At 69.8% G+C, this 57,671-nt stretch carries 48 protein-coding genes (1 of these 48 running past the window's edge); 23 read left to right on the plus strand and 25 right to left on the minus strand.

What is annotated here, in order from left to right; all coding sequences use genetic code 11:
* Nucleotides 1-1,005: TROVE domain-containing protein (locus P1P70_RS01295; RefSeq protein ID WP_319233817.1), on the plus strand; the 1,005-nt coding region annotated here is incomplete at its 5' end.
* Between the two features lie 886 nt (nucleotides 1,006-1,891).
* On the opposite strand, the gene P1P70_RS01300 is transcribed toward P1P70_RS01295, so the two are convergent.
* Nucleotides 1,892-2,737: a DUF3626 domain-containing protein gene (locus tag P1P70_RS01300; protein WP_319233819.1), complete on the minus strand. Its 846-nt coding sequence runs from the start codon at nucleotides 2,735-2,737 to the stop codon at nucleotides 1,892-1,894.
* Nucleotides 2,738-2,932: 195 nt separating this feature from the next.
* Between P1P70_RS01300 and P1P70_RS01305 the strand changes: the two genes are divergently transcribed.
* The 3 genes from P1P70_RS01305 to P1P70_RS01315 are packed head-to-tail and all read left to right on the plus strand — an operon-like array spanning nucleotide 2,933 to nucleotide 3,733.
* On the plus strand, nucleotides 2,933-3,187 hold the full coding sequence (locus P1P70_RS01305) for a hypothetical protein (protein WP_319233925.1): 255 nt from the start codon (nucleotides 2,933-2,935) through the stop codon (nucleotides 3,185-3,187).
* Nucleotides 3,093-3,311 (plus strand): 3-hydroxyacyl-CoA dehydrogenase NAD-binding domain-containing protein, encoded by a 219-nt coding sequence (locus P1P70_RS01310; protein WP_319233821.1) that lies wholly within the window; start codon nucleotides 3,093-3,095, stop codon nucleotides 3,309-3,311. Before P1P70_RS01305 ends, P1P70_RS01310 begins: the two co-directional genes overlap by 95 nt.
* A gap of 29 nt (nucleotides 3,312-3,340) precedes the next feature.
* Nucleotides 3,341-3,733 carry a hypothetical protein gene (locus tag P1P70_RS01315; RefSeq protein ID WP_319233823.1) on the plus strand — a complete coding sequence of 131 codons (393 nt, stop codon included), beginning with the start codon at nucleotides 3,341-3,343 and terminating at the stop codon, nucleotides 3,731-3,733.
* A gap of 67 nt (nucleotides 3,734-3,800) precedes the next feature.
* On the opposite strand, the gene P1P70_RS01320 is transcribed toward P1P70_RS01315, so the two are convergent.
* From P1P70_RS01320 to P1P70_RS01330, 3 genes are all read right to left on the minus strand, one after another.
* Complete coding sequence (locus P1P70_RS01320) at nucleotides 3,801-4,331, minus strand: cupin domain-containing protein (RefSeq protein ID WP_319233825.1); 531 nt, start codon at nucleotides 4,329-4,331, stop codon at nucleotides 3,801-3,803.
* A 189-nt stretch (nucleotides 4,332-4,520) separates the two neighbouring features.
* Entirely contained in the window at nucleotides 4,521-5,585 is a 1,065-nt protein-coding gene (locus P1P70_RS01325) for an aminoglycoside phosphotransferase family protein (RefSeq protein WP_319233826.1), read from the minus strand.
* Nucleotides 5,582-6,586, minus strand: a complete 1,005-nt coding sequence (locus tag P1P70_RS01330; protein WP_319233828.1) for a C-terminal binding protein — start codon at nucleotides 6,584-6,586, stop codon at nucleotides 5,582-5,584. Before P1P70_RS01330 ends, P1P70_RS01325 begins: the two co-directional genes overlap by 4 nt.
* Before the next feature lie 776 nt (nucleotides 6,587-7,362).
* On the opposite strand from P1P70_RS01330, the gene P1P70_RS01335 reads away from it, so the two are divergent.
* On the plus strand, nucleotides 7,363-8,628 hold the full coding sequence (locus P1P70_RS01335; protein ID WP_319233830.1) for an MFS transporter: 1,266 nt from the start codon (nucleotides 7,363-7,365) through the stop codon (nucleotides 8,626-8,628).
* A gap of 172 nt (nucleotides 8,629-8,800) precedes the next feature.
* Here P1P70_RS01335 and P1P70_RS01340 read toward each other — a convergent pair whose 3' ends face one another.
* Nucleotides 8,801-9,580: a fumarylacetoacetate hydrolase family protein gene (locus P1P70_RS01340; protein WP_319233832.1), complete on the minus strand. Its 780-nt coding sequence runs from the start codon at nucleotides 9,578-9,580 to the stop codon at nucleotides 8,801-8,803.
* A gap of 181 nt (nucleotides 9,581-9,761) precedes the next feature.
* On the opposite strand from P1P70_RS01340, the gene P1P70_RS01345 reads away from it, so the two are divergent.
* Nucleotides 9,762-10,793 (plus strand): LacI family DNA-binding transcriptional regulator, encoded by a 1,032-nt coding sequence (locus P1P70_RS01345; RefSeq protein WP_319233833.1) that lies wholly within the window; start codon nucleotides 9,762-9,764, stop codon nucleotides 10,791-10,793.
* 88 nt (nucleotides 10,794-10,881) lie between these two features.
* Here the strand turns inward: P1P70_RS01345 and P1P70_RS01350 are convergent, their stop codons facing one another.
* Entirely contained in the window at nucleotides 10,882-11,475 is a 594-nt protein-coding gene (locus P1P70_RS01350) for an NAD(P)H-dependent oxidoreductase (protein ID WP_319233835.1), read from the minus strand.
* A gap of 419 nt (nucleotides 11,476-11,894) precedes the next feature.
* Between P1P70_RS01350 and eno the strand changes: the two genes are divergently transcribed.
* From eno to P1P70_RS01380, 6 genes are all read left to right on the plus strand, one after another.
* Nucleotides 11,895-13,205, plus strand: coding sequence for a phosphopyruvate hydratase (eno, locus tag P1P70_RS01355; RefSeq protein WP_319233836.1), 1,311 nt, complete (start codon nucleotides 11,895-11,897; stop codon nucleotides 13,203-13,205).
* A 93-nt stretch (nucleotides 13,206-13,298) separates the two neighbouring features.
* Nucleotides 13,299-14,327 (plus strand): VOC family protein, encoded by a 1,029-nt coding sequence (locus P1P70_RS01360; RefSeq protein ID WP_319233837.1) that lies wholly within the window; start codon nucleotides 13,299-13,301, stop codon nucleotides 14,325-14,327.
* 25 nt (nucleotides 14,328-14,352) lie between these two features.
* A complete protein-coding gene (locus P1P70_RS01365) occupies nucleotides 14,353-14,904 on the plus strand; it encodes a carboxymuconolactone decarboxylase family protein (protein ID WP_319233839.1) in 552 nt (183 codons plus the stop codon).
* 70 nt (nucleotides 14,905-14,974) lie between these two features.
* A complete protein-coding gene (locus tag P1P70_RS01370) occupies nucleotides 14,975-16,075 on the plus strand; it encodes an alcohol dehydrogenase catalytic domain-containing protein (RefSeq protein ID WP_319233841.1) in 1,101 nt (366 codons plus the stop codon).
* 84 nt (nucleotides 16,076-16,159) lie between these two features.
* Nucleotides 16,160-17,065, plus strand: coding sequence for a LysR substrate-binding domain-containing protein (locus P1P70_RS01375; protein ID WP_319233843.1), 906 nt, complete (start codon nucleotides 16,160-16,162; stop codon nucleotides 17,063-17,065).
* 288 nt (nucleotides 17,066-17,353) lie between these two features.
* Nucleotides 17,354-18,220, plus strand: coding sequence for a 3-hydroxybutyryl-CoA dehydrogenase (locus P1P70_RS01380; RefSeq protein WP_319233844.1), 867 nt, complete (start codon nucleotides 17,354-17,356; stop codon nucleotides 18,218-18,220).
* A 79-nt stretch (nucleotides 18,221-18,299) separates the two neighbouring features.
* Here P1P70_RS01380 and P1P70_RS01385 read toward each other — a convergent pair whose 3' ends face one another.
* Entirely contained in the window at nucleotides 18,300-19,250 is a 951-nt protein-coding gene (locus tag P1P70_RS01385) for a helix-turn-helix domain-containing protein (protein WP_319233845.1), read from the minus strand.
* Between the two features lie 343 nt (nucleotides 19,251-19,593).
* Between P1P70_RS01385 and P1P70_RS01390 the strand changes: the two genes are divergently transcribed.
* Nucleotides 19,594-20,775, plus strand: a complete 1,182-nt coding sequence (locus P1P70_RS01390) for an acyl-CoA dehydrogenase family protein (RefSeq protein WP_319233847.1) — start codon at nucleotides 19,594-19,596, stop codon at nucleotides 20,773-20,775.
* On the plus strand, nucleotides 20,772-21,266 hold the full coding sequence (locus P1P70_RS01395; protein ID WP_319233849.1) for a flavin reductase family protein: 495 nt from the start codon (nucleotides 20,772-20,774) through the stop codon (nucleotides 21,264-21,266). Before P1P70_RS01390 ends, P1P70_RS01395 begins: the two co-directional genes overlap by 4 nt.
* Nucleotides 21,267-21,422: 156 nt before the next feature.
* Here the strand turns inward: P1P70_RS01395 and P1P70_RS01400 are convergent, their stop codons facing one another.
* The 7 genes from P1P70_RS01400 to P1P70_RS01430 form a co-directional block, all read right to left on the minus strand.
* Nucleotides 21,423-22,388, minus strand: coding sequence for an electron transfer flavoprotein subunit alpha/FixB family protein (locus P1P70_RS01400; RefSeq protein ID WP_319233851.1), 966 nt, complete (start codon nucleotides 22,386-22,388; stop codon nucleotides 21,423-21,425).
* Nucleotides 22,389-22,479: 91 nt separating this feature from the next.
* On the minus strand, nucleotides 22,480-23,259 hold the full coding sequence (locus tag P1P70_RS01405; protein ID WP_319233852.1) for an electron transfer flavoprotein subunit beta/FixA family protein: 780 nt from the start codon (nucleotides 23,257-23,259) through the stop codon (nucleotides 22,480-22,482).
* A gap of 26 nt (nucleotides 23,260-23,285) precedes the next feature.
* Nucleotides 23,286-24,464 (minus strand): acyl-CoA dehydrogenase family protein, encoded by a 1,179-nt coding sequence (locus tag P1P70_RS01410; RefSeq protein ID WP_319233854.1) that lies wholly within the window; start codon nucleotides 24,462-24,464, stop codon nucleotides 23,286-23,288.
* 109 nt (nucleotides 24,465-24,573) lie between these two features.
* On the minus strand, nucleotides 24,574-25,845 hold the full coding sequence (locus P1P70_RS01415; protein ID WP_413471401.1) for a CaiB/BaiF CoA transferase family protein: 1,272 nt from the start codon (nucleotides 25,843-25,845) through the stop codon (nucleotides 24,574-24,576).
* Between the two features lie 55 nt (nucleotides 25,846-25,900).
* Nucleotides 25,901-26,359 (minus strand): zinc ribbon domain-containing protein, encoded by a 459-nt coding sequence (locus P1P70_RS01420; RefSeq protein ID WP_319233856.1) that lies wholly within the window; start codon nucleotides 26,357-26,359, stop codon nucleotides 25,901-25,903.
* Nucleotides 26,360-26,688: 329 nt separating this feature from the next.
* Nucleotides 26,689-27,330: an HAD family hydrolase gene (locus P1P70_RS01425; protein WP_319233857.1), complete on the minus strand. Its 642-nt coding sequence runs from the start codon at nucleotides 27,328-27,330 to the stop codon at nucleotides 26,689-26,691.
* Between the two features lie 5 nt (nucleotides 27,331-27,335).
* Nucleotides 27,336-28,016 carry an SDR family NAD(P)-dependent oxidoreductase gene (locus P1P70_RS01430; RefSeq protein ID WP_319233858.1) on the minus strand — a complete coding sequence of 227 codons (681 nt, stop codon included), beginning with the start codon at nucleotides 28,014-28,016 and terminating at the stop codon, nucleotides 27,336-27,338.
* A 326-nt stretch (nucleotides 28,017-28,342) separates the two neighbouring features.
* On the opposite strand from P1P70_RS01430, the gene P1P70_RS01435 reads away from it, so the two are divergent.
* Genes P1P70_RS01435 through P1P70_RS01445 form a run of 3 tightly spaced genes read left to right on the plus strand, consistent with a single transcriptional unit; the run spans nucleotide 28,343 to nucleotide 31,117 of the window.
* Nucleotides 28,343-29,170: an IclR family transcriptional regulator gene (locus P1P70_RS01435; protein ID WP_319233859.1), complete on the plus strand. Its 828-nt coding sequence runs from the start codon at nucleotides 28,343-28,345 to the stop codon at nucleotides 29,168-29,170.
* Between the two features lie 43 nt (nucleotides 29,171-29,213).
* Complete coding sequence (locus P1P70_RS01440; protein WP_319233860.1) at nucleotides 29,214-30,074, plus strand: fumarylacetoacetate hydrolase family protein; 861 nt, start codon at nucleotides 29,214-29,216, stop codon at nucleotides 30,072-30,074.
* 11 nt (nucleotides 30,075-30,085) lie between these two features.
* Nucleotides 30,086-31,117, plus strand: coding sequence for a zinc-dependent alcohol dehydrogenase (locus tag P1P70_RS01445; protein ID WP_319233863.1), 1,032 nt, complete (start codon nucleotides 30,086-30,088; stop codon nucleotides 31,115-31,117).
* A gap of 44 nt (nucleotides 31,118-31,161) precedes the next feature.
* On the opposite strand, the gene P1P70_RS01450 is transcribed toward P1P70_RS01445, so the two are convergent.
* Nucleotides 31,162-32,574: an aspartate ammonia-lyase gene (locus P1P70_RS01450; protein ID WP_319233865.1), complete on the minus strand. Its 1,413-nt coding sequence runs from the start codon at nucleotides 32,572-32,574 to the stop codon at nucleotides 31,162-31,164.
* Nucleotides 32,571-33,884: a histidinol dehydrogenase gene (gene hisD / locus P1P70_RS01455; RefSeq protein WP_413471402.1), complete on the minus strand. Its 1,314-nt coding sequence runs from the start codon at nucleotides 33,882-33,884 to the stop codon at nucleotides 32,571-32,573. Before hisD ends, P1P70_RS01450 begins: the two co-directional genes overlap by 4 nt.
* A gap of 121 nt (nucleotides 33,885-34,005) precedes the next feature.
* On the opposite strand from hisD, the gene P1P70_RS01460 reads away from it, so the two are divergent.
* Nucleotides 34,006-34,965 carry a LysR family transcriptional regulator gene (locus P1P70_RS01460; RefSeq protein ID WP_319233867.1) on the plus strand — a complete coding sequence of 320 codons (960 nt, stop codon included), beginning with the start codon at nucleotides 34,006-34,008 and terminating at the stop codon, nucleotides 34,963-34,965.
* 355 nt (nucleotides 34,966-35,320) lie between these two features.
* Complete coding sequence (locus tag P1P70_RS01465; protein WP_319233869.1) at nucleotides 35,321-36,742, plus strand: amino acid permease; 1,422 nt, start codon at nucleotides 35,321-35,323, stop codon at nucleotides 36,740-36,742.
* 89 nt (nucleotides 36,743-36,831) lie between these two features.
* Here the strand turns inward: P1P70_RS01465 and P1P70_RS01470 are convergent, their stop codons facing one another.
* The 8 genes from P1P70_RS01470 to P1P70_RS01505 all read right to left on the minus strand — a co-directional run bounded on the left by P1P70_RS01470 (nucleotide 36,832) and on the right by P1P70_RS01505 (nucleotide 49,213).
* Complete coding sequence (locus P1P70_RS01470; protein ID WP_319233870.1) at nucleotides 36,832-38,916, minus strand: beta-galactosidase; 2,085 nt, start codon at nucleotides 38,914-38,916, stop codon at nucleotides 36,832-36,834.
* On the minus strand, nucleotides 38,913-40,457 hold the full coding sequence (locus P1P70_RS01475; RefSeq protein WP_319233872.1) for a glycoside hydrolase family 43 protein: 1,545 nt from the start codon (nucleotides 40,455-40,457) through the stop codon (nucleotides 38,913-38,915). The genes P1P70_RS01470 and P1P70_RS01475 overlap by 4 nt, the downstream gene beginning before the upstream one ends.
* On the minus strand, nucleotides 40,454-41,725 hold the full coding sequence (locus tag P1P70_RS01480; protein ID WP_319233874.1) for an MFS transporter: 1,272 nt from the start codon (nucleotides 41,723-41,725) through the stop codon (nucleotides 40,454-40,456). The genes P1P70_RS01475 and P1P70_RS01480 overlap by 4 nt, the downstream gene beginning before the upstream one ends.
* 109 nt (nucleotides 41,726-41,834) lie before the next feature.
* On the minus strand, nucleotides 41,835-43,889 hold the full coding sequence (locus P1P70_RS01485; RefSeq protein WP_319233876.1) for a PKD domain-containing protein: 2,055 nt from the start codon (nucleotides 43,887-43,889) through the stop codon (nucleotides 41,835-41,837).
* Nucleotides 43,890-44,064: 175 nt separating this feature from the next.
* A complete protein-coding gene (locus tag P1P70_RS01490) occupies nucleotides 44,065-44,934 on the minus strand; it encodes an ATP-binding cassette domain-containing protein (RefSeq protein ID WP_319233878.1) in 870 nt (289 codons plus the stop codon).
* Nucleotides 44,931-46,697 carry a dipeptide/oligopeptide/nickel ABC transporter permease/ATP-binding protein gene (locus P1P70_RS01495; protein WP_319233879.1) on the minus strand — a complete coding sequence of 589 codons (1,767 nt, stop codon included), beginning with the start codon at nucleotides 46,695-46,697 and terminating at the stop codon, nucleotides 44,931-44,933. Before P1P70_RS01495 ends, P1P70_RS01490 begins: the two co-directional genes overlap by 4 nt.
* On the minus strand, nucleotides 46,694-47,635 hold the full coding sequence (locus tag P1P70_RS01500; protein ID WP_319233881.1) for an ABC transporter permease: 942 nt from the start codon (nucleotides 47,633-47,635) through the stop codon (nucleotides 46,694-46,696). The genes P1P70_RS01495 and P1P70_RS01500 overlap by 4 nt, the downstream gene beginning before the upstream one ends.
* 66 nt (nucleotides 47,636-47,701) lie before the next feature.
* On the minus strand, nucleotides 47,702-49,213 hold the full coding sequence (locus tag P1P70_RS01505; RefSeq protein WP_319233883.1) for an ABC transporter substrate-binding protein: 1,512 nt from the start codon (nucleotides 49,211-49,213) through the stop codon (nucleotides 47,702-47,704).
* A gap of 521 nt (nucleotides 49,214-49,734) precedes the next feature.
* Here P1P70_RS01505 and P1P70_RS01510 point away from each other — a divergent pair.
* Nucleotides 49,735-50,202 (plus strand): hypothetical protein, encoded by a 468-nt coding sequence (locus tag P1P70_RS01510; RefSeq protein WP_319233885.1) that lies wholly within the window; start codon nucleotides 49,735-49,737, stop codon nucleotides 50,200-50,202.
* 294 nt (nucleotides 50,203-50,496) lie between these two features.
* Here P1P70_RS01510 and P1P70_RS01515 read toward each other — a convergent pair whose 3' ends face one another.
* Complete coding sequence (locus P1P70_RS01515) at nucleotides 50,497-51,570, minus strand: LacI family DNA-binding transcriptional regulator (RefSeq protein WP_319233887.1); 1,074 nt, start codon at nucleotides 51,568-51,570, stop codon at nucleotides 50,497-50,499.
* Between the two features lie 167 nt (nucleotides 51,571-51,737).
* Here P1P70_RS01515 and P1P70_RS01520 point away from each other — a divergent pair, with 167 nt between their 5' ends.
* The 3 genes from P1P70_RS01520 to P1P70_RS01530 all read left to right on the plus strand — a co-directional run.
* Complete coding sequence (locus tag P1P70_RS01520) at nucleotides 51,738-52,784, plus strand: LacI family DNA-binding transcriptional regulator (RefSeq protein ID WP_319233889.1); 1,047 nt, start codon at nucleotides 51,738-51,740, stop codon at nucleotides 52,782-52,784.
* Nucleotides 52,785-53,251: 467 nt separating this feature from the next.
* Nucleotides 53,252-56,065, plus strand: a complete 2,814-nt coding sequence (locus P1P70_RS01525; protein WP_319233891.1) for a glycoside hydrolase family 78 protein — start codon at nucleotides 53,252-53,254, stop codon at nucleotides 56,063-56,065.
* A gap of 31 nt (nucleotides 56,066-56,096) precedes the next feature.
* Nucleotides 56,097-57,671: the 5' portion of a glycoside hydrolase family 3 N-terminal domain-containing protein gene (locus P1P70_RS01530; protein WP_319233893.1), read on the plus strand. 825 nt of this gene lie beyond the right edge of the window; 1,575 of the gene's 2,400 nt are visible here — the first part of the coding sequence; the start codon lies at nucleotides 56,097-56,099; its stop codon lies beyond the right edge, outside the window.

Below are 57,671 nucleotides of genomic sequence, written 5' to 3' on the forward strand. Positions count from 1 at the left end.
CGACGTCCTTGGCAGGGTGACCTGTTCAAGTACGCGATCGACCGCCGCCACCACCCCGACCGTGCGCTTCCCCCGTCCGGCGCGACGCTGCTCGCCGCACACCGGGAGCTGATGGCCGTACCGGTCGAGGAACGGCGTGCCCTGGTCACCGCACCGGGCGGCAATGAGCGGCTGAACGCGGCAGGGATGACCTGGGAGTCGGTGGCGGGCTGGCTACAGGGGCCGCTCGACGCGGCGGTGTGGGAGGCGCTGGTCCCCTCGATGGGGGCGATGGCCCTCGTACGCAATCTGCGCAACCTCGACCAGGCCGGCGTGAGCGACCGGGTCGCGGCCGAGGTCGCCGCGCGGATCTCCTGCCCGGACGAGGTACGCCGCTCGCGGCAGTTCCCGTTCCGCTACCTCGCCGCTCATCGCAACGCGCCCTCACGCCGCTGGGAGAACGCTCTGGAGACAGCCCTCGGACACTCCCTGGCCAACGTCCCCGAACTGCCCGGCCGCACGCTGATCCTGGTGGACCGGTCGGGCTCGATGTTCGACCGGCCCAGCGAGCACACCCAGCTCAACCGGGCGGATTCGGCGGCCATCTTCGGTACGGCGTTGGCGCAGCGGGCCGCGCGGGCCGACCTGGTGGAGTTCGGTTCGGACAGCCGTCGCGTCGAACTCGCCCCGGGTGAGCCCGTACTGCGCGTCCTGGACCGCTTCCATGACCTCGGGGGCACCAATACGGCCCTCGCGCTAAGGCGGCACTACGACAGCCACGACCGGGTGGTCATGGTGACCGACGAACAGACCGGTCCCAGTCAGTGGTCCAACCCGCTGCAGACGGTCCCCCTCCGCATCCCCGTGTACACCTGGAACCTGGCCGGTTACACCCCGGCCCACGCGCCGTCCGGCCCGCACCACCACACCTTCGGCGGCCTGAGCGACGCCGCGTTCCGGCTGATCCCTCTCATCGAAGCCGGCAGGGACTCCAAGTGGCCGTGGGAGACGAGTTCGGCGGGGTGACGGGTACGCAGGTGGCCGGTCGAGCGGTCGAGCGGTCGAGCGGTCGAGCGGTCGAGCGGTCGAGCGGTCGAGCGGTCGAGCGGTCGAGCGGTCGAGCGGCCGAGCGGTCGAGCCCCAACGACCTGACTGCCGGAGCGGGTGCCGCAGGCCGCGCGCTACGCACCACGTGCTGGTATGCGTCGGCTCGCGACGCCAGGTTGCGTCATCGCCCTCCCCTGCCATGACCACGGCCCTCGTGGGTCTGGGCTCGGGCTTGGGCTTGGGCTGCGATCGAAGGCTGGTTCAGAAAGGGATGATCTGCCTTGCGCCGGAGCGTGGCCGACACCGAGTTGGTGTGCTGCTCATCCATGCCGAAACGGTCGAGTCCTTCTCCTGTGGACAGTGAACGCCGACTGCGGGGCAGGATGGCGCTGGAGCACAACACCAGCCTTGTCGCTCGCGGCTGTTCCAACTCTCAGATCGCCTCCGAGCTCTGCATAGCGCCTGGCACCGCCAAGACGCCATCTCGCCAACATCCAGGCGAAGCTGGGGGTCGGCAACCGCGTGGGCATTGCCGCCTGGGCCTGGGAGACGGTGCTTGTCGCCCCGCAGCACCATGGTCCACGGCCGATCCCTTCGGCCGGGTGTCGGGACGTCGCCGGCACGATCCGGCGTTACACGACACCTGGTGACCAACGTGGACTCCGACGGCAACGGCAACGGCGCAAGCACTCGCCGGCCTGCCCCGCATCGAAATCTCGGACCTCGTCGGCATCAGTCCAGTCACCGCCCACCGCTGGGCCCGGCGCCGGCGACAGTAGGTCCGACTACCTCGCCACCTGCCAAACCCGACGATCCCGCCGGGTCTCGGACCCTGGCACCGACGTGTCGGACGCAGCCCTGCATGTCAACAGCCGCTGAGCTTTCCGAACCGGGCCAGGCAGTGCCAGACTTTCTTGAGATCCTGGAGAGGGTATCGACCTGTGTTGGCAGCATCTCCGATATCCCTGGGAGTGAGCCGGCCACCCCTAGCGATCTTGGCTCCCAGATCCACATACGCCTGACCGCGATAGTGCGGGTGGTGACGCAGTTCAGCCACGCTGAGCCGGAAACCGGGATGCCATTCGACTGGGCACGGCAGACGTTCTGCCGCATGTTCGACCGCTGTACCGCGATAGCTCGGATCCAGCACCAGCGCTTCTACGTCACAGTCGAACCTGACCGGCCCGTGGATCTGTGCTTCGATATGGCCGTCCAGGAAATCCATGTCCGCTGCCTCGGCAAGCTCGAGAAGTGAGCATCGATCGGCGACTCCGAAGGCAGACGGCTCAGTGGAGCTGTCCGGATAACAGAACGTGGCGCGCGTGAGAGCCTCAGGCGTGAGCCTGAAGTACGAGGAGCCGAACCGCGGGGCACCGCCGATCGGATCGCGGCGGTGATTCAACGCGCCGTAGACAGGGCGCTGGTCAGGTGCGGCCTCGTCATACGCGCCGGCGAAGATACGACTCTCCCAGCGCCATCGGTCTCCACCCGGATGAGCGGTCAGCCCGCCGTTACTCGTTCCTGTGACGAACTGTGACCTGTAGACACCGTCGTCAGCCATCTGGATCAGGATAGGCCGGGTCCCCGCGACTCGGTCAGGGTGAAAGTGCATAGTCACCCTCAGGTCCGGTGGCAGGGGCCTCCCCCTCGACGAAGCCGCGACATGTCGCAGAGCCCTCCTGTGAAGCAAGACGGCGGTATCAGGAGCCATGCGCGGAGTCTGCACAAGTCGCAGGCACCAACGCACCTCAATATGGCCACTGCTGCCCCGCGAGCAGCCAATCGCTCCAGCAACCGCGCATGGACAGCGCTGGAATGGAACACTGCGCCGGCGCGCCCCCGCCTTCCGCTCCCCGCCTTCCGGACGACCGCCGTCATCGGCGCCGGAACCATCGGACTGTCCTGGATGGTCCTGTTCGCCGCACACGGTCTGACCATGCGGGTCAGCGACCCGCGCCAGGACCTCGCCGACGCCGTCGCCGACGACCTGGCGCGGTACGCCCCGCAGCTGGCCGCCCGTGGCCTGCACGTGCGCGGTCTCGCCGACCGGGTGCACCTGTCGGCCCGTGACCGAGGCGGCCCGGGACGCGGACATCGTCCAGGAGAACGGGCCCGAACGCGTCGAGTTCAAGAAGGACTTGTTCGCCGTCATCGTTCGTGAGGCTCCCGCGCACGCGCTGCTGCTCAGCTCCTCGTCGGCGATCCCCTCCTCGGTGTTCACGGGTGAGCTGGCCGACGAGGACGCCGCCCGCGTCCTGATCGGCCACCCCTTCAACCCAGACTGAGGCAGTCACCGACCTCGTATGATCTCGCGGTGAGGATCTGGACGGAGCACCCTGCCCAGGAGGACGTCGAAGCTGTCGTTCGCCGCTACTTCGGCCTGCTCCGAGCCGGGAGAATCCCCGAGGCCGAACAGCTCATCGATCACCACCCGGTCCGTCATGTACTCAAGTCACTGTGGACCGCGTCCGTCGAAGCAGGCACCGCTGAGGACGAGGCGAGCAGCAGCCCTGCTGCCGACGAGTGGGAGCAGGATCTGTCCTGGCTCGGCGAGCTGAATCTCGCGGACTTCCGCTGGGGCCACACCGGCAGCCATGTCCACGTCGAGATCACCTACCGCGCGCAGGTGATCGAGGTGGCACTGGGCTTCTGGGTCAGGCCCACCGACGCCGGCTGGGTCGTCACGGGACCGGCCACGTACTGGTAGGACACGCGAAAGAGCAGCAGGATCCACGTGCCGGGTCGGCACCGGGCCGAGGACCGCGTTGCCGCTGTCATCCGTCGCGCTCCGCGCCGACCAGGACGAAAGCCACGGTGACCGGTTGATCACTGCGGTTGCGCCAGGCGTGGCGGGTGCCGTTCTGGATCACGAGGTCCCCTGCCGAGAGGGGAGTGCAGTGGCCGTCGTCGAGTTCGAGGACGATGTCGCCCTGCAGAACGATGCCGTAGTCGACGGTCGGCGTCCTGTGCATGCCGTCGGGCTCGAAGAGCTCCGCGAGGCCGGGTGAGTCGGCCAGGGCTTCCTTGCCGTAGGCGACAGGGTCGAACGACGGGGTGGCCATCGCGCTGTCCGGAGGGAAGGTCAGGACGATGAACCGCGTGCCGCCGGGCGCCGGGAGGAAGCTGGTGACCTTCGGCGTGGGGTCCTCCCCCGCCCGGCTGACGGGCTCGCCGGGCTCGGTGGCCCACGGCAGTCGGGACACCCAGCCCGGCAGGCTGGTGAACTCCCGGCTGCGCGGGACGGGGCCGTCGCTGACGACGACCGACCTGCCGTTCTCGTCATGGCCGGTGACGACTCTCCGCATATGTATCTCCTTGGTCAGGGTCCGCCGGGTCTGCCTGGTTCACCGGGTCTGCCTAGTTCGCGGTTTGCTTAGTCCGCCGAGACCGTCGGGTCCGCCAGTCCATCGGGCCCGTCTGATCCGTCTGATCCGTCTGATCCGTCTGGCCCGTCTGGCCCGTCCGGCTCGCGGATGCCGACGACCTCGATTCGGTCAGTCGGTCCGGCCGATGCCAGGCTCGGCCGAGGTCTCGAACGCGGCCGCCCAAGTGTCCAGGACGTCCGCCACCGTCGGGGCCGACGACCGCAGCAGGACCGCCGCGAGCGTCCGTACGAACTCCCGGTGCCGGTCGTCCGTGAGGTACTCCGCCGGGGACTTGCCGTCCACTCGTGCGAGCAGCAGCGCCGGCAGCAGTGACGCGACCCGCGCCTCCAGAGCCGGCCGGGGTTCCCAGACGACGCATCGGAGGTACTCGTCGACGAGCGCCCGGGCTGAGTCGAGGAGATCGGCTCGGTGTGTGGGTACCACCAGGCTCTTGAGGAGCAGGTGGTTGACGCAGAAGGCCAGGTCGAAGGCGGGGTCTCCGTACCAGGCGCACTCGGCGTCCAGGAGCACGGGGCCGGCCGGGCCGACGAGGATGTTCTTGGGGCTGACGTCGCCGTGCACCAGGGCCAGGTGGGTCGTGGCCGTGCGGTGGGCGAGGCCCCAGAGGAGGTCGCTCAGAGCGGGGTGCGCCGCCGCGGTGGCCATCAGGTACGGCTCGATGCGCAGCGCGTCGAAGTTGTCGTCGGTGGCGAACTCCTCGGCGAGGGCGGCATCGCCGGCGCTCGCCGCGTGCAGGGTCCCGAGCAGTTCACCGACAGCCGCGGCGGTCGCCACCTCCACCTGGCCGCCGAACAGCTGTGCCTTCCACACCGGGTACCGCTCGGGGGGCAGAAACGCCATCGCGAAGAGTCCGGCTTCGGCATCGTGCGCCAGTAGCTCCGGCACGTTGTGCGGCCGGTGCCGGGAGGCGAACCGCATCCACGCCCATTCGTAGGCGTTGCGCGAGACCGGTGCCTGCCAGTCGGCGGCGACCCTGAGCTGGGCCAGGGCTCTCTTGACGCACAGGGAGCGTCCCGGCAGGTCCACCCGCCACAGGTCGGACGAGACGCCGCCGGCCAGCGGCGTCCAGCGTGCGGCCTCGCCGGGCGCGGTGAGCCGGTGGGTGAGGAGGAAGTCGGTGAGTGAGGTGTCCGGCACCGGTTCCGGGCCCTTCTGCGTGGAGGCCGAGGTCATCGCGCGTCACCCGGACCGGCGGGCAGGTCCCGGGGGCTGTTGCACGCGTGGTTCGGCGTCTCACCCTCCAGGATCCGTACGACCTCCTCGGCGGCTCTGCGGCGCAGCTCCGTGACCGAGGCGTCGGAGGAGAAAGCCACATGCGGGGTCAGCAGCGCACCCGGCTGGGCCAGCAGTCCGTCGGGGACGTGCGGCTCACTCTCCAGGACGTCGAAGGCGGCCCCGTCGAGGTGCCCGCTGTCGAGAGCCTTGATCACCGCGTCGGTGTCCACCAGGCCGCCCCGGCTGACGTTGACGAGCAGGCCGCCCCTTTGCATCAGCGCCAGTTGCTCGGCTCCGATGATGTGGTGCGTGTCCGGGGTGAGCGGCACATGGAGGATCACCACGTCGCTGCGGCGCAGCAGCTCCTCCAAACCCACCATCTCGACGCCCGGGGCGTCCTTCGGCGGGTACGGATCGTGGGCCAGGATCCGGCAGCCGAACGCGCCGAGCCGGCCGGCGGTGGCGCGTCCGATGCGCCCGTAACCGACGACGCCGCAGGTCAGCGTCGACAGTCGGCGCAGCCGGGCACTGGCGGGGTTCCAGCGGCCCGCGCGGACGTCCCGGTCGAACACGGCCAGACCCCGGGTCCAGGCCAGCACCATGCCGACGGCGTGGTCCGCGACCTCCTCGACGCAGTAGTCGGGCACGTTGGTGACCCAGACGCCCCGGTCGGTGGCCGCTTCCACGGCGATGTTGTCGAGGCCGACTCCCAGCCTGGCCACGATCCGCAGGTCCGGCGAGGCGCCGATCGCGGTGGCGGAGACGGGTGCCCAGCACGTCAGGATGCCGGCGGGATGGTGCTCGGCCACCAACTTCTCGATGGCCTCGGCGGAGGCGGGCTCGGCGGGGCCGGTCACCAAGGTGTGGCCCGCCTTCTCGATGACGGATCGCTCGACGGCGTCGTCGGGCCAGGCGTAGTCGGTGAGCAGCACGGTGCCTGGGCGGCTAGGTCGGTTCATGGCAGGTCGTCCTCGCAGAGTCGTACGGCCGCAGCGGACGGTCGGGCTGCGCCCGGTCGCGTCCGGTGAGCGGGTTGATCGCCACCCGGGAGGGCGGTCGACGGCATGTCCGATGGGCCGTCGGTCGCCTGGAGGTGGCTCGGAGGGGGCGCTGGTCTCGTCGGCGCCCGCCGACTTGTGGTCGGGCAGGTGCCGCGGTACGTCCCTGGCACGGATCACGGGATCCCAGGACATGTCGGTTCACTTTGTCACAGCCACGCGATGCTAACGATAGCACTGAGAGTCTTCGCCACGTCAAGAGTGCGCCGTACACCTGATCGCCACGATCGGGCAGCAGGCCCATTTCGAGGCGGAGGAACCACGCCGCCACGGAGAAACCGAAGGGGCGACGAAGAAAACCGGTGTGCGCGTCTTGACGAGCCCGGTACTTCCCTTCATGGTTTCTGCCAGCGCCGACCGTGCGACCGAGATGCGTCAGCACGAAGTCCGGCTGTCGAAGACGCCATAGCCACGGACGTCCCCGACGGGCGATACACGGCTGCATTTCCGCATGCGGTGTCCGACCGCGCAGGAGCCCGCCGTCGCCCCCTCTATTCCGCCGGTCGACGGCACAGAGCCGCCGTCGACGCCGGTCCGCGTTCTGCTCGCCGCTTGTCCGTGTTCTGTTCGCCGCTTCTCCGTGTTCAACTCGCCGCTTCTCTCATCGCCCGTACGGCCCCGTACCGGTGATGCATCCGCCGCGGCTCGCCGTGGCCCATTCCCCTTCAGGAGCCGCTATGACTCACACAGCGCAAGTCGACACCACCGCGGTGTCCGCCGAAACCCAGGAGAGCGACCGGCGCGCCCTTTCCCGCCCCATGATCGGCCTGGGATTCCTGCTGATCGTCCTGTCCTACATGGTCAACGCGATGGACCGCCAGGTCTTCCCTCCCTTGCTGCCCAACATCCGCGAGGAGTACGGGTTCTCCCTGGAGCAGGGCGGGCTGCTGGCGACGAACTTCACGCTCGGCATGGCCCTCGCCGGCCTTCCCGCCGGCTATCTCCTGGATCGTTTCCGCCGCAAGACCGTGCTGCTGGTCAGCATCGTGATCTACTCGCTGGGCACGATGGCCACGCCGCTGGCGACCGGTTTCGCCGACATGACGGTGTACCGGGTCGTCTCGGGTTTCGGTGAGGGCATGCAGTCCGCCGCCATCTTCGCGGCGATCGGCGCCTTCTTCGCCCAGCGGCGCGGCCTGGCCTTCGGCGTGATCGGCGTGGGCTACTCGATCGGTGTGTTCATCGCGCCGCTGATCGGTGTCGAGCTGATGAGCATGCACGGCACCTGGCACTCGCCGTTCTACCTGTTCGGTGCCGCCGGACTGCTGATCGCCGCCGTCTCCCTGTTCCTGGTGAAGAGCGGCCTGACCGAGACCTCCGTCGAGAAGGTCGCCTCGACCGGGACCTACGAGTACATGCCGACGTCCCCCTACAACCGCAACACCGTCGCCCTGGCCGTCCACGCGGTCATCAGCGGTGTGGCCATCTACGGGTTCCTCGGTCTGTACCCGACCTTCCTCATCACCTCGCTGCACTACGCCCCGACGCAGGCCGCACTGGCCATGAGCTTCCTCGGCTTCGGCGGCATGACGGCGGTGTTCGGCGGCTGGCTCGGCGACCGCTTCAACCAGCGCAACCTGCTGATGGTCGGCCTGCTGGGCGTCTCCGCCGTCAGCGTGTGCATCTACACGACGCAGGCCGCGGTGGGCCCGCAGTGCCTGTTCGCCTTCCTCATGGGCGCCTTCGGGCTGGGCTTCATCTATCCCAACACCAACAGCGCGATGCAGCGGGCCGTCCGCCCCGGCCAGATCGGACGCGCCTCCGGCCTCTTCGTCACCGGCTACTACGGGCCGGCGGCCTTCTCGGGGCTGCTCTTCGCCGCCCTGGTGGACTCCTTCGGCTGGACCCAGGCCGGACTGCTGCAGGTCACGGTGCTGCCGCTGCTGGGCGTCATCGCCCTGGCCTTCGTCCGCACCGGGGAGTTCAACAACGCGGCCCGGTAGCGAACCGGCCCACCGCTCTTCCGCCACGGTGTTGCCCCGGGCTTCGGCCCGGGGCAACACCGTGGCGTGTCACCGGCGGGGGGACTCTGGCACAACGCGGACATGCCACGGGGCCTGCCCACCGCCCAGCGGTAGGCAGGCCCCGTGCGTGGTCGCCCGGCGGGTGTCCGCGTCAGAGGCTCTCGGCCACGACAGGGTTGCGCAGGACGCCGATGCCCTCGATCTCCACCTCGACCTCGTCCCCGGGACGGATCGGACCGACGCCGGAGGGCGTACCTGTCATGATCGCGTCACCGGGCAGCAGCGTGAGATAGCGGCTGAGGTAACTGACGAGGTCGGGGACGGCGAGCAGCAGGTCGGCCGTGCTCGCCGACTGCGTGACGGCTCCGTTCACCCGGGTCGTGAGCCTCAGCGCCGAGGGGTCGAGTTCGGTCTCGATGACCGGTCCGAGGGGTGCGAAAGTGTCCTGCCCCTTTCCGATGAGGAGCGCGCCGAACGCGCTTTCCCTGCGCTGGACGACGCGGTCGCTGACGTCATTTCCGCACGTGTATCCGAGGATGTACTCATGCGCCTCCGAGGGCTTCACATGGCGGGCCCTTTTCCCGATGACGACGACCAACTCGCCTTCGAAATGAATCAGTTCGCCGTCCGCCGGATAGACGATGGCGTCGCCCGGCCCGATGACCGCCGCACTGGGCTTCATGAAGCACACGGGCACTTCCGGGACCTCACGATCGGTCTCGTCGATGTGTGAGGCGTAGTTGTAGGCGAACCCGAAGATCCGGGGCTGTTCCAGCGGCGCGAGAACGTCGACGTCGCCGATGTCGTCGACGTGCCCGGTGGGGGACAGTTCGGTGAACGGGTCCCCCTCGCATCTCGCGATACCGGCGTCCCCGGGAAGTAGTTCTCCGTAATGACGCACACCCTCGGCGGCATACCTGATGATCCGCACGGACACCTCCGTAGCCAGGCAGCCGCAGACGGCTGCACGATCCCTCCAGCGATGCTAACGTTAGCACGCACCATTGATCAGACCCGTAGCCTCCTTCCCCGACCACAGAGCGCGACCCGTGCGCTATCGTTGGCACACGGAAAGTGACGGACGGGATCAGTCAGCTCTAGGGGGCCCTCAGATGGTCACGACCAAAGACATCGCGGAACGCCTAGGTGTCTCCGTCTCCACGGTCGGTCGCGCCCTCGCCGACGATTCCCGCATCAGCGAGGAGACCAAGTTCAAGGTCCGCCAGGCCGCCTCCGAGATGGGGTACGTCGGCAACCGCGCGGCACGGATGATGCGCGGGGCGTCCAGCAACGTGGTCGCACTGGTGATCCCGGACATCCGTAACAGTTTCTACTCGACCATCGCGCACGAGCTGTCCAAGAACATGGAGGCCGAGGGCTTCCAGCTGATGCTCGCGGAGACCGACGACGACCGGATGGTGGAGCTGCGCCATCTGCGGGAGCTGTCCGCGACCCGTGTGGCAGGGGTCATCATCGTGCCCACCGCCCGCCCGCACGGCGACTCCGTCAAGCTCCTGCGCACGGTGCCGCATCTGCAACTGCTGCGTCGCCACCCGTCGCTCGGCTCCCAGTGGTTCGGCGTGGACGACCACGAGGCGCTACGTCGGGCCACGAGCCACCTGGTCGCCGAGGGGCACACGCGGATCGCGTACATGGGCGGCCCCGAGGAACTGCCCACGGGCGCGGAGCGTCTGAGCGGCTTTCGCAGCGCGCTGCGCGAGGGCGGCCTGCCGGACGACGCGGGGCGTGCGGAGCTGGGCCCGCCCTCGTCCGTGGAGCACGGCCGGCGGACGGTGCGCCGGCTGCTGAAGGGCCCTGACGCCCCTACCGCACTGATGCTGGGATCGATCCAGCTCACCCGGGGGGTGCTGGAGGAACTGTCCGCGCAGGGCACGAAGGTGCCTAGGGACCTGTCCGTGATCGGGTTCGGCGACGAGCCGGGGTTCTCCTGGTGGGGGCCCGGGCTCACCACGATCGGTCTGCCGATTCAGGAGATGGCCACCGGCTGCGCGCTGTGGCTGATGCGTCGCCTCAAGACCACTCCGGACAACGACGGCCCGTACACATCGGTCTCCCCCGGATCGCTGATCCTGCGCGGCAGCACGGCACCCCCTCGCACGAAGGTTTCGCCGAAGTCCCGCTGAGCCGCGTCAGCCCCACCGGCACACGAAGGCGCCCGGAGCCCACCGCTCCGGGCGCCTTTCGCCCGCCCCAGTCGAATCCGCCGGTCGGTCAGTACGTTCCGCCGCGCAGCCGGCGCATGACGTCGGCGGTACGCACGAGCTCGTCGAGCACCTGCTCGGCCGCGGTCTCGTGGATCTTCCCGGGCCGGAACGCTCCTTCCTCGACGAGCTCGTTGACGAACGGAATGCTCACGGTCGGGCCGATCGGCAGCATCCTGAGGTTCGCCACGACCTGCTTGCCCATCTGCACCGCCCGGGTGCCGGCCGAGACGCCTCCGTAGCTGACGAACGCGGCCGGCTTGTGCTGCCACTCCACCACCAGGTAGTCCCACGCGTTCTTCAGCGGGGCGGGAAAGCCGCCGTTGTACTCGGGGGTGACGAAGACGAACGCGTCCGACGCCTCGACGATCCGGCTCCACTCCCGGGTGTGGCCCTGCGTGTACCTCCGCAGCGCGGGCGGATGCGGCTCGTCGAAGAACGGGAGAGCAAGTTCCCGCAGGTCGACGGTGTGTGACTCGAACCGGTCGTACTCCGCGGCCCGGGTGGTGAACCAGTCCGCGACGGACCTTCCCACACGCCCGGGGCGAGTACTGGCCACCACAGTGGTGAGGGTCATCGGCGTCACAGAGGTTTCGGCTGCCATAGCGGGCTCGCTCTCCTTTCGCCACGCCCCGGTCCGGCGGGCCCGCCCCTGCCTGTGCTGTCCGTCCATCCAGGTGGCGCGGGCCCGCCGGAGTCCTTGTCGGAGCGGGATTGTGCGAACGATAGCATCAACAGTCGGCCGGACCGTGAGATCTAGGTCGCACGGTGGCCCGAGGGGAACGATGAGCAGCCAGCCTCTTGACATTGTCGTCGGCAGTTCGCACGATTGCGCTATCGTTAGCACATATCGACGGGGAGATGTACGAGCCTTCGCGCGCTCTCGGCGCCGCCGTGCCTCCCCGTCGTGCGGACGCCCCTCCTCCGACAACAGACACCGACTGTCCCGCCCCCGACGACAGGCACGGACTCCCCGACGGTCGTTCGGTCGTCCGAACTCCAAACTCCGAAAGGTTGCACCGCATGTCAGATGCGCGGATCGCCAAGCTCCAGGGCCGCAGAGTGTGGGATTCGCGCGGTCGGCCGACCGTCGAGGTGGAGGTCCACCTCGCGGACGGCGCGATCGGGCGGGCCATCGCACCGGCTGGTGCCTCGACGGGCCAGGGCGAGGCTCTCGACCTGCGCGACGGCGGCAGCCGCTTCGGCGGGCTCGACGTCCAGGGCGCGGTGGGCTCGGTGAACGACGAGATCGCACCCGCGCTCACCGGCCATGACGCGGTCGACCAGGAGACGGTCGACCGGCTCCTGGTGGATCTCGACGGAACCAGCGACCGCAGCCGTCTCGGCGGCAACGCGATCGTGGCCACGTCCATGGCCGTCCTGCACGCCGCCGCCGCGTCGGCGGGCGTACCGCTGTGGAGGCACCTGGCGGGCGATCGCCCGGTCCGCATCCCCCTGCCCGAGATCCAGATCTTCGGCGGCGGCGCCCACGCGGACCGCCGGGTCGACGTCCAGGACTTCATGGTGATGTGCCCGGCCGCAGGCAGTTTCTCGGATGCCCTGGACTGGACCGCGGAGATCTACCGGGCCGCCGGAAGTCTGATGCGCGCGGCCGGAAAGGCCCAGGGCGTGGCCGACGAGGGCGGCTTCTGGCCCGCCTTCGACTCCAACGAGGAGGCGCTGGAGACACTGACCCGCGCCATCGAGACCGCGGGCTTCACCCCCTCCACCGAGGTGGGCATCTCACTGGACGTCGCGGCGTCGCAGTTCGGCAGCGGCGGGCGGTACACGCTTGCTCTGGACGACCGTACCCTCGACACCGAAGCCCTGATCGACATGCTGGGCGACTGGATCGAGCAGTATCCGATCCTGTCCGTCGAGGACCCGGTGGGCGAGGACGACCACGACGGCATGCTCGAATTCACTCGGCGCCATGGACGACGCTGCCAGGTGATCGGCGACGACTACCTGGTCACGAACGCCAAGCGTGTGGAGGCCGCGGCCTGCAACGGCTCGGTGAACGCCGTCCTCGTCAAACCGAACCAGGCCGGGACGATCACCGAGGCGTTCGAGGCCCTGCGTGCCGGAAAGGAAGCGGGCTTCGGCACGATCGTCTCGGCGCGTTCCGGCGAGACCGAGGACATCACCATCGCCCATCTCAGCGTCGGCTGGGACGCCGGCCAGCTGAAGGTGGGCTCGTTCACCCGCTCCGAGCGCATGGCCAAGTGGAACGAGGTCCTGCGCATCGAGGAGTCCCTCGGCGCATCCGCGGAATTCAGCGGGTGGTCCTCATTCACCTTCGCCGGATCCGATGCCCTGACGGCCGAACCGTAGATCCGGGCCGTCGCCGCAGAGCCGAAAACCGGCCGCGCGACACTGAAATCAAGCCAGCGACCATACAGAGCCGATCCGAGCACGGAGACCAGCATGCTGCCACCCGTCAATCTGCGCCCGAGTTTCAACATCACCCGCTCCAGCCATGTCCGGCTCACCGTCGCCGATCTGGCCGAGAGCCGGAACTTCTACGTGAACGTGCTGGGACTCGTCGTCAGCGACGAGGACGAGCGCACCTGCTACCTCCGCGGCCTGTCGGAGGCCTGCCACCACAGCCTCGTACTGGAGCAGGCCGATGAGGGCGAGGGGGCGGGCGCGGGTGCGGGCTCGTGCAGGAGGATCGGTTTCCGGGTCTTCTTCGACGAGGACCTCGACATCGCGTACGGCTGGTTCCGTGAGCGGGGGCTGCCCGCCGAGTGGGTCGACGCCCCTTACCAGGGCCGCACCCTGCACGTCAGCGACCCCATCGGCACGCCGCTCGAACTCTGCGCACACATGGAGACCCGGCCGAGGCTGCACATCGACTTCCAGCTCCACAAGGGCGCGCACGCGCAGCGGCTCGACCACTACCAGACCTTCGCGCCGGACACATACGAACTGTGCGCGTTCTACGGTGAACTCGGCTTCCGCAACTCCGAGTACCTGGCACACGGCGACAAACTGCTGGGCGCGTTCATGTACCGCAAGGGCACCTGCCTGGACCTGGCGATCGTCGAGAACTCCGGCCCCGCCCTGCACCATTTCGCGTACACCGTCTCCGAGAGCCACGACATCTTCACCGCCTGCGACTTCGCGGGGATCCAGGGCTACGGCGAGGGCGTGGAGCGCGGCCCCGGTCGGCACGGTCCGGGCGGGATGCTCTTCGCCTACCTCCGTGACCCCGACGGGCACCGGGTGGAGGTCTTCAACAGTCACTACCAGACGATCGACACCGAGATCGAGCCGGTGCGCTGGGACGCGGGATCGCTGAGCACCAACGCCCGCTGGGGGCTGCCGGCGCTGGAGAAGTGGTACTTCGAGGCGTCGCCCTTCGCGGAGGTCAAGCAGATTCCGCCGGCCGAACCGCCGAAGCCCATGTCGCTGGAACGGTTCCTGCTCGAACAGTCCCGGTCCACCCACTGATCCGTTCAACCCCCGAGGAGACACCATGGCCCGCGTCCCCTATCTGCGCCGCGAGGACGCCGACGAGTCGCAGAAGCCGCTGTACGACCGGCTGGAGACCGAACGCAAGGTCCCGACAGCGAACATCTTCCTGGCTCTGACCAACGCGCCGACCCAGTTGGACGCCTTCTTGACCTACGCCAACGCGCTGCGGGCCGCCGACCTCAGCCCCCGCCTGCGTGAACTGGCCATCCTGACCGTGGGCCACGCGACCCGCTCGGCGTACGAGGTCGCGCACCACCAGTCGCACGGGCTCAAGGCCGGGCTCAGCGCGGAACAGCTCGCGGCGGTGGCCGACTTCGAGTCGTCCGACCTGTTCGACGCCACGGAGAAGGCGGTCATGCGCCTCGCCGAGGAGTCCACGCTGCGGGTCGACGTCTCGGAGGAGACGTGGCGTGCGGCCGCCGAGCACCTGTCGGACCGGCAGATGGTCGAACTGTCGTTGTCCATCGCCTGGTACAACTCCGGCGTCCGCATCATGGGACTGCTGGGCATCGACCTCGAGGACAACTATCCCAACCCTTTCCCGAAGTCGTAGGGAATTCTTGATGTCTCTGCCCCCGGCCGCCCGGGGCGGAGCAGTTCCGAGGAGTATTTCAATGGCGAAAATGCTCGCTGCACGATTGCACGCGCTCGGTGAGCCGATGTCCGTGGACACGATCGACGTGCCCACCCCGCGGCCGACCGACGTGCTGGTGCGGGTCAAGGCGTGCGGGATCGTGCCGAACATGGCCAATGTGATCAACAACTGGCCCACCTGGTACCCGCACCAGCCGCTCCCCAAGCTCCCCGCGATCTTCGGTCTCGACCCCGCGGGTGTCGTCGAGGCGGTCGGGGAGGCCGTCCTCAACACCAGACCGGGCGACCGCGTCTATGTGAGCCCGCTGCGGTCCTGCGGAAGCTGTCAGGTGTGCCGCGGCGGCGAACTCAGCCGATGCCGCTACTTCACCCTGAACGGCTACTTCAGCACCTCGCGCGACGGCCAGCGGATCTTCGACCTCTACCCCTACGGCGGCTTCGCGGAGTACATGACCGCGCCGCAGCACGCGATCGTCAACATCCCCGACACCATGTCGTTCGAGCAGGCCGGCAAGCTCGGCTACATCGGCACCTCCTACGGAGCGCTCCGCCACGCGGCGGCCGGCCCCGGTCAGGTCGCGTTGATCGACGGCATCACCGGCACCCTCGGTGTCGCCTCCACCCTCCTCGCGCTGGCCTCGGGTGTCTCCAGGGTCCTCGGCACTGGGCGCAACGAGGAACTCCTCAAGCGGGTCAAGGAGTTGGCCCCGGACAGGATCGAGGTCATGCGGCTCGGTGAGGGCTCCACCGGCGCCTGGGCGAAGTCCCGCACCGGTGGCGAGGGGGCGGACTTCGTCATCAGCGCGCTCGGTGCCAAGGCCCCGGTGGAGACGATGCTCGACTCCATGCAGGGCGTCCGGCGCGGCGGCAGGGTGGTCAACGTCGGAGGCGTGGCCGACCGGCTGCCCGTGGACGTGAAGTGGCTCATGGACGAGCAGGTCCAACTGATCGGCTCCAACTGGTTCACCACCGCGCAGGGCCAGGAAGTGGCCGACATGGTGGCGACGGGAGCCCTGGACCTGTCCTATCTGATCACCAAGCCGTTCCCGTTGTCCGAGGTCAACGAAGCGATCTCCGGACGCGCCACGGACCTCGACGGCGGATTCAGCAACTACGTCGTGATCCCCTGACCCGCGGGTCCCCCTATCCACCCCGTGGCGGTCCTGTTCTGCCCTGACGCCGCCGCGGGGTGTTCCAGCGGAACGGAGAAGCCGATGGAACTGCGCTGGTTGGAATCGTTCGTCGTCGTCGCGGAGGAACTGCACTTCGCCCGGGCCTCGGACCGTCTGCATCTCGCTCCGTCGGCGCTCAGCGCCCAGATCCGGGCACTGGAGTCACATCTCGGCGTACGGCTCGTCGACCGGGGGCGCCGCACGCGCCCCGCGCTCACCAGTGCGGGGGCGCTGTTCCTCGAAGAGGCACGGTTGACTCTCGCCCAGGCCGCGCGGGCCGAGGCGGTGGGCAGACGCGCCGGTCGCGGGGAGCTGGGGCACGCCCAGATCGCGTACGTCGCCTCGGCCGCGTTCTCCGGGGTGCTGACCGACGTCCTCACCCGCTGCAGCGCCGCCGGCACCGAACTGACCGTGCAGGTGAGCGAGTTGGAGACGCCTGCCCAGCTGGAGGCGCTGGCCTGCGGGGACATCGACGTCGGCTTCCTGCGCTGGAGGCCGGAGTACCCACCCGAGGTCACGGCCACCTGTCTGCTCACCGAGGAGGTCGTCCTGGCGGTGCCGGCCACAGCGCCGCTGGCGGAGTACGAGGCGGTACCGGCGGCACGGCTGCGCGACGAGCAGTTCGTGGCCCCGTACTTCGACGAGGAGTTCGGCTGCCGCGACCAGATCCTCGAAGTGGCGGAGCGCGGGGGCTTCACACCGCGGTGCGCTCCACCGGTACGGGACTTCATCGCGGCGCTGACGCTGGTGGGCGGCGGCCTCGCGGTGGCGCTGGTCCCCGACTCGCTGCGCCGCGTGCGCATCCCCGGAGTGACGTACCGTCCGCTGGCGGACGTGACACTGACGACCCGGCTGGTCGGCGCCTACCGCAAGGGCGAGACCTCGCCCGCGGTGCGCGGCGTCATCCGCCGGCTGCGGGAGGCCGCCGCCGCTACGGCGACTGTCTGAAGCACCGCTCCACCTCCACAGCAGGCGTCCGGCACGAGCCAGACGCCTCGTCGGCATGTCTGCGCGCACCCGGCGCGCCTCGGAGGCACTGTGAGACGGCGTGCGGGGGTCCGTGACGCGCTGTCCGCCCGGCGGTCGAGGAAACGGTGAACCGACGACGCATGTTTGTGCGCGGATGTCGTACCGTCCGGGCAGGTCAGAGGGGGTGCACCCGGCCTACGCTCGACACGACACCACACACGTGGCGGCGTCGGTCGACCGCCGCCCGACGGAGGGCAGGCAGGACGCATGACAGCGATCAAGCACGTGGGCGTCGTCGGCGCGGGCCAGATGGGCCGGGGCATCACCGAGGTGTGCGCCCGGGCCGGACTGCACGTCACGCTGTGCGATGTGACCGAGGACAGGGCCCGTGCCGGTCTGGCGGGCGTGGCGGACTCCCTGCTCACAGCGGAGAGGCACGGTGCCATCGAGCCCGAGGACCGAGCCCATGCTCTGGCCTGCATCTCGGTCACCGGCGATCTCTCCCGGCTTGACGGAACGGACCTGGTCATCGAGGCCGCCGTCGAGGACGAGCAGGCCAAGACGGAGCTGTTCCGGCGGTTGGGCGAGGTGGTCACCGACCCCGCCACCGTGCTGGCGAGCAACACCTCCTCGATCCCGATCGCCCGGCTCGCCGCCGCGGCCGGTCGACCGGAGGCGGTGGTCGGGCTGCACTTCTTCAACCCGGTCCCCGTCATGCCGCTGGTCGAGATCATCCCGACGCTCCACACCTCGAAGGCCACGGAAGAGCGGGTGCGTGCCTTCGCCGGCGAGACCCTGGGCAAGCGGACGATCGTCGCGCAGGACCGTGCGGGGTTCGTGGTGAACTCCCTGTTGATTCCCTACCTGTTGGCAGCGGTGCGGATGGTCGGCTCCGGCACGGCGAAGGCCGAGGACATCGACACGGGGATGACCGCCGGCTGCGCTCACCCCATGGGGCCGCTGCGCCTCGCCGACCTCATAGGTCTGGACACGGTGGCGGCCATAGGCGAGGCGCTGTACGAGGAGTACCGGGAGCCGCTGTACGCCCCTCCCCCGTTGCTGCGCCGCATGGTCGAATCGGGTCTGCTGGGACGTAAGTCGGGACAGGGGTTCTTCAGCTACAAGTCGGCCTGAGGGCCCGTCGGCAGCCGTCGGGGCCCACTCCTGGGCGCCAGCCGGCGTCATCGACTCCTGCGTCGCGGACCGGCCGACGTCATCGACGGTCGGTGCGCGCCTCTCGGGGACTCATGCCGTACTTCGCCTTGAAGGCGTGACTGAAGTGGGCCGGGTCCGCGAAACCCCAGCGCCCTCCGATGGCGCCGACCGGCAGGTGGTTCAGGGACGGATCGGCGAGGTCGCGGCGGCACCGGGCGAGTCGCTGTTCCCGGATCCACCCCGAGACCGTGTGCCCCCGTTCCGCCAGCAACTTGTACAGGTAGCGACGGGAAATGCGGTGGGCGGCCGCGATCCCCTCGGGGCTCAGCCCGGGGTCGGCGAGCCGCTGTTCCATGTGGACGAGGACACGTTCGGTGAGCCGGCCCGAGCCGTCCGCCTCGGTGGTCCGAACCGCGTCGGCGTGCTCCACGAGCAGCGTGCCGACCAGGTCGATGACGTTGTCGGCGAGCCGTGGCGTGGCTCGGGCCTCCACGTGCTCCATCTGGCGCGCCAGCCCGTGCAGGAGCGGCAGGACCACCTGGCCAAGGCCGTCGTGGCAGGGCACCGGCGTCGCCGTCACGCGCGCCAGATCACGTTCCCTCAGCTGCAACATGGCCTGCGGGAACATCAGTACGAGGCCGGTGTGCGACTGGTCGAGATCGTAGGTGAAGGGACGGCGCGTGTCGTAGACGACCAGTTCACCCGGCCCCACCTGGGCCTGGCGGTCCCGCTGGGTGAGCACGCCCCGCCCGGTGAGCTGCAGAGTGAGCTGGAGGAAGTCGGGGGCGTCGGAGGCGATGTGCCGGCGGGTACGAGCAATGCTGTGCGGTGCGGCCGAGATGACCGACATCTGTACCTGGCCGACCCTCACTGCGTGCAGTGACGCGCTGAAGTCGGCGCTCTCGCGCGGTCGGACCTCCAGGGGCACGAGATTCTGGCTCACAGCGTCCCGCCAGCATTCCAGTCGCTCGGTGGCCGTGCCTTCGCTCGGTGTCGTGATCCGGGGCATGTGGCTCTCCTCCCGGTGCGTCCGGCCCCCGAGAAACGGGCTCGGACGGCACTCCTGGCGAGGAATGCTAAGTCCTCCCGGGCGATCCGCAACCGGCTCCGGGGAGTGTTCTCAGCCACGCAAATCACCCGTGCTCCCGGACACAAGCAGGACCCTCCTGCCGACCCGCATCATGCGAGCAGTGCCCGAGGCGCCTCGTACAGCGTTCGTGCAGGACGAGCACGAACGCCCCCGCGAAGCCGTTCCGCGCAGAAGCCGTTCCGCGCAAGCAATGTGAGGCGTCATCCCACAGCCACGAAGCGGCCCAGACGCTCCCTGACCGCACACACCCCAAGGATCGATCATGACGACATTGCTCGAACCGGTCCCGTCCCACGACCGGGAGGCCGACGACGGCGTACTCGGCCGCGTCCGTGCGCAGCTGCCCGAGATCGCCGCGCGTTCCGCCGAGGCCGAAGAGGCCCGAGCCGTTCCCCCGGAGATCGTCGCCGCTCTGCGCGAGGCCGGTGTGTTCCGGATGAGCCTGCCCCGGGAATGGGGCGGCGAGCAGCTCGACCTGGTGCGGAGCGCTCATGTGGTCCGGGAGATCTCAAGGGCCGACGGGTCGACCGGCTGGACCGTTCAGGCGGCCTCGATGGCCTGGTTCTTCGTACGGTCGCTGCCGCGGGAGACGCTCGAGAAAGAGGTGTTCGGCGATGGCGCCGACCTGATGCTCCGTGGGGCGATAGCCCCCAAGGGCAGGGCGACCCCGGTGGCGGGCGGCTACCGGCTCAGTGGGCGCTGGCCGCTGGCCAGCGGATCGTTCACCCCGGACTGGTTGCTGGCGGGTTTCGTGGTCGAGGGCGCGCCCGCGTTGCCGGACGGCCGCCCTGACATGCGTGTGGCGCTGCTCCGCCCCGAGCAGGCCACGTTTCTCGACACCTGGGACGCGGTGGGCCTACGGGCCACGCAGAGCACGGACTTCACGATGGACGACGTCTTCGTTCCCGAGCGCTTCACGGGCCCGCTGATGGGCGACAACCACATCCCCGCCCCCTTCTACGACCTGCCGTACACCGCCACCGGCGCCTCGCACGACGCCGTCGTCATCGGTTGTCTGGACGGCGCGCTCGGCGACCTCACGGAACTGGCCGCCACCAAGCGGCCGGCGTTCGACCCGAGGATGGTCATCGGCCAGGACCCGGTGTTCCAGGAGAAGTTCGCCGAACTGCATCTGCGCACCGCCGCGCTGTGGGCACTGCTCGAACAGACCGGCGCCACGGTCATGAACCGGGCACTCGCGGGAGAGGAGCCCACCCCGGCCGAGTGGTTCGGCTACACCGGCGGCCACCAGCACATCCACCACGAGGGCATCCGGATCCTCAACGAGGTCATGACGTTGTCGGGCAGCTCCGGGCTGTACAGCTCGAACCCCCTGCAGCGGCGCTGGCGCGACGTCCGCTGCGTCGCCCAGCACGTGGCCGGCAACAACGGTTCGCTGCGGCGTCTGGGCGCGGTCCTGTCGGGTCAGGAGGGCGTTCGATGAGCCCGCTCGTGACGACGCCGACGGATCCGGCCGTGCTGCGCCAGGCGTTCGGCTGCTTCCCGTCCGGGGTGACGGCTCTGTGCGCCCTCGACGCGGGGACGCCCGTGGGCATGGCCGCCAGTACGTTCACGCCGGTGTCCCTCCAGCCACCGCTGGTGTCGGTCTGTGTTCAGGACACCTCGTCGACCTGGCCGAGGCTGCGCAGACAGAACAGGCTGGGTCTGAGCGTTTTGGCCGAGGGGCAGGACATGGTCTGCCGCGCGCTGGCCGCCCGGGGCGGGGACCGGTTCGCGGACGTCGGCTGGGAGAGCGGCGAGGACGGCGGTGTGTACGTCCACGGTGCCAGCCTCTGGCTCGACTGTTCGGTCCATGCCGAACTCCCCGGCGGCGACCACACGATCGTCCTGCTGGAGATCCACGGGCTGAAGGCTGATCCCGACCGGGAACCGCTGGTGTTCCACGGCAGCCGGTTCCGGCGCCTGGCCGCCTGACGAGCCGAGGCGGAGCTGCCGGCCCAGCACCATGCGGGTGCCAGGCCGGCAGCTCCACCTCCGTGCACCGGTCCCCGACTCCAACCGACTCCGACGGTGGGGCCGGCAACAGGAGTTGTCGATACGGGCGGAGGCGGAGGCGAACGCCTCGGCCGGTCAACCGTCAGTGCGGCGGGCCGTCACTTCCCGCGTGATCTGAGGCGCCACCGCGAACAGGTCACCGACGACGCCGTAATCGGCCAGGCCGAAGACGGGGGCCTCCGGGTCCTTGTTGACCGCGACGATCGTCTTGGACGTCTGCATACCGGCGAGGTGTTGGATGGCCCCGGAGATGCCAAGGGCGACATACAGCTGGGGCGAGACGGACTTGCCTGTCTGGCCCACCTGGTACTGGTGCGGGTAGTAGCCGGCGTCGACCGCCGCGCGCGACGCGCCCACGGCTCCTCCGAGCGCGTCGGCCAGTTCCTCCACCACCTTGAAGCCGTCCGCCCCTCCGACGCCGCGTCCACCGGAGACCACGACAGCCGCCTCGGTGAGAGCGGGACGGTCACCCGCGAGCGCGGCGCGGCGGGCGACGACGCGGGCGGACGCCGCGGGGTCGATGGGCGGCAGCGCGAGTGCGTGCTGCGTCGCCACCACGGGATGCTCTTCCGGCTCGAAGGAGCCCGGCCGTACGGCGATCACCGGTATGCCGTGGGTGACCCGCGCGTGCACGGTGCACGAGCCGCCGAAGACGATCTGGGTGACCTCACCGGACGGGTCCAGGTCGACCGCGTCGATCAGCACCCCGGCGTCCAACCGCGCGGCGAGACGCCCGGCCACCTCCTTGCCGTCCGTCGTCGCCGAGACCAGCACTGCGGCGGGAGAAACCTCCCGGACCGCGAGCTCGAGGGCGTCGACGGACGGTGTGCCGAGGAAGTCGCCCGCCTCGGTCGACTCGGCCGCGTAGACGCTCATGGCACCGTGGCGGGCGAGGGATTCCTTGAGGCGGGCCGTGGTGCCGGGGGTTCCCGCGACGACGGCGGCCGGGGCGCCCAACCTCCGTGCGGCGGCCAGGAGTTCGTACGTGGACTTGTGCACACGGTCCTCGTCGTGGTCGACGAGGACGAGGACATCGGGCATGGGCGCCTACTTCTGATCGTGCTTCTGGCTGGACGTGCTTCTGGCCGTGCTTCCGGTGGTACTTCCGGTCGTACGCCTGTGGCTGGGCGGTTCAGACGAGCTTCTGGGCGATCAGGTATTCGACGAGTCGCCGGCCGGCCGAGCCGTCGTCGGTGATACGGGTTCCCGCGACCCGCGCCGGACGCGGTACGGCCTTCACCACACGGGTTGCGGTCACACGGAACCCTGTGCCCGCGTCGGGGAACAGGTCATCGAGATCGACCGTCTCCACCGGCTTCTTCTTCGCGGCCATGATCCCCTTGAAGGAGGGGTAACGCGGTTCGTTGATCTTCTCGGTGACGCTGACCAGCGCGGGCAGTGGCGCGTCGAGCGTCACCTCGCCGTCCTCCGTCTCACGCTCCGCACGGACGCGGCCCGCGTCCACCGTCAACTCCCTCGCGTGCGTCAACGGCGGCAAGCCGAGCAGGTCGGCGACAACGGCGGGCACCGCGCTCGACTGTCCGTCGGTCGTCGCGTTGCCCGCCAGCACCAGATCCACATCCCGCACCGTCCGCACGGCCGCGGCCAGGACCCTCGCCGTGGTCACCACGTCGGCTCCACGGAGCCGGTCGTCGCAGATGTGGATGCCGCGGTCCGCCCCCATGGCCAGGACCTTGCGGATGGCCTCCAGCGCCGATTCGGGTCCCATCGACACGACGGTGACCTCGGCGCCCGTCGTTTCCTTCAGCGTCAGCGCCTCCTCCGCGGCGCGCTCGTTGATCTCGTCCAGGACGAGGTCGGCGTCCTCGCGGGCAAGGGTGTGGTCAGCCCCGGAGAGCGTGCGTTCGGCAGCCGTGTCCGGGACCTGCTTGACGAGTACGACGATGTTCACGGGTGTCTTCCCCAGGTCCGCGGCGGTCACCGGAACGCCGGGTAGCCGGTGATGGCCTGCCCGACGACCAAGGTGTGCATCTCGCTGGTGCCCTCGTAGGTGAGGACGGACTCCAGGTTGTTGGCGTGGCGCAGCGGCGAGTACTCCAGGGAGATGCCGTTGGCACCCAGGATCGTGCGGCATTCGCGCGCGATGGCGATCGCCTCCCGGACGTTGTTGAGCTTTCCGACGCTGATCTGCTCGGGCCGGATGCGGTGCTGGTCCTTGAGCCGGCCCAGGTGCACGGCGAGCAGTGCGGCATTGCCCACGGAGACGCTCATGTCGGCGAGCTTCTTCTGGGTGAGCTGGAAGCCACTGATCGGCTTGTCGAACTGCACGCGGGAGTCGGCGTACTCGATGGCCGCCTGGATGCTGTCGCGGGCCGCGCCGACCGCGCCGAACAGGATGCCGAAGCGGGCCTCGTTCAGGCAGGACAGTGGGCCGCGCAGGCCCTGGGCGTGCGGCAGTCGTGCCGAGTCGGGCAGGCGTACGTCGTCGAAGTACAGCTCCGAGGTGATGGACGCGCGCAGCGACATCTTCTGCTTGATGTCGTGGGTGGTGAAGCCGGGAGTCCCGCGGGGGACGAGGAAGCCGCGGATGCCGTCCTCGGTCTGGGCCCAGACGGTGGCGACATCGGCGATGCCGCCGTTGGTGATCCACATCTTGGAGCCGTTGAGGATCCAGTCGGCACCGTCGCGGACGGCGCTGGTACGCATCCCGGACGGGTTGCTGCCGAAGTCGGGTTCGGTCAGGCCGAAGCAGCCGATCGCCTCACCGGCGGCGAGGCGGGGAAGCCACTCCTGCTTCTGTTCCTCCGAGCCCCACTTCCAGATGGAGAACATCGACAGGGAGCCCTGCACGGAGACGAAACTGCGGAAGCCGGAGTCCGCGGCCTCCAGCTCCAGGCAGGCGAGTCCGTAGCTGACCGCGTTCGTCCCGGCGCAGCCGTAGCCTTCGAGGTGCATGCCCAGCACACCCAACTTGCCGAGTTCGGGGGCGAGTTCACGAGCGAAGTGCGCGTTCTCGAACCACTCGCCGATGTGCGGACGCACCCGGTCGGCGAGGAACTTGGCGACGGTGGCCTGGATCTCACGCTCCTCGTCGGTGAGGGTGGAGGGGAGGTCGAGCAGATCGAGGGGGTCCTTCATCGGCTTGGCGCCGCTCATCGTGAACTCCTGGGGTTGGTGGTGATCGGTCGGTAATGGGTGGTGATCGGTCGGTGATCGGTCAATGATCGGTCGGTGATCGGTCGGTCGTGGTGTCGCGCCGGAACGGTCAGCCGGCAGCTTGATCCGGCGCGGGGGCGTGGTCGTCGTCTGGAGAGCGGTGCAGGATCTCTGCGGAGTGCTGGCCCAGGCGGGGTGGTGGCAGGCGGTACTGGGCGGGCGTGCCGCTCAGCGCGATGGGGTTCGCGACCTGGCGGAAGGGTCTGCCCTGTGCTCCGTCGGCGGACGCGTCGGGAATCTCGACGGCGGGGATCTCGACGATGCCGGGAAGGCCGAGCTTCCGGGCGAAGTCGAATGCCTCGTCAAGGGTGTTGACCGGCCCGGCGGGTACCCCGGCGGCCAGCAGGACGGCCGACCAGTGGTCCGCGCCGACGGTGCCCAGCCGTCGCGTCAGGATGTCCCGCAGTTCGGTGCGGTGGGCAACCCGGTCGGCATTGGTGCGGAAGCGGTCGTCACGCGCGAGACCGGGTTCTCCGATGAGGTCGGCGAGCGCCGCGAACTGTCGGTCGTTGCCCACCGCGATCGCGATCGGGCGATCTGCGGCGGAGAAGGTCTCGTACGGTGCGATGCTCGGGTGCGCGTTGCCCATACGGCCCGGGACCACACCGGCGACGGCGAACGCCGACGCCTGGTTGACCAGGGCGGACAGCAGCGAACTCAGCAGGTTCACCTCCACGAGCTGCCCTTCCCCGGTGGCGTCCCGGTGTCGGAGGGCCGCGAGGATGCCCAGCGACGCGTGCAGGCCGGTGATCACATCGACAAGGGCCACCCCTGCTTTCACCGGCTCCCCCGCCGCGTCACCGGTCACGCTCATCAGACCGCCGACGGCCTGCACCAGCAGGTCGTATCCGGGGATCGCCGCACCCGCGCCGCCGCCGAAGCCGCTGATCGAGCAGTAGACCAACCCCGGTTGCCGGGCACGGAGTTCGCGAGGGCCGAGGCCGAGCCTCTCCATGGTTCCGGGCCGGAAGTTCTCCACGAGCACATCGGACTCCGCGACCAGGGCGCGGGCCTGTTCAAGGCCCGCGTCGGTCGTCAGGTCCAGGGCCACGGACCTCTTGTTGCGGTTGACGCCGAGGAAATAGGTCGACGTGCCGTCGTGGTCCGCCGGCGGGTGCCAGGCCCGGGTGTCGTCGCCGATGCCCGGCCGTTCGACCTTCACCACGTCCGCCCCGAGGTCGGCGAGGAGCATGGTGGCATAGGGCCCCGCGAGAACCCGGGAGAAGTCGGCGATGCGCAGACCCTCCAGCGCCCCGCGCCCCACTCCTCCGAGAACACCGGCCGCTTCGTCCGGCGCATTGTGCTGGGTGCTCACGCACATTCCTCTCTGCTCGTCGGTCCTTCGCTCGCGTACGGCAATGTCCCGGCCGTTCCCCTCACCACCGGCGCTCCGAAGTCGGCGGGCGGGTGGGTTCGACGACGGGAAGTCCCTGACCGAGGGGAGCGACCACTCGTACGACACTGACTCTCGATCCGACCGTGACCGACGCCATACCGGTCGTCCGGCAGAGCAGGTTGAAGCCCTCGTTCATCGCGACGAACCACGTGTGGTGAGGGACCTGGCCATGGCGACGGACGACGATCCCGTCGCCCGCACTGCGTTCGCGTCGAAACGTCACGGAGCCGCAGGCACGGCAGAACGAGCGGCGGTAGGCCGCAGTGCCGCACCAGAGACAGCGCTGGAAGAACAGTTCGCCGTCTTCCGCCGGTGCGTCGGGCGCCGATCGCATGGCGGGCGCGGTCGTGGCGGGCACCGTCGTGGCGGCGGCAGCCGCTTCCTCGTCGTCCCTGTCGTCCCTGAGCTCGGTGTCTTCACGGATGTCTGTCTGCAGCATCACGGCCTCCTTCACGCAGTTCGGTGACCCGAAACGGGAGATGTTCGGTGACCCGAAACGGGAGATCGGAATCCGATCCGGCTCCACCACCCTGGCCCTGCCGCGGACCGCCGGTCAACGACGAGCTGACGCATCTTTGTGCGCCGGACGCGTTCCGTTCCCCGAGGTCAGAGCCCCTTCCAGGCGCTACGCTCGCTACGGCCCCGAGACCTGACAGCGGGGGGACACAGCGCCAATGAGCGGGAACGAGACGCCCCGCCGGGGTGGTCCCGGCGGGGCGTTGGTTGGTCGGCGAGGTGTCGCAGTCGTCGGCACAGTGGCGGTGGTCCTCAGCTGATGAGGGCGGGTGGGAGTTCGACGAGGGAGTGGCTGACGCGGATGCCATCCGTGGTGCCCTGGCCGGAGTTGGTGTTCGCCCGGTCGAGCCAGTAGGGGTGCAGGCCCGCGTCGTGGGCTCCCACGGCGTCGAGGGTGTACTTGTCTCCGACGTAGGCCACTTCGTGTGGCTGGAGGCCGAGGCTTGCGCAGCCTGCGAGGAAGATGCTCGGTGCGGGCTTTGCTGCGCCGTGCTGGTCCGAGCAGACGAGCGCGGTGCTGAAGTAGGGCAGCAGGCCGATGGCGTGGAGTTTGCCGCGCTGGTGGTCGACGGACGAGTTGGAGACGATCCCGAGGCGGTAGTCCCGCGCGAGTTTCCGCAGGACGGGCTCGGCATCGGGAAACGCTGCCCAGGCGGCGTTGCGGTGAGCCTCGTACTCAGCGGACCAGGCGGAGGCCTCGTGGTCCGACATGGCGGAGGTGTCGTGCCCGATGTGGGAGAGGAATCGACGGGTGCGTTCGCGCCGTTGTTCGGTGAAGGTGAGCTCGCCGCTCCGGAAGCGTGCGCCTCTGACCTGCTGGAACTGCTTCCGGCGTGGGCGAGCATCCCACGAGTGCGGCGTGGAAAGAGGCAGCTGGTTCCGTCGCAAGCGCACGGCTCTCAATACGTCGCCCGCCCGCCGCTGATGTCGTAGACCGCGCCGGTGGAGAAGCTGACCCGGTCCGAGGCGAGAAAGGCGACCAGTTCCGCCACCTCTTCCGGGCGTCCGATCCGCTGCATGGGAATGAGGCCGGTGATGTGTTCGAGCACGTCGGGAGCGGTGCTGTCGTTCATGGGGGTGGCGATCACCGCGGGTGTGATGACGTTGACGAGGACGCCGCTGGTGGCCAGTTCCTTGCCCGCCGACTTGGTGAGCGCGATCACGGCCGCCTTGGACGCGGAGTAGGGCGACAGGTTGGGGTTGCCGTCCTTGCCGGCCATGCTCGCGAAGTTGACCACGCGTCCCCAGCCCCGGTCGCGCATCCCGGGGACGAACATCCGCATGGTGTTCACCGTGCCCAGGACGTTGACGTCGAGGACCCGGCGCCACTCCTCGATGGTGGTCTCCGTGAGCGGCTTGTTGGGGCCGACGATGCCCGCCGAGTTGACGAGTATGTCCACCGGTCCGATCTCGTCGCGGATCTGGCGCAAGGCCTGGTCGTCCGTCACGTCGGCGCAGACGTCGGCACCGTGGAGGTCCAAGGTCGTCACCCTCACCCCTTCGCTCCGCAGCCTCTGGGCGGCGGCTCGGCCGAGTCCGCTGGCGCCTCCGGTGACGAGGGCCGCCTTCGTGGTCGTCATGGCTCTCCTGTGAGTCGAGGGCGTGGGTACGAACGCGTGAGCGTGCACGCTGTGAAGGGGGCGGCCTCCGCAGCGGTCCGGAGGCCTTCAGCTCGGGGGCAGAAGCCCCCGGTCCGGAGGCAACAACCCGGCAGGGCCGGCGGGTCCCTCCCGCCTCGTACACGCCGTCGCGCACCGAGGCCGCGACCTCGTCGAGGTGCGCGTTGCAAGGAGTCAGGTCCGAGGCCGTGTCGGCGATGGCGATGGCGATCTGCAGCCGTGGGCTGCGGAGCGTCATCCCGAACCTCTTCCAATAGTCGGTATGACGTTCTAAAATGTGGAACGCCATGAAGCATACGCAGACATACGACGGATCGACAGACCCCGGCGAGAACGGCGCTACCGGCGCCGACGGTGGCCGGCTTGTGGGCTCGGACCGCGTGCTCGCAGTCCTCAAGGAGCTCGCTCGGTACTCCGACGGGGCGGGCTTGGACGAGCTGACGCACCTGATGGGCAGCCCGAAGCCGACCGTGCACCGGGCTCTCGCCGCCCTGCGTCGGGCCGGGCTGGCCGACCAGGACGCCCACGGCCGATATGTGCTCGGCGACGAGTTCCTGCGCATGGCCTTCGCCCACCACGAGGCCCGGCCCGACCACGTCCGCGTGCGGCCGGTACTCGAAGCTCTCGCGCACCGGTTCGGCGAGACGGCTCACTATGCGGTCCTCGACGGCCGGGAGGTCGTCTACCGCGCCAAGGTCGATCCACCCACCGGTGCCGTCAAGCTGACGTCGACCATCGGCGGACGCAATCCCGCTCACGCCACCGCCGTCGGCAAACTGCTCCTCGCCTCGCGCCTGGGTGCCTTGGAGGAAGTCGAGGCGTGGGTCGGCGATTCGCCTCTGGAACGGCGCACCCCGCAGACCCTCTGTACGCCCCCCGACCTGCACCGTGAGTTGAGGGCCACGGCCGAACGGGGGTACGCCGTCGACGACCAGGAGAACGAGACCGGCGTCAACTGTGTCGCTCTGCCCGTGTTCGCCACCTCGCCCACAGCTCCCTCGGGATCAGTGAGCATCAGCGCGCTGGCCTACCGGATGCCCTTGGCCACCCTGCTGGACGCCCTCGACGAGATCCGGGCTCTGCTCGGTCCTCTCGGCGAGCCCTACTGCCGATAGCCCTGTCCCTCCCCCATCCGACCGAAGCCTGGAGACAACCCCCGTGTACCTCATGCGCATTGGCGAACCCGGCGCCGAGAAGCCCGTCGCCCGCGTCGACGACGAGACGTACGTCGATCTGTCGGACGTCGTCGCCGACTTCGACGAGACGTTCTTCGACGGCGGCGGCATCGACCACGTCCGACCCCTCGTGGCCGAGCGGGTCGCCGCAGGCCGGGTCTCCCGGTTCGACGGAGAACGCATCGGCGCCCCCATCGCGCGCCCGCACCAGATCCTGTGCATCGGGCTCAACTACCGTGACCACGCGGCCGAGAGCGGCATGCCCGTGCCCGACGAGCCGATCCTGTTCACCAAATCGCCCAACACCCTGATCGGACCGAACGACGACGTGCGCATCCCGCGTGGCTCCACCAAGGCCGACTGGGAGGTGGAACTCGGCATCGTCATCGGCCGCCGCACCAGCTACCTGGAGTCGGTCGACGAGGCCCGCGCCGCCATCGCCGGTTATGTGGTCGTCAACGACGTCAGCGAGCGCGCCTTCCAATTGGAGCGCGGCGGGCAGTGGGCCAAGGGCAAGTCCGCCGAGACCTTCAACCCGGCAGGCCCCTGGCTCGCGACCGCCGACGAGGTCGACGACGTGCTCGGCCTCGACATGTGGCTCGACGTCAACGGCGTGCGCCGGCAGACTGGCAGCACCAAGACGATGATCTTCGACCCGTTCTTCATCGTGCACTACCTCAGCCAGTTCCTCGTGCTGGAGCCCGGCGACCTGATCAACACGGGCACTCCGCCCGGCGTCGGTATGGGCTTCACCCCGCCCGTCTACCTCCAGCCGGGCGACGTGATGGAACTGGGCATCAAGCAGCTCGGCACCCAGCGCCAGAACGTGCTCGGGCCCCGGTGAGCCTGCCCTCCATGCGTGCGTTCGTCCTGACGGCACCCGGCGTCCACGAGGTCCAGGACCTCCCGGCGCCGGTGGCCGGGCCCGGCGAAGCCGTCATCGAGGTCGAGCGGGTCGGCGTCTGCGGCACCGACGTGGAGTTCTTCACCGGCGAGATGGCCTACCTCCACCAGGGCCACTCCACCTACCCGATGCGGCTCGGCCACGAATGGTGCGGCCGTGTCACGACGGTCGGCGACGGCGTCGATCACGGGTGGATCGGTCGACGCGTCATGGGCGACACCATGATCGGCTGTGGATCCTGCCGACGCTGCCGGCGCGGGCACCAGCATGTCTGTGAGAGGCGGCACGAGGTGGGCATTCGCACCGGCCGTCCCGGCGCCCTGGCCGAGCAACTCGCCGTTCCGGCGAGCTCGTTGCACGCCCTGCCGGACTCCGTCGACGAGGTGCTCGGCGCGCTGGTGGAGCCGGGCGGGAACGCCCTGCGCGCTGCTCGGGCCACCTCGGCGGGGGCCGGGGACCGGGCACTGGTCCTGGGCCCGGGGACGATCGGGCTGCTGAGCGCGATGTTCCTGCGCGCCGCCGGGGCGGAAGTCCACCTCATGGGCATCACGGAGGGCTCGCTCGCCTTCGCCCGGAGTCTCGGTTTCGAGCACGTGTGGACGGAGGACGGGTTGCCGGACCTGCCGTTCGACGCCGTCGTCGACGCCTCGAACGCGGCCCATCTGCCCGACAGAGCGCTCGAGTTGGTCGAACCCGCCGGCCGCCTCGTGTACATCGGCCTGGCGGGCGAACCCAGCAGGATCGACACCCGCACCCTCGCACTCAAGGACATCACCGCCGTCGGCATCCTGTCCGCTTCCCCCGGCCTCGCCGCCACCATCCACGCCTACGCCGACGGATCGATCGACCCCAGGCCCCTGGTCGCCGCGACCGTCGGACTCGCCCAGGCCGGTGCGGTCCTCGCCGGCGAGCGGCCGCCGGACGCGGGATCCGGCCCGAAGATCCATGTAGACCCCCGTCGACACGCGGTCCGATCAGCCTGAGGAGTGGACATTCCCAAGGCCCTCGACCCGGGGGCCGGTCGAGGCTATGGAAGGGCCCCGTGGGCCAGTCTGGCGGGGCGGAGGAGTTCGTCGACGGTGTGGTCGTCGAGCAGGCCGCGCTCGCGCACGATCTGGGTGACCGGCCTGCCGGTCTCCAGGGCTTCGGTGGCGACGTCGGTGGCGGCCTGGTAGCCGATGTGCGGGTTGAGGACGGTCACCGTGGCGATGCTGTTGTCCACGATGCGAGCCAGGTGCCCGGTGTTGGCGGTGATGCCGTCGACGCAGTGGTCGGCGAGCGTGGTGACGGCCTCGGTGAGGTGGCCGATGCCGCGGAACAGGCAGGAGGCGATGACCGGTTCGAAGGCGTTGAGCTGGAGCTGACCGGCTTCGGCGGCCATGGTGATGGTGGTGTCGTTGCCGATGACGCTGAAGACGACCTGGTTGACCAGTTCGGGGATGACGGGGTTGATCTTGCCGGGCATGATGCTCGATCCGGCCTGCCGGGCGGGCAGGGTGATCTCGCCGAGCCCGGTGCGGGGGCCGGAGGACAGCAGTCTGAGGTCGTTGCAGATCTTGGAGAGCTTGACGGCGGTACGTTTGACGGTTCCCGACAGCAGGACGAAGGCACCGCAGTCCTGGGTGGCTTCCACCAGGTCGGGGGCGGTGACCAGCGCGAGCCCGGTCAGGGCGGTGAGGTGCTCACGTACGGCTGTCGCGTAGTCGGGGTGGGCGTTGAGCCCGGTGCCGATGGCGGTGGCGCCGAGGTTGATCTCGTGAAGGTGGACGAGCGCCTCCCGCAGGCGTGCGATGTCCTCCGCGACCATCACCCGGTAGGTGCCGAACTCCTGGCCCAACGTCATCGGGACGGCGTCCTGGAGCTGCGTCCGGCCGACCTTGACGACGTCCCTGAACTCGTGTGCCTTGCGGGCGAAGGCGTCCTCGATGTGCGCCAGGGAGTCGATGAGGCGGTGGGTGGCCGTGATCGCCGCCAGTTTCAGCGCGGTGGGGTAGACGTCGTTGGTCGACTGCCCCAGGTTCACGTGCTCGTTGGGGTGGATGACGGTGTACGTGCCGCACGGGTGGCCGAGGTGTTCGAGGGCGACGTTGGCGATGACCTCGTTGGCGTTCATGTTCGTCGAGGTTCCGGCGCCGCCCTGCACGAGGCTGACGGGGAACTGGTCGTGAAACTCGCCCTCGGCGATGCGGTCGCAGGCGGCGGTGATGGCGGAGGCCGTGCGGGGCGGCAGCAGTCCGAGGCGGGCGTTGCTGAGCGCCGCGGCCTTCTTCACCAGGGCGAGGGCGCGCACCAGGTCGGGTGCGTCGCCGACGCGTTCGCCGGACAGAGGGAAGTTCTCCTGCGCGCGGAGGGTGTGGATGCCCCAGTACACCTGCTCGGGGACGTCGCGGTCCCCGAGCAGGTCGTGCTCTCGCCGCGTGCGGGGAGCTGCGGTGGTCATGCGCCTTCGCCCCTCAGGGCCCAGTCGGGGCGGGTGCCGTGGGCGCGGGCGACGCGGGCGTCGCCGGAGCGGGCATGGCCTTCGAAGTTCTCCGCGCGCGCTGCCCGGCCGAGGAGTGCGCCGAGGTCGGCGGACGCGTCCAGGGTGGTGATCTCCTGGTACGTGACGGTCTTGAGGTACTTGCCCACCCACAGGCCGCCTGTGTATCGGGCTGCGAGCCGGGTGGGCAGGACGTGGTTGGTGCCGATCACCTTGTCGCCGAAGGAGACGCACGTGTTCTCGCCCAGGAAGAGCGCGCCGTAGTTGGTCATGGTCCGAAGGGCTTCGCGCGGGTCGCGGGTGAAGATCTGGACGTGCTCACTGGCGAACTCGTCGGCGAGCGTGTACGCCTCGGTGAGGCTGTCGACGACGATGATCTCGCCGTGGTCGCGCCAGGCGGCGCCGGCGACCTCGCGGGTGGACAGGTTCCGCAACTGCCGGTCGACTTCGGCGAGCACGTCGTGGGCGAGGGTCTCGGAGGTGGTGATGAGGACGGCGGGCGAGTCCGGGCCGTGCTCGGCCTGGCTGAGCAGGTCGACCGCGGTGAGGAAGGCGTCCGCGGTCTCGTCGGCGACGATGAGGACCTCGGTGGGGCCGGCGAACAGGTCGATGCCGACCTCCCCGAACAGCTGCCGCTTGGCCTCGGCGACGAAGGCGTTGCCCGGACCGACCAGCATGTTGGTCGGCTCGATCGTCTCCGTGCCGAGGGCGAGCGCGGTGACGGCCTGCACCCCGCCGAGCAGGTAGATCTCGTCCGCCCCGGCCAGGTGCATGGCGGCGATCGAGGCGTCCGGGAGGTTCCCGCCGGGGGCGGGAGTGCAGGCGGCGACCCGCCTCACCCCGGCGACCTTGGCCGTCGTGATGGTCATGTGCGCCGAGGCAAGCAGCGGGTAGCGGCCGCCGGGCACATAGGCGCCGACCGCGTCGACGGGCACGTTCTTCTGTCCCAGCAGTACTCCGGGTGTCACCTCGGCCTCGAAGTCGCGCAGGGACGCGCGCTGGAATTCGGCGAAGCGCCGCACGTTCGCCTGGACCGTCCTGATGTCGGCGAGGGTCTGCTCCGGTACGCGGGCGATCGCCGCGTCGATGTCGTCCTGGCTCAGCCGGAACGAGGCGGGCGAGAACTGGTCGAACTTCTCCGAGTACTCACGTACCGCCTCGTCCCCGCGGGCACGTACGTCGGCGATCACGGCCTCGACCGTCGTCCGGACGGACTCACTGGAGGGACCGACCACCGCGGATCCGGCGGACTGCTTGACGTACTTCTTCACTGACGGCTCCTGACGGGAAAGGACGCGAGACCGGCGTGGCCGGTGCCTTCCTGGCAGGCTAGAAACCCCAGTCGATATAGCACAACCACCAGTCTTCTTGGCCTGGTGATAGCGTTCCCTTATGACGCTGATGCAGTTGCAGGCGTTCGTCGCGGCCGCGGCCAGGGGAACGTTCACCGGGGCGGCCGACGAACTCAGGATGAGTCAGCCCGCCATCTCCGACCTCATCCGCCGCCTCGAGGACGAACTCGGCACGAAGCTCTTCCAGCGCGGCCGCTCCCTGGTCCTCACCGCCGCCGGTGAGCAGCTGCTGCCCCATGCCGAGCAGGCCGTCGCCTCGGCCCGCCTGGGCGCCCAGGCCGTGCGCTCCCAGCTCGACCTCGCCGGGGGCACGGCCACGTTCGGGCTCCTGCGCAACGCGGACCACTACCTGCGCACCAACCTCGCCCAGCGTTTCCGCACCCGCTACCCGGACGTCCGTATCCGCCTGGTCGGGCAGAACAGCGCCGAGACCGCCCAGGCCGTCGCCTCCGGCACCCTCGAAGCGGGTCTGGTCACCCTCCCCGTCCCCGACGAGGACCTGGACATCATGCCGCTGGCCCGCGACGAACTCCTGTACGTCACCGCCGACGCCGCCCGCGCGCACACCGCGCCCACCATCGACGACTTCTGCAGCGTGCCGCTGGTCCTGTACGACGCCCACTACGCCACCACCGATCCGGCCCGACGCCAGCTCAACGAGCGGGCCCAGTTCGCGGGTCGGCGGATCGAGCCGGTCATCGAGGTCGAATATCTCAGCAGCGCGCTCGCCCTGGTCAGCGAGGGCTTCGGCGATTCCGTGATGTGCCGGGCCGCCACCCTCTCCGACGCCATGCCCGCGAATCTCCACACCGTCCCGTTCGCCGAGCCCCTCTACGACACCCTTGCCCTGGTCCGGCGGCGCGGCCAGGTCCTGTCCCCCGCGACCCGGGAAATGGCCCGCATGGCCTGGGACGCGCTCGTCGAACACCAGGCCGGTCCGCACGGCACGGCGGAGATCACTGCCTCGCCCGGACAGTTGAGCCGCTTCTTCGCCGGATAAGCGGTATACCGGCGCTCCAGCCGGCGGCCAGCACGGTGACTGTCCGCCGCCGCCACTCACCGTGCCCTGACGACGGGTCTCGAATACGGGCGAAGCACCCCGCTCGGCATAGCGGAACACTATGGACTTGCGAAGAAACTTGGCCGTTGTTCTATGGCCGAGGAGTTCCTACGGTGTTGCAGCACCGGAGCCCGTTCACCTCCGTCGCCGGACGTGACCGACCACCTTCACCCGCCGCACGGAGAATCCACGCCCCCGGCCTCTCTTCGCACAAAGTGCCCAGCGAGGCCGCCGGTTCGTGCTGCCCACACACACTCCTGCACCTCCCCCGCCGCCCACCCTTGAGGGACACACGATGACGCAGCCCCGAAGACCGTCCTCCGCCCCAGCCCAGAACGGACTCGCCACCGGCCTCAAGAGCCGCCAGGTCACCATGATCTCCATCGGCGGCGTCATCGGCGCCGGCCTGTTCGTCGGCTCCTCCAACGCGATCGCCGCCGCCGGCCCGGCCGTCCTGATCTCCTTCGCGATTGCAGCCGCCCTGGTCGTCCTGGTCATGCAGATGCTCGGCGAGATGGCCGCCGCCAACCCCGACACCGGCTCCTTCTCCACCTATGCCGACCGCGCCCTGGGCCGCTGGGCGGGCTTCTCCATCGGCTGGCTCTACTGGTGGTTCTACGTCCTGGTCATCCCGATCGAAGCCATCGCCGCCGGAGCGATCCTCGGCCCCCTGCTCTCCGTGCCCGCCTGGATCCCTTCCCTGGCCGTCATCGCCCTGCTCACGGCCAGCAACCTCCTCTCCGTCAAGAACTACGGGGAGTGCGAGTACTGGTTCGCCCTGCTCAAGGTCATCGCCATCGTCGGCTTCCTGATCCTGGGCTTCCTCGCCATCACCGGCGCCCTGCCCGGATCCGACACCAGCGGCGTGTCCCGCCTGTGGGACCACGGAGGATTCGCACCTGAGGGCAGCTTCGCGATCCTCGCCGGCCTGCTCACCGCCATGTTCGCCTTCCAGGGCAGCGAGATCGTCACCATCGCCGCCGCCGAGTCCGACGAACCGAAGAAGAACATCAAGAAGGCCATCCGCGCCATCGTGTGGCGCCTGGGACTGTTCTACCTCGGCTCGATCTTCATCGTGGTCAGTCTCGTCCCCTGGAACGCCGACGACCTCGCCCACGGCTCCTACCAGGCAGCCCTGGACCGCATGGGCATCCCCGGCGCCTCGCAGATCATGGACGTGGTCGTGATCCTCGCCGTCTGCAGCTGTCTCAACTCCGCCATCTACACGGCCTCCCGCATGGCGTTCTCCCTCGCGCAGCGCGACGACGCACCCGCCGCGTTCGGCAGAGTCTCCACGACCGGCGTCCCCCGCACCGCCGTGATCGCCTCCACCGCCGTCGGCGTCGTCGCGGTCGGCGCCAACTACGTCCTCCCCAGCGTCTTCACCTACCTCCTCGCCTCCAGCGGCGCCATCGCCCTGATCACCTACCTGGTCATCGCCCTGACGCAATACGCCACCGGCCGCCGCAACGACAACGACTCCGACGTACGCATGTGGGCCTTCCCCTACCTGACCCTGGCCACCATCGCCTTCATCGTCGCCGTCCTCGTCCTCATGGCCGTCCTGCCCGAACACCGCCTCGAACTCGGCCTCTCCCTCGGCCTCACCGCCGTACTGGTCGCCATGGGCATCCAGCGCCAGCGCACTGCTGCCCGCACCCGTTCCGCCTCGCCCGCCGCACCCGGGACGGACAGGATCCCCACTGCCAGATCCTGACCCGGCTTACGACATCGAGGGCCGCGGCTGTGAACAACAGCCGCGGCCCTCGCCGATGGAACGGGCCACGCCGGCCAGCCATCGGTGCCCTACGTGAGCACGCGGACGTCCCACGGCCCCAGTTCGAGGTACTCGCCCTCCGCGCAGGGCCGGCCGCTGACGGCGTCCCGCAACGCCTGGGGAAGCCGCACGGGCTGCGACGCCCAGGACCAGTTGTGCAGGAAGTGGACGCGACGGCCGTCGGCCGCGGTCGCGCTCGTGCGGGTCACGCTCGCGGGCAGGTCCGGCCAGGCGCCGAGGGGCGACGGACACGCCCACGCCATCAGCGCCTTGGCCAAGTCCTCGTCGGGCACGGTGCCGACGCAGGTGATGCGCCCCTCGCCGACCCGGCGTGTGGTGACGGCCGGCCACCGGCCCAGATGGGGGTGTTCGTATCGCGCCAGGACGGTGGCGTCGTCCACGACGAGGCTGTCGGCCCATCGGGTGGCCGTGGCCGGCCCGCCGTTCGTCAGAGCCGCGTGGGCGGTGATGACGGGCACCGGTTCGTTCAGATTGCCGAACTCCGCGTAGTGCACGCCCGCGGCGCCGGCCAGCCGGGCCGGCATGGTGTCGGTGCGGGCACGGCCCTCCTCGTCGCCGTACCCGGTGCGCGGCCCCAGGACCAGATGGCCACCCGCCTCCGCGTAGGCCCCGAGCCAGTCGAGCGTCCGGTCGTCGGCGAGGTACAGGCCGGAGGCGACCAGCACGCGGTGCTGCCGGGCCGCCTGCTCGGGAGGCGTGTCGGCGAGTTCCCGGGCGTGCACGATGCGTGCCTGGAGCCGGGCGTCGAACGCACCTCGGTGGAAGGGGTCGAACAGGGCGTCGTAGGAGTCGGGGTCGGCGCTGCCGTCCGGGTGGGCGAGCGGTGGGTATCTCTCCATCAGCCACTTGGTGGGGCGTGAGTAGACGAGGGTGACGTCCGAGTCCGGGACCAGGTCCACCACCAGGTCTCCCGCCGCCTCGAACTCGGCGCCGATGCGGGCCACTTCCGCGTGGATCCGGCCGGGTCGGCCACTGTGCGGCAGCACACCGCCCCAGTAGGTCTCGCCGCCGAAGTGCAGGGTGTGCCAGTGCCAGTACTCGATCATCCGCGCTCCCCGAGACACGAAGGCCCAGGCGGCCTGGCGGAGTTGTCCGTCATACGGGGGACGGTTCTCGAACGGGCCGCCCACGCCTCCCGCGTTGGTCTCGGTGACGAGGAAGGGTTCCCGGCGCGAGGAGTACATGCGGTCGGCCCTCAGGTACAGCCCGCGCGGGCCCATGGCCTTCCACGGGTGCCGGACGGGCACGTCCGTGCCTGGCAGTGCCAGCGCGTCCTGTGTCTCGTAGTAGGCGTTGCCCGACGAGACGTCGAGGGCGTCGGTCATCGTGTCGTCGTCGACCGCCGGGCGGCCGTAGTCGACGCAGGTGGTGACGAACTGCTCCGGGCGCGCGTACTCCCGCACGATGCCGGCCTGCCAGGCGATGTACTCGTTCACCTGCCGGGCCTGGAACTCCCGCCACGCGATGTCGTACTGGGGCTGGGCGTTGCCGTCGGGCGTCCACAGGTCGGCCCAGGTGGAGAGCCGGTGCGACCAGTAGACCAGGCCCCATGCGCGGTTGAGGGTCTCCACGTCGCCGTACTTCGCCCGCAGATGGTCGACGAAGCGCTGGAACACGCCGTGGTTGTGGAGGAGTTCGTTGCCGGGTTCGTTGTCGACCTGGAATCCGATGACGGCCGGGTGGCCGGCGTACCGTTCGAGGATTCTGCGGATCACCCGCTCGGCGTGGAAGCGGAACGCCGGGTGGGTGATGTCGGCCTCCTGCCGGGCGCCCCAGGGGATGCGCCGACCGGTGCTCCGCTCCCCCGCGATCTCCGGGTACTGCCGGGCGAGCCACGGCGGCACCGCGTACGTCGGTGTCCCCAGGAGGACAAAGATGCCGCGCTCGTGGGCGCCGTCCAGGACGGGCTGGAGCCAGTCGAGGTCGAAGCGGCCGTTCTCCGGTTCCCAGGTGGACCAGACGGACTCGCCGACTCTGATGACGGTGAAGTGGGCCTCGGCCATCAGGTCGAGGTCGTCCTCGAGACGGTCGTACGGCTGGTACTCGTGGTAGTAGGCCGCGCCGAACAGGACGTGGCGCGGCAGCGAGGTCATGACGAGCCCTCTCCGTGGTAGCGGAAGTCGGCGAAGTGGACGGTGCCGTGCTCGGCGAACACGCCGGTCACTCGGCCGGTGAACGGTGACGCCAGTTCGACGGACCAGAAGCGGCCGTCCAGTTCGGCGAGCGTCGTCCCGGTGCCGGACTCGTCCTCGACGACCAGCCTGATCGTGTCGCCCGGCGGGAGCCAGGGCACCTCGTGCGGCTCGGGCACTCGGGTTTCGAGCCGCAGGAGCACCTGGTGGCCCGGCACCTCGGCGGTCCAGGTCTGGGTCAGGCCGGGCAGGCTGCCTCGTGCGGTGATCAGGAGGCGGTCTCCGGACGGTGCCCGTTCGGCGACCAGTGTGACCGTGTGCCGCTCGTCGAAGCGCAGACCGAGCCCGCCCCTGCCGTCCGCCGGGTCGACGCGGGCCTCGAACACGCTGTTCAGATGGCGCTGCCGACGGCCGACGAAGTCGGGCCGGAAGGTGTCCAGGCCGCCGGAGCCCGCGCTCACGGTCAGGTGACCGGGTCGTGCGTCGAGGGACGCGACGTCGGCGGGGGTGCGGCCCGCCGCCAGCCAGCCTGGGTCGGCCAGGGCGGCCGGGTCGGTGAACTCGAAGTACTCGTCCAGTGGCTCCGGGCGCGGGTTCACCTCCACGGGCGCCGGGCACGGCCAGTCGTCGACCCATTCCACGCCGGTGACGAACGTTTCCCGGCCCAGGGGCGAGGCCTTGCCGGCCGTGCGTGTGCCGAGCAGCACCAGAACGTCTTCGCCGTGCGGGCCGCGGACCAGATCGGCGTGGCCGGTGCACTGGACGGAGCGGTCGGTGCCCGAGGCGCACAACACCGGGTTGCCCGGGGCTCCTTCGAACGGCCCCTCGATGCTCGGGCCCCGGGCGACGCTCACCGCGTGGCCGTACCCGGTGCCGCCTTCGGCGATCATCAGGTACCAGTGGTCCCCGCGCCGGAACAGGTGCGGTGCCTCGGGGGCGACCAGCCCCGTTCCGGACCACAGCTCCCGGGGTTCCTCCAGCACCCGTCCCTCGCCGAGGTCGACCCTGGCCTGGAGGATGCCCCGGTGCTCGACGACCGTCGTCCCGTCCAGGTGCAGGCCGCTGTAGGTGACATACGCGGAGCCGGTCTCGTCCCAGGCCAGATCGGGATCGATGCCGATGATTCCGTCGAGGGTGGTGCCCTCGCTCCAGGGCCCGGCCGGATCGGCGGCGGTGAACACGACGCAGCCGCGTGAACTGGTGGCCACCGTGACGATCACATGGAAGAGACCGTCGTGGTGACGGATGGTCGGGGCCCACACTCCCCCGGAATCCGGCACGTTCGCGACTCCGACCTGCTCCTCACGCGTCGCCACGTTGCCGATGTGTTCCCAGGTGACGAAGTCGGTGCTGCGGTGGACCGGCAGCGCCGGCAGATACTCGAACGACGACGTGACCAGGTACCAGGTGCCGTCGACCAGGACACAGCTGGGGTCCGGGTTGAAGCCGGGGATCAGCGGGTTCGGCAGCGAGCTGGCCGGGTGCGGGTTCGGTGAGATCATGGCTGGTCCTGCCTTGTCGAGGGTGCGAAGGTCGCGGGGTCGCCCGGGGACGCCGACGGCTTCGCGGGCTGATCCGTTTTCTGGTCGGTCGTCCTGTCGAACGGGGTGGCGCCCCGCCGTCCGGATCTGCGCCAGGGCTCGCACACCAGCGCCGCGAGCAGCGCGAGAACAGCTGCCGCGGCCAGCGGGGCACGCGCTCCCCAGCCGGTGACGAGCAGCCCCGCGAGAGTGGTCCCGGCCACGTTGCCGATGGCGAGCACGCTGCCCATCCATCCGAACGCCTCGGCGGCGGAGCCCGTCGGCGCTGTCGCGGACAGCCGCTCGAAGAGGCTGGACAGCGCGGGTGCGACGGTCATGCCCCAGAAGAAGAGCAAGACGGTCACAGCGGTCTGGCCCGTGGTGAGCGCCAGCAGCCCCAGTCCCGCCGCCACGTACAGCAACGGGCGCCGCAGCCTCGCCTTCTGACGCCTGCGCGCACCATGGACCAGCCCGCCCACGAGAGACCCGAGGCTGCCCACCGCGAGCACGAATCCCGCATCCGTCGACACTTCGGAGCCGCTCACCAGGGCGACCACGCCGAGGACCTGGGCGGCCAGCGCGCAGGTCAGCAGCGCTCCCGCCGCGAAGAGACGGGGCAGGCCCCGCACCCGCAGCACGGCCCCGCCGCGGACAGGCGCCACAGCCACCCGACCGGCCTCCGCGTCGCGGCCCGCCGCGTAGGCGAGCGTGCCGACGAGAACGAGCGTGCCGCACGCGGCGAGCGCGAGACGGGGCCCGCCGAAGGCGGCCAGGGACGACGTGATCACCGGCCCCACGACGAAGACGACCTCCTGCGCGGTCGCCTCAAGTGCGAAGAAGGTACGTCCCTGTTCCGGACGGACCAGCATCGGCACGGTCGCCCGGACCGTCGAGGTCAACGGAGGCGTGCACAGCCCCAGGCACAGGGACAGGCCGACCAGTAGTACCGGCTCCGGGGGCACCAGGATCAGTGCCCCCATGGCCACGGTGTGCAGTACGGCGGTGGCGGCGAGGACCCGGCGACGGCCGCGCGCCTCGGCCAGTCTGCTCAACAGTGGTCCGGAGACCAGGGCTCCGATCATGCCGACCGCCGACACCGCGCTGTACACCGCGTAGCTCGACCGGTCGATGGTCAGCATCAGCAGGGCGAGGCTGGTCATGCCCTGGTTGAAGCGCCCCACGATCGAGGTGAGGAACAGCCAGGACACCGAGGGAGTGCGCAGGAACTCCCGGTAGGTGGCTAGGGACACGGCCGAGCCCTCGCTGCGTCATGGTGGGGCTGACGTGATGTGTTCACTCTGTTCCTTGTGTCAATTCGTGCGCGAGGCAGCTGCGAGGAGCCCGGCACGGGCACCCGGGTCAGCGCACGACGACCCGTACTCGGCCCAGGTTGCGCACCCGGGCGAACGGCGTGTGCGCGTCACCCTCGCGCTGAGCGGTGGCGCGCAGTGCCACGAAGTACGTGCCGGGCTTGTCGTAGGTGAAGGCGGTCTGGACCTCCACGGTTTCCCGCGCGGGGCCGCAGGGGCGTGCGGTGAAGGTTCCGGATCCGGTGAAGTCCCACTCGGTGGACACGATCCGGCCGGCCTTCGGGGGCGTCTCGATCCTGGCCCGGAAGACGACCGGCCGTCCGGCGGCGACCTCGATGCGGTCCCGGCCGCGGACCGTGAGGTCGACGACGGGCTGGACACCCAGTCGGGCGCGGGCCCTCGTCGGCACCTCGACCTGGCTGTCGCGCAGGGTGTACGCGGTCGTGCGCGCCGGTGCCTTGCCCTTCTCCACCCAGGCGCTCAGATCACGCAGCGCGTGCTCCAGGATGCCGGTCCAGTCGACCAGTCGGTTCGCACGGGCCCCGGTGGCGGAGCCTTCCAGATGGTCGGCGCTGTCGTTGTACCAGAGCCGGTAGGTGTCGTCGAAGCGGTCGCCCATGGCCTGCTTCACCTGGGCTCCGTACCAGTCACCGGGCACGGGGCAGGCGTCGCAGTCGAGCAGGTTGGCGACCACGATGACCTTGCCGTTCACCTTGCCGGTGTGCGTGCCGCCGTCGCTGGTGCCGGCGGACATGAGTGGGCCGATCTGGACCGCCCGCTGCGGGTACAGGGGCTGTCCGTCCGGTCCGCGGTACTGGTCGAAGGTGTGGAAACCGGGCCGGGTCGGAACCTGGTGCCGGTGGTAGGCGTGGAAGGCGAGGAACCAGCGGTTGTCGGACTGGATCCTGCCACCGTCGGCGAGGGCGTCGAGGACGGTGGCGCTGTTTCCGTCCGCGAGGGTGAACACCTTGGCGGTGACGTCCAGCGAACCTGTCAGCGTGCCGATGTTCGTCGTGCCGTCCGCACCGCGGACCGTGAAGTCGAGGGGTGTCGTGATCGCTGTGGACGGCACGCTGTCAAGGAGCAGTGCTGTCGGCACGTCGTCGGCGTTGCGGCGCACCTCGGTGATGGTGGCCGTGTGATCGATCCGCGCGGCACGGACCAGGTCGCCGAGAGGTGACTGCTCGGTGCCCAGGTAGCCCGGCTTCGACCAGAAGTCGTCCGCGTACGTGGGATCCATGGCGCGCACGACGGCCACGAACCCCAGCAGGTTGTCGGGGTCAACCGGCAGTTTGAGCACGTAGGAGTAGTCCTCCCACGTCCGGAGCGGAACACCCATGCTCGACACCTCGCGCAGCATGGCGCGCTCGACGCTGTCGAGCCCGGCGTAGGGATCGCCCGTGCCGCCGGGTGCGACCGCGTCACCGATGCGGGCGGCCTTCTCCCGCAGCACGAGCCTGGCCAGGGCGCGCACGGTGAAACTGTTCGGGATGGACACCGGGCTGCCGGGGATGAACGGCACCGCTCCGTCCCACACGCCGACGGTGTTCTCCATGCCGCCGATGGTCTGGTAGGAACCACCGCTGCCGCCGTAGACGTATCCGTAGATCCGCCGGTCGGAGCGGTAGTACTTCGCGGCGACGGTCCTGGAGAACTTGGCCGCCGCCGCCTCGACGCGGTAGCCGACACCTCCGTTGGTCTGCACGGTGTACGCGCCGCTGGCCGCGCCGAAGGCGACGACGTCGGCGGGGGCCTGCTCGTCCTGGAGCGGATAGACCTTGTGGAAGAACCTCCCCTGCCACCGGTTCTTGGGCGGCAGGTAGATGGTGAACTTCTTGGACGTTCCCTCGAAGTGGCCGGACACCTTCCTGTGCCGCACGGGGGAGGTCAGGTCCTCCTCACTGTCGATCACGGGCCGGTTGTACGTCGGGTCGTCGCAGTCGGGTGTGATCTGCATGGGTCCGCCGGAGCCGCTCGCCGTGCAGGTCGGCCTTGCCTCGGCCGAGGCGGGCGTACTCAACAGCGGGGTCGCTCCCAGCACGACGGCCGTGCCTGCCGCCGAGGTGCGGACGAAGTCGCGTCGGGTGGGTCGTCGTACGCTCATGTGCTTCTCCTGGGAGGGGAGTGATGCGCTGGTTCGTTGGGGGCTGGCGTGGGTTCCGCGCTGGTGCGGGGCATGGCGGGCCTCCGGCGGATGCCGGGCACCCCCGTCGGTGACAGGGCATGCCGGGGAGCCGCCGGGACTCAGGGGTACGCGGGCCGTCGGGCACGGCGGTGTGTCAGCAGACGTCCGTGCTCTCGGGCACGCCGGTGCCCGCGTCGGCGGCGAGGCTCAGCCGCTTCGCCCGGCGGAGGCGCTGTCGCTTCGGGTCCGCGACCGGTGCCGCCATCTGGAGCTTGCGGGTATAGGGGTGGACCGGCGCCGTCGCGACCTGGGTGGACTCCCCCAACTCGACGATCCGGCCCCCGTCCAGGACTGCGGTGCGGTCGCTGATGTCGTTGACGACTCCGAGGTCATGACTGATGAAGATGTACGCGACGCCGGTTTCGTCCTGGATGTTCTTCAGCAGGGTCAGGACCTTGGCCTGGGTGGTGACGTCCAGGGCGCTGGTCGGTTCGTCGCAGATGATGACAGACGGGGCGAGGGCCAGGGCACGGGCGATGGCGACGCGCTGGCGCTGGCCGCCGGAGAATTCGCGCGGGTAGCGGCGGGCGGAGTCGGAGGGAAGGCCGACCGCGTCGAGGAGTTCACGGATCCTGGCCGCTCCGCCCTCGACGCCGGCCGCGTCGAGGGGTTCGACCAGGATGCTGCCCACGGTCATGGCGGGGTTGAGCGACGAGTACGGGTCCTGGAAGACCACCTGGATATCGCTGGCGATCTTGCGTCGGCGGGCGCGCGAGACGTTGCTGATGGTCTTGCCGCGAAAGGTGATCTCGCCGCCGCTGACCGGGGTGAGGCCCAGGATCGCACGGCCGATGGTGGTCTTGCCGGAGCCGGACTCGCCGACCAGGCCCACGGTCTCGCCGGGGGCTATGTCGAAGCTGACGCCGTCGATGACCGTCTTGCCGCGGCCCCGGCGATCGGCGAAACGGACCACCAGGTCCTCGACCCTGAGGAGCGGTGCGGTGTCGGATGCGGACTCGGTCACGGGGCCTCGGTCTCCATCAGCTCGACGCGGCGGGAGGCGGAAAGGAGTTCCTTGGTGTACGGCTCGCGCGGCGACTCGAACAGGTCGTCCACCGCGGCCTGTTCGACGATCCAGCCGTCCTTCATGACGCTGACCGTGTCGCACAGGTCGGCGACCACGCCCAGGTTGTGGGTCACGATGATCATGGCGAGGCCGCGTTCGCGCGCCAGCTCGCGCATCAGTTCGAGGACTTCGGCCTGAACCGTGACGTCGAGCGCGGTGGTCGGCTCGTCGGCGACGATCACGTCGGGGTCGGAGGCGACCGCGCCGCAGATCAGCACACGCTGGGCCATACCACCGGAAATCTGGTGCGGATACAGACCCATCACACGCTCCGGATCCTGGATGCCGACCCGCGTGAGCAGCGCGACGATCCGTTCCCGGGCCTCTTCGATCCCGAGGTCGGTGGACGCGCGCAGCCAGTACAGGAGCTGGCGGCCGATGGTGAAACAGGGGTCGAGGTTGGACATCGGCTCCTGGGGGACGTACGCGATACGGCGGCCGCGGGCCGCGCGCATCCGGCCTTCGTCGGCGAGCAGGTCCACGCCGTCGAGGTGGACGCTTCCGGCGAGGGTGAGGGCCTCGCGCGGCAGGATGCCGAGCACGGAGAAGACGATCTGGGACTTGCCCGAGCCGGACTCGCCGACCAGGCCGTGGATCTCGCCGCGCCGCACGTCCAGGTCGACGCCGTGCACCACCTCGCGGATCTCGTCGCCCTGCGGGTAGGCGATGCGGATGCCGCGCAGGGACAGGAGTGCGTCGTCCGCGGGCTCGCCCACGGCGGTTGTCCCGGCGGCGAGCGCCACCTTGCGCTGCCGCGCCGTCACCGGCTTGCTGCGGGCCGATGCCTGCAGGACGTCGCTGAGAGCGTTGCCGAGCAGGATGAGCGCCAGGATGGTGAGGCTGATCAGCAGGGCCGGCCAGACGATCCCCAGCGGGTTGTTGTAGATGTCCTCGAAGGCCTTCTGCAGCACCACACCCCACGAGCCCGCGTTGCTGTCGCCGAGGCCGAGGAAGGTGACACCGGCCTCGATGCCGATGCCCGCGGCGAGCACGAAGGAGCTCTGGATGACGATAGGCACCCGCACCGCCCACAGCACATGGCGGCCGACGATGCGCAGGTCGGAGAGGCCGACGACCCGGGCGGCATCCACGTACAGCTCTCCGCGTACGCCCAGGACGACGCCGCGCACCAGACGGTAGTAGCCGGGAGCGACCAGGAGGCCGAACACGGCCATCGCGACGGGGATGTCCGGACCGGTCAGGGAGTAGAGGGCGATGAGCAGGACGACGCCGGGCAGCGACATGACGACGTCGGTGGCGAAGCCGGAGACGGTCTCGAAGCGCCCCCGGTAGAAGCCCGCGACCAGACCGCCGACCGCCCCGACGGCGAGCGAGACACCGAGGACGATGAGGCTGGCGAGCCCGCTCTGCCGGGTGCCCCAGATGAGGCGGGACAGCACATCGCGCCCGGCCGCGTCACCACCGAGAACGTGCCCCGTGCTGAAGGCGGGGGCGCCCACGGCCTCAAGGTCGGTGTAGGTGGCGCTGTACGGGGCGAGGAGCGGTGCGAAGATCGCCACGAACGCGATGAGGACGACGAAGGTGAGACAGATCGCCGCCTGCGGATTACGCAGCAGCCGTAGGAACAAGGAGCGTTCCGCGGAGGCGACGGAGGAAGCTGCGGTGCCGACGTCGGGCGCCGGGAGGTCGGGCGCGGTCATCGGGTCCTCGCCTTCGGGTTGAGGAGCATGGTGGCCAGGTCGCCGAGGATGTTGACGACGATCACGATCGCGATGGTGACGAGGACCGTGCCCATCACCATGGGTACGTCGCCCGACTGGGCGGAGAGGTTGCCGAGCTGGCCCATGCCCGGCAGGGCGAAGATCTGCTCGACGAAGACGGCGCCACCGAGGGTGCCGATGAGCTGGAGGTTGAGCACGGTGAGACCGGGGCCGCCCGCGTTGCGCAGGATGTGACGGAAGAGCACCGCGCGTTCGGAGACGCCTCGGGCTCGCAGCGTACGGACGTAGTCCCGCCCCAGGTTGTCGAGGAACGCCGCCCGGAACTGGACCGCGGCACTCGCCACGGACCCGATGAGCAGGGCGAGCACCGGCAGCGTCACGGAGGAGATCCACCCGCCGAAGCTGATCTCGGGCGAGGTGTATCCGGTGGCCGGGAAGGCTCTGAAGTGCACGGCGAAGGTGAACACCAGCACGATCGCGATGATGAAGGAGGGAACGGCCGTACCGAGCACCGAGAGGAACTGCACCATCCGGTCCACCCAGCCGCCCCGCACCGCCGCCGTCACGCCGAGGACGACGCTGATGACGGCGGTGAGGACCAGGGTGATCAGAGTGAGGGCGAGGGTGACCGGGACGCGGACCTGCAGCGCCCCGGCCACGGACTGGCCGGTGAGGTAGGACTGTCCGAAATCACCGGTGAAAACCCCGCCGAGCCAGTCGCCGAACTGCACCAGGAGCGGCCGGTCCAGCCCGAGCTCGACCATCCGATGACGCACGTCGGAGGCGGACGCGCTCATGCCGAGCGTGGCTCTGGCGACGCCCTCTCCGTTGCCGTACATCAGGCAGAAGGTGGAGAAGGTCACCAGCAGGAAGATGCCGGAGGCGCGCGCCAGGTGCCTCAGGAGCAGTGCGGGCATGACAGGGTCCGTTCCTCGTCCTCTTCGGGTTCTGTTCGGCCGCTTCGGGCTGTAACGGGGTGTCGATCACTTGAAGTCGCGCAGGATCGGGTGCGCGTCGTTCGGGTCGGTGGACTGGGGGATCTTGATGCTGTCGGCGTACGCGTAGAAGACCTGCGGGTTGACCAGCGGGACGTACCACGCGTTGTCCAGGACGTACTTGCCGATGGCCTGCTGAGCAGCCTTCGACTCACTGCTGCTGCCGGTGACGATGGTCTTCCAGTACTTCTCGACCGTGGCGTCGGGCTGGTGGGAGACGTTCCAGTAGCCGGCCGGGATGACGCCGATGGAGATGTCCTGCACGGAATCGGCGATAGCCCCGACCGTCCACATCGGGGCCGGGTAGTCACCGCTGAGCAGCTTGGTGATGGCGTCGGCGCCGGTGAGGGTCTTGGTCTCCACCTTGATGTTCAGTTCGGCGAGCTGCTGGGTGACGTACGGCAGCAGCACCGTCCACGCCTGGCCCTCCATGGTGGGCAGAGTGAGGGCGAACCCCTTTTCCTGACCGGCCTCCTTCATCAGCTTCTTGGCTTCGGCAACGTTGTACGGGTACGGGTCACTGCCCTTCACGTAGGCCGCGCCCTGCTTGTTGAAGTACTGGTAGGTCGGCGAGGCCAGGCCCTTGTAGAGCTTCTTGGCGATGAGGTCTCGGTCGAAGACCATGTTCATGGCCTTGCGCACGCGGATGTCCTTGAGGGCCGGGATCTTCTTGCCTTCGTGGTCGGTGAGCATCATCGCGGTGACGCCCGACTCGATCGCCATCACGTTGACGTTCGGCGTCTTCTTGGCCTCGTTGTAGGTGTCGGCCGTGACGACCGTGCCGTCGATCTGTCCCGTCTTCAGCGCGCTCAGGGCGGCGGTGGCGCTGCTCAGGACGCGCAGTTCAAGGATCTTGTACGGGTACTTCTTGGCGTCGTAGAAGTCCGGGTTCTTCCTGAGAACGTAGACCGAGCCGGCGGTGGACGCCTTGGCGTCGTAGGTGTACGGGCCCGAGCCGACCGGGGCGGTGTTCCTGCTCTTGGAGGCGAGGTACTTCGCCGAGACGAGCTTGACGGCGCAGATCCGGGTGCTCATCAGGGGCTGTGCGTCGGGCCAGGTGATGGTGGCGGTCCGCGAGTCGGGGATGTCGAACTTGATGCCGCCGTAGCGGTCCGAGGCCGTCTTGGCCAGCGGCGCGAAGGATTCCTTCACCGTTTGGGCGGTGACCGGGGTGCCGTCGGAGAACTTCATGCCCGACCGCAGGTGAGCGGTGAAGGACTTCTTGTCAGCGCTGATCTCCCAGCTCGTCGCGGCGGCCGGCGCGAGGCTCCCGTCCTTGTTGCACTGCGCCAGGTTGTCGTAGGCCGCCTCGTACCCCCACGCCTGGTAGGGGGGCGCGGTGGACGGGTCCCAGCCGGTCATGTCGGCGGTCAGGCCGAGGACCAGCTTGTCCTTGCCGGTGCCGCCCGAGCCCGCATCGCCGCCGTTGCTGCTGGACTGACCCGTGCAGGCGGTGAGCAGGAGAGCCGCCGCGGCCAGCGGAGCAACGGTCTTGGTCACGAGAGGAAGTGTGCGTCTCATTGATGACCCCTTAGGGCAAAGTGATGCGAGAAGGGTAGCTGTGGAGGAAGTAGACACCGCACAGCGTGTGCAACGTTTTACGAACGGGACCGTAACTCTGGCCACCTCGAGCGTCAATAGACTGCGCAGGGCGAGACGTCACGTTTCGGGAACGAGGACGCGCTCCCCTGGTGCGCTCCGAACCGGCGCGCACCTCGGGTTTCGTGACGCGCGGACGCACGAAAACCCCCGCCATACAGCCCGCCGACACCGGGCGGAATGCGGGGAAAAGGTACCTTGCCGGGGTCTCCACAGCGGCCCTGGGGCTCTCCTGATGGATCTCCGTGGGAGAAGGAGCGGCGTCCGGCGCGTGCGCTCGGCGTGCGGCGTGAGTACGTGCCGGACGCCGCGACGCCGCGGAGATCCGTCAACAGAGCCCTGGTAGTCGCCGAGGATGGCGGCGATCCGGGCTTCCAGGTCGGCAGGGGGGGCCGAAGCTCTCCGGCGGAACCAGTGCCTGGGTGATGGACCAGGCCGGGGCGTCGAGATACGGCCTGACCTTGCCCGCGGCCTCTGCCTCGCCCTGCGGCGTGACACCGGTGGCCACGGCCGCCGCGACGATCGCCGGCCAGCGCCGGGCGCGGCACCTGGCCCCACAGTCCCTGCTCGGGCACCCCATCACGGTAGGCGGTGCCGGTCAGGGGCGTCGGGGAGACCCCGTCGTCCGCGACGGCCGCTTGGACCCGCTCGAACCCACGCCAGCCGATCCGCCCCGAGACCGCCCGCAGGTGCAGCGTGTACGTGCCGGGCGGGAGGGGCGGGTCGAAGGCGAGGAAGTGGGTGAAGCGATCCCACACGGCGATGTGGCCGGTGCCGACGGTGGTGCAGGCGAGCGATTTCCCACCTTCGTCGCACAGCTCGATGTCGGCCACCGGGTTCTCCCCGTCCTGCCGCACCGCGCCCAGATTGACGGCGGTGACCGGGCCTGACGCGGTGAAGGACTGCGCGAGCGCGTGTCCTGGTTCGGCCCAGGCGATGTGGTCACCGTCGATCGCCCGCTGAACTCGCTGCTCGGGCGGTACGGGCCTGGCGATCCACTGGACGGTCCAGTGCGGGGGGGCTTTGGTCGCGGGGGCTGTGCGGCGCGTGGGTCACGGCTTCCTCAAGGATGTAGACACATGACGTGCAACGTTTCACGTTCACGGCTAGGAAGGCGCCCACACCCGTGTCAACGAAGGCGGTGATACTCCCGGGGCGGTTTCCCGAAGGCTCCCGGCGCCCGCTCAGGGCTCCACAGACTGCGGGGCCGCCACCGTGGAGCGGGACTCGAGCCGTGGCGCGATGACGTAGTGCACGGGTCTCTTGCGGCCCTGGATGCGCTCGAGCAGCAGTCGGGCGCTCACCGATCCGGTCAGCGGCCCCGACTGGTCCACCGTGGTCAAGGAGATCCGCCCGATGCGACTGGGCATGATGTTGTCGTAGCCCACGATCGACACGTCACCGGGGACGGACAGGCCTCGCTCCTCGGCCGCGCGCAGGACGCCCAGCGCGGCGACGTCGGCACCGGCCAGGATCGCGGTCGGCGGTTCGGCGCGGGCGAACAGCTGCTGGGCGGCCTCATGTCCGCCTTCCTCGCTGTACGACGTGACGACGACCTCGGGTTCCAGGTCGCGGCGGCGCATCTCCGTCTCGTAGCCACGCCGACGCGCCGTGTGGGAGAGCATGAACGGCTCACGGAACGGGCCGTCGGGCATCGCGGTGTGGACGATTCGCCGATGGCCGAGCGCGGCCAGGTGGTCGACGAGCAGGGCCGCGCCCAACCGGTCGTCGTTGATCACCGTGTCGAAGTTCCCCGGGGCTCCGTGCAGGGCGACGGCCACGACCGGGATCCGGACGGCCAGTTCCTCGATCCACGCCACCTCGAGCCAGGGCGCGACCAGGACCAGACCGTCGACATGGCGGTCCACCAACGCCTCTATGGCCCTGCGCTGTGTCTCGGGCTCGACGCCACCCAGCGCGATGATCTCCTGGAAGGGCGTGTCACCCAGTTCCCGGCTCACGCCATGGGCGACTTCCGTGGGGAACGGCGAGGAGAGGTCCGGAAGCACCATGCCCACCGTGAACGTGCTGCCGCGCATCGCCCTCGCCCCGGCGTGCGGACGATAACCAAGCCGCTCGATCGCCGAGTTGACACGCTCCCGCATGTCCGCGCTCACGCCGTAGGCGTCGCGCACCACCTTGGAGACGGCGGACACGGAGACACCCGCCTCGCGCGCCACATCCTGCATCGTGGCTCGCCGAGTGCGGGCCGACGCCTGGGCCCGCGTGCTGGAGACCCCGCCCCTCGCAGTGCTCATGAGACGCATCCTAAGCGAGTGTTGGCGAACGTTCTACCAGCCGGACCCCTTCGCGCGGGTGCGGAACCTGGCCGTCTTCATCAGGAGCACGAACGGGCGCGGGTGCGCGTCGCGGTCCTCCGACGTCGCATTCCCGTACGACAGCGGGCTGAAATAGGATGCCGCGCATGACCGACGTGCAGCCGGGACGCAAGCAGGCGCCGGCCCGCGCCACGATCAAGGACGTGGCGCGGGAAGCCGGCGTCTCGATCTCGGCCGTCTCCAAGGTCCTGCGCGACGCGTACGGCGTCAGTCCGGAGATGCGCGAGAAGGTCACCGCGGCGATCACCCGCCTCGACTACCGGCCGCACGCCGGGGCACGGGCCATGCGCGGTAAATCCTTCACCGTCGGTATCGTTTTGACCGACCTGTCCTCGCCGTTCCAGACCGAGGTCGCCCAGTCGATCAGTTCGGCTCTGGGTGAAGGCCCCTTCCAAGAGATCATCGCGATCGGCGGAACCGAGCCGGCGCGGCAGCGCCACTGTGTGGAAGCGCTGGTGGACCGCCAGGTCGACGGGCTCGTCCTGATCGCCCCCTGGGCGGAGGTGGACTGGCTGGAGCAGCTCGGTGACCGCATCCCGACGGTCGCGGTGGCCCTGCACGGCGCTCCCGAGCACGTGGACACCGTGACCAACGACGACCGTCTCGGCGCCGCGCTCATGGTGGACCGCCTGGTGAAACTCGGCCACCGTCGCATCGCGCACACGGCGATGCCCGACGGCCCGTTCCAGGAGCCCTATGTGCTCTCGCACACCGCCCGCCGGCACGGCTACGAGAAGGCCATGCGGCGCCACGGTCTCAAGCCGGACGTCGTCGTGACCTCGTACTCGGAAGTCGGTGGCCACGAGGCCGCGACCGAACTTCTCGCGCGACGGCAACCGCCGACCGCGATCTTCGCCGGCGCCGACATGGCGGCCCTCGGAGTGCTGCGGGCCGCGGCGGACAAGGGCCTCAGTGTCCCCGACGACGTGACGGTCGTCGGCTACGACGACATCTTCGCCGCCCGCATCAGCCGCGTCTCACTGACGACGGTCGACCAGTCCGGCGAGCTCACCGGCTCCGTCAGTGCACAGCTCCTCCTCGAACGCATCAAGGGACGCGGCAAGTCCGTGCACTACGTCATCGCACCTCGCGTGGTGGAACGCGACACGGCTGCGGCACCCTCCGTATCCTGACGGCCACACGGCGATCGCGCTCCACCGGCCGAGCCCATCCCCCTCTTGACCGGCGCCCAAGTCTTGACACTCCATGAGGCGGGTTCTTGACCTCCTCGTCGCGTAGGACGTTGCACGGCGCGTCTGACGCGGCCGGTTCTGCCCGGCCACCAAGCCCTGAGAACCCTGAGACCTGCAAGGTCCTGGCAGCCGTCCCCTGCGTGCCTCGTTTCGAGCATCGCCCCCCGTCAGCAGAGCTGGTGTGGATGAGCGCCTACAAGCGCCGCCTTTGCCGACTGCCCCATCGATCGACGTCCTCCCTCGTCCTTGACACGTGGGAGCAGTGGTCCCTACGCTGCCCGCGTAGAACGTTATACGACACCGGCCCGCCACACAGCGCTCAGCACCGCGCGCGGGCGTTCCTGGGCAAGGCCACGAAGCCTGCTCCAGGCCCGGTCACCGACTGCCCTAAAAGTCTGGAGACTTGCATGGCCGTGGCAGCCGCTCCCCACGCACCCCACTTCGAGCACCTCACCGACCCCTCCCCCCTGCGGGGCATCGGAACGGGCTCGCCCCGACTTTCCTGGACGACCCCGCACGCGGACACGGACTACTGGCAGACCGCCTACGAGGTGGAGATCCTGCGCGGCGGACGCGCCGAGCACTACCGGGTGCACAGCGCCGAACAGGTGCTGGTGCCCTGGCCCGCCGCTCCGCTGAGATCCCGTGAGTTCGCCTCGGTCCGCGTGCGCGTGGCCCATGACTCCGACTGGAGCGAGTGGAGCGAGCGTTCCGTCGTGGAGGCCGGACTGCTCGACGCCGCCGACTGGTCCGCGGCCTTCGTCAGCCCGGTGGCCGTCGGCGGCCTGCGGATGCCGGCGCCCGTGCTGCACGGGTCCCTGCACGTGCCGGGCGAGGTCCGCAGGGCCCGCCTCTACGCCACCGCGCACGGCCTGTACACCGCCACCCTCAACGGTCACCGCGTCGGCGACCAGGTCCTCGCACCGGGCTGGACCGCGTACGAACACCGGCTGCGCTACCAGACGTACGACGTCACGGACCTGGTGCGCGAGGGCGACAACGAGCTGGACGTGCTGCTGGGCAACGGCTGGTACCGCGGACGCCTGGGCTTCAACGCCGAACGCGCCCTGTACGGCGACCGGCTGGCCCTGCTGGCGCAGTTGGAGGTCACCACCGCCGACGGTCAGGTGCACGTCCTCGCCACCGACGGCACCTGGACCGCGCGGGAGAGCGAGGTGCTCGCCGACGACCTCTACGACGGCCAGCGCACCGACCTGCGACGGCGCGACGCACGCTGGCACACGACCGCCGACGCCGTGGAGGTGGTGCCGGGCGACCTCGGGCGCCTCGTCGCACCGGAGGGGCCGCCCGTCCGTGTCAGTTGTCTCCTCCCCGCCGAGAAGGTGTGGACGTCACCCACCGGCCGCACCCTGGTCGACTTCGGTCAGAACGCGGTGGGCTGGGTGCGGTTGCGCGTGCGCGGTCTGGCATCCGGCACCGAGGTCGTCGTCCGGCACGCGGAAGTCCTGGAGAACGGTGAACTCGCCACTCTCCCCCTGCGTTCGGCCGAGGCGACCGACACCTACCTCGTCAGCGGCGCCAGCGAGGAGACCCTGGAGCCCTCCCTCACCTTCCACGGCTTCCGGTACGCGGAGGTGTCGGGCGTGCCCGGTCTGCGCGCGGAGGACGTGGACGCCGTGGTGATCGGCTCCGACCTGCGCCGCAAGGGCTGGTTCAGCTCCTCCCACGCCCTGCTGAACCGCTTCCACGAGAACGTGGTGTGGAGCATGCGCGGAAACTTCGTCGACATCCCCACGGACTGCCCCCAGCGCGACGAACGGCTCGGCTGGACCGGGGACATCCAGGTCTTCGCGCCCACGGCCATGTTCCTGTTCGACAGCGCGGGTTTCCTCAGCTCGTGGCTCGCGGACCTGGCCGCCGAACAACAGCCGGACGGGTCGGTGCCGTACGTGGTGCCCGATGTGATCCGTTCGCCCTCGCCCGCCGCGACGGCCTGGGGCGACGCCGCCGCTCTGGTCCCCTGGACGCTCTACCAGCGCACCGGTGACCGGGGGCTCCTGGAGCGTCAACTGCCCAGCATGCGCGCCTGGGTCGACCATGTGGCGGGGCTCGCCGGCCCCGACCGCCTCTGGGCGGGAGGCTTCCAGTTCGGCGACTGGCTCGACCCGACGGCTCCTGCCGAGGACGCCGCCCGCGCCAAGGCGGACCCGGACGTGGTGGCCACCGCGCACCTGGCCCGTTCGGCGGAGGTCGTGGCCGAGGCCGCGCGCGTGCTCGGCCGCACGGCCGAGGCCGACCGGTACGCCGCCCTGGCGGACGAGGTACGTACGGCGTTCGCCCACGCGTACGTCACCCGGACCGGCCGGATCCTCTCCGACGCCCCGACGGTGTACGCCCTCGCCGTCCAGTGGGCCCTGCTGCCCGGCGCCGAGCAACGCACACACGCCGGGCGGAGGCTGGCCGACCTGGTGCGGGCGAACGCGTTCCGGATCAGCACCGGCTTCGTGGGAACGCCGCTGGTGACCGACGCGCTGGTCGCCACCGGACACGTCGACGTCGCCTACCGCCTGCTGTTGCAGACCCAGTGCCCGTCCTGGCTCTACCCGGTGACGATGGGCGCCACGACCGTCTGGGAGCGCTGGGACAGCATGCTGCCCGACGGCAGCGTCAACTCCGACGGGATGACGTCGTTCAACCACTACGCGCTCGGCGCCGTCGCGGACTGGCTCCACCGCACCGTCGCCGGACTGGCCCCCGCCGCGCCCGGATACCGCGAGATCCTCGTCCGGCCGCTCCCCTCCGCCGACCTGACGTCGGCGTCGGCCCGGCACATCACTCCGTACGGCGAGGCGCATGTCGCCTGGGAAAGGTCGGCGGGGACATTCCGCCTGAACGTGCGCGTCCCGGTCGGTGCCACCGCCCACGTGCACCTGCCCGGAGCCGACGAGCCCCTGACCGTCGGACACGGTGACCACCGTTGGGACGTGCCCGATCCGATGGCCTCCGGCACGGGGTCCGGCACGGTGGCCACGGTCCGCGACCTGCTCGACGACGCGGGCATCTGGTCCCAGGTCGTGGCGTCGGCCGTCGACACCGGCGTCGTCCCGGGCGGCGAACCGGACATCGCCTCCCGCCTCGCCCCGTACCTCGACGCGCCGGTGGCCGTGGTCCCGAAGGCCCTCGCGCCGCACGAGGTCAATGCCGCGACCAGGGCACTGGAACAGCGGCTGGACGCGATCCTCGGTCTGCGCACCGCCTGACACCGATCCGCACCACAGGAAGAACACCCACATGTCCAGCAACGATCACCGTGACGTACGCCTGCCCGCCGGCGAACGCGCCACCCTGCTGCTGCGGGAGCTGACGGTCGAGGAGAAGTGCCACCAACTCGTCTCCGTCATGCCGTGGACCCTGGTCCGCGCCGACGGTTCGGACTCCGACGAGGCCGAACACTGGCTGCGGAACCCGCCGGGGCATGTCGCGCAGCTCATCACCGACGACCCCGCGAAGCTCGCGCAGCTTGTCGGCAGCATGCAGCGGCAGGCCGTCGAGCGGACCCGGCTCGGCATCCCCATCCTGTTCCACCAGGAGGCGCTCAGCGGGTTCCTCGCCGGCGGACACATGTCCTTCCCGACCGGTACGGGCCTGGCCGCGGCCTGGAGCCCGGATCTGGTCCAGGAGATGACCGAACTGATCCGCCGCCAGATGATCCGCACCGGCATGCGGCACGCTCTGTCCCCCGTGATGGACGTGGCGCTCGACCCCCGCTGGGGCCGGGTGCACGAGACCTACGGCGAGGACCCGTACCTGGCCGCCGCCCTCGCCGTCGCCTTCACCCGCGGGCTGCAGGGCGACGATCTGAGCCAAGGTGTACTCGCCACCGGCAAGCACTTCCTCGGCTACGCCCTGCCGGTCGGTGGCGTCAACACCTCGGCGTACGAAGGGGGCGCACGGCAGACGAGGGACCTTTTCGCCTACCCCTTCGAGGCCGCGATCCAGCTCGCCGGCCTGCGGTCGGTGATGAACAGCTACGGAGACGTGGACGGCATCCCCGTGGGCGCCTCGCGCGAGGTGCTCACCGACCTGCTGCGCGGGGTCCTCGGCTTCGACGGCTTCGTGTCGTCGGACTACATGACCCTGGACCAGCTGGTCGAGCGCCAGCGGGTGGCGGACACCCCCGCGGAGGCCGCCTGCCTCGCGATCGCGGCCGGACTCGACGTAGAGATGCCCAAGCCGTACGGCTACGGCCAGGTGCTCGCCGAGGAGGTCGGGCGGGGCAACGCGGACCTCGCCGACGTCGACACCAGCGTGTGGCGGGTGCTGCGGGCCAAGTTCGAGCTCGGGCTGTTCGAGAATCCGTATCCGGCGGAGCGCATCGACGTGGCGGCCGTCGCGGCCGAGGGCACGGAGTTGTCGCGGGAGCTGGCCCGGCGGTCGGTGGTCCTCGCCAAGAACGACGGGATCCTCCCCCTGGCCGGCGGGGTGAAGGTCGCCGTGGTCGGTCCGCACGCGGACGCGGCGAAGCTCCAGTTCGCGACCTATACCTACGCGGCGTGGCGGGAGGCGACGGATGCCGTGCTGAGCGGGGAGCTCGGCAACATGCTCGGCTCCGACGACGTCACCGACCCCTGGTACAAGGCTCTCGTGACACCCACCGATCCCGAACAGCTGGTCCACGACCGGTTCGGCGCCCGCTCGATCGCGGAGGAGATGTCCGACTTCGCCGGGCAGGTGCGGACCGAGCAGGGCAGCACGCTGACCCGGTCGCTTGGGGACGACTCGGTCGCACGGGCGGTGGAGATCGCCCAGGACGCGGACGTGGTGGTGCTCGCCCTCGGCGGCGCGAGTCTGTGGTTCACCGGGGAG

Origin of the sequence: Streptomyces sp. MB09-02B (genome assembly GCF_033794485.1) — a bacterium.
GTDB lineage: Bacteria > Actinomycetota > Actinomycetes > Streptomycetales > Streptomycetaceae > Streptomyces.

Coding starts and splice junctions, on each gene's coding strand:
- P1P70_RS01300 (WP_319233819.1), bottom strand. CDS start 2,737: ATGGCTCCTGATACCGCCGTCTTGCTTCACAGGAGGGCTCTGCGACAT.
- P1P70_RS01305 (WP_319233925.1), top strand. CDS start 2,933: ATGGTCCTGTTCGCCGCACACGGTCTGACCATGCGGGTCAGCGACCCG.
- P1P70_RS01320 (WP_319233825.1), bottom strand. CDS start 4,331: ATGCGGAGAGTCGTCACCGGCCATGACGAGAACGGCAGGTCGGTCGTC.
- P1P70_RS01325 (WP_319233826.1), bottom strand. CDS start 5,585: ATGACCTCGGCCTCCACGCAGAAGGGCCCGGAACCGGTGCCGGACACC.
- P1P70_RS01330 (WP_319233828.1), bottom strand. CDS start 6,586: ATGAACCGACCTAGCCGCCCAGGCACCGTGCTGCTCACCGACTACGCC.
- P1P70_RS01335 (WP_319233830.1), top strand. CDS start 7,363: ATGACTCACACAGCGCAAGTCGACACCACCGCGGTGTCCGCCGAAACC.
- P1P70_RS01345 (WP_319233833.1), top strand. CDS start 9,762: ATGGTCACGACCAAAGACATCGCGGAACGCCTAGGTGTCTCCGTCTCC.
- P1P70_RS01350 (WP_319233835.1), bottom strand. CDS start 11,475: ATGGCAGCCGAAACCTCTGTGACGCCGATGACCCTCACCACTGTGGTG.
- eno (WP_319233836.1), top strand. CDS start 11,895: ATGTCAGATGCGCGGATCGCCAAGCTCCAGGGCCGCAGAGTGTGGGAT.
- P1P70_RS01360 (WP_319233837.1), top strand. CDS start 13,299: ATGCTGCCACCCGTCAATCTGCGCCCGAGTTTCAACATCACCCGCTCC.
- P1P70_RS01365 (WP_319233839.1), top strand. CDS start 14,353: ATGGCCCGCGTCCCCTATCTGCGCCGCGAGGACGCCGACGAGTCGCAG.
- P1P70_RS01370 (WP_319233841.1), top strand. CDS start 14,975: ATGCTCGCTGCACGATTGCACGCGCTCGGTGAGCCGATGTCCGTGGAC.
- P1P70_RS01375 (WP_319233843.1), top strand. CDS start 16,160: ATGGAACTGCGCTGGTTGGAATCGTTCGTCGTCGTCGCGGAGGAACTG.
- P1P70_RS01380 (WP_319233844.1), top strand. CDS start 17,354: ATGACAGCGATCAAGCACGTGGGCGTCGTCGGCGCGGGCCAGATGGGC.
- P1P70_RS01385 (WP_319233845.1), bottom strand. CDS start 19,250: ATGCCCCGGATCACGACACCGAGCGAAGGCACGGCCACCGAGCGACTG.
- P1P70_RS01390 (WP_319233847.1), top strand. CDS start 19,594: ATGACGACATTGCTCGAACCGGTCCCGTCCCACGACCGGGAGGCCGAC.
- P1P70_RS01395 (WP_319233849.1), top strand. CDS start 20,772: ATGAGCCCGCTCGTGACGACGCCGACGGATCCGGCCGTGCTGCGCCAG.
- P1P70_RS01400 (WP_319233851.1), bottom strand. CDS start 22,388: ATGCCCGATGTCCTCGTCCTCGTCGACCACGACGAGGACCGTGTGCAC.
- P1P70_RS01410 (WP_319233854.1), bottom strand. CDS start 24,464: ATGAGCGGCGCCAAGCCGATGAAGGACCCCCTCGATCTGCTCGACCTC.
- P1P70_RS01415 (WP_413471401.1), bottom strand. CDS start 25,845: ATGTGCGTGAGCACCCAGCACAATGCGCCGGACGAAGCGGCCGGTGTT.
- P1P70_RS01420 (WP_319233856.1), bottom strand. CDS start 26,359: ATGCTGCAGACAGACATCCGTGAAGACACCGAGCTCAGGGACGACAGG.
- P1P70_RS01430 (WP_319233858.1), bottom strand. CDS start 28,016: ATGACGACCACGAAGGCGGCCCTCGTCACCGGAGGCGCCAGCGGACTC.
- P1P70_RS01435 (WP_319233859.1), top strand. CDS start 28,343: ATGAAGCATACGCAGACATACGACGGATCGACAGACCCCGGCGAGAAC.
- P1P70_RS01445 (WP_319233863.1), top strand. CDS start 30,086: ATGCGTGCGTTCGTCCTGACGGCACCCGGCGTCCACGAGGTCCAGGAC.
- P1P70_RS01450 (WP_319233865.1), bottom strand. CDS start 32,574: ATGACCACCGCAGCTCCCCGCACGCGGCGAGAGCACGACCTGCTCGGG.
- P1P70_RS01460 (WP_319233867.1), top strand. CDS start 34,006: ATGACGCTGATGCAGTTGCAGGCGTTCGTCGCGGCCGCGGCCAGGGGA.
- P1P70_RS01465 (WP_319233869.1), top strand. CDS start 35,321: ATGACGCAGCCCCGAAGACCGTCCTCCGCCCCAGCCCAGAACGGACTC.
- P1P70_RS01470 (WP_319233870.1), bottom strand. CDS start 38,916: ATGACCTCGCTGCCGCGCCACGTCCTGTTCGGCGCGGCCTACTACCAC.
- P1P70_RS01475 (WP_319233872.1), bottom strand. CDS start 40,457: ATGATCTCACCGAACCCGCACCCGGCCAGCTCGCTGCCGAACCCGCTG.
- P1P70_RS01485 (WP_319233876.1), bottom strand. CDS start 43,889: ATGAGCGTACGACGACCCACCCGACGCGACTTCGTCCGCACCTCGGCG.
- P1P70_RS01495 (WP_319233879.1), bottom strand. CDS start 46,697: ATGACCGCGCCCGACCTCCCGGCGCCCGACGTCGGCACCGCAGCTTCC.
- P1P70_RS01500 (WP_319233881.1), bottom strand. CDS start 47,635: ATGCCCGCACTGCTCCTGAGGCACCTGGCGCGCGCCTCCGGCATCTTC.
- P1P70_RS01515 (WP_319233887.1), bottom strand. CDS start 51,570: ATGAGCACTGCGAGGGGCGGGGTCTCCAGCACGCGGGCCCAGGCGTCG.
- P1P70_RS01520 (WP_319233889.1), top strand. CDS start 51,738: ATGACCGACGTGCAGCCGGGACGCAAGCAGGCGCCGGCCCGCGCCACG.
- P1P70_RS01525 (WP_319233891.1), top strand. CDS start 53,252: ATGGCCGTGGCAGCCGCTCCCCACGCACCCCACTTCGAGCACCTCACC.